Raw genomic sequence first — 52,788 nt, forward strand, 5'->3', positions numbered from 1 at the left:
GCCGAGGCGAAGGTGGGGGACGAGGTGGAGGTCGTCTGGAAGACGACACAGGCCGCCTCGAGCAACCCCGACGTCCTCGACCTGGAGAAGGACACCGTCCAGCCGACCGGCACGGTCAAGGTGGGCGGCGCGCAGACCGCGGACCTGGCGGTGGAGGGCACCCGCACCAACCCGCCGATCAAGAAGAACAGCCCCATGGTGCTCTCCGACATGAAGGGCAAGATCAAGCTGACGGCGCCCGGCGAGGTGACGCTGACCCCGGACAAGTACAACATCAACGTCAGCAAGCCGATCTCGACGGACACCAAGTGCTCGCCCAAGGAGACCGTCAAGCCCGGCGCGACCATCAAGGTCACCGACGCGGGCGGCGCGACCACGGGCGGGCTGCCCACCGGCCTCCCGACGGGCCTGCCCACCGGGCTTCCGACGGGTCTGCCGACCGGGCTCCCCACGGGCGGCACCAGCGGCGGCTCCTCCGGTACGGGCGGCAGTGACACCGGTGGCAGTGACACCGGTGGCAGCGGTGGCGGGAAGAGCGACTTCACCGGCAAGGAAGTCCAGATCCCCTACAAGTGCAAGACGCCCATCGGCGACAAGAGCGCCACCTCGCCGGTGCAGATCAACGCCAAGAAGGACGGCGGGAACTACGGCCTGACGGTCCAGTTCAAGAAGTCCGTCATGGACAGCCCGGCAGACATCCCCGCCGACTCGGTCAAGCCGTCGATGGAGGTCAAGCTGGGCGGCGCCGACAAGGGCACGGTCCATGTGGAGGGCCCCACGAACAAGGAGCCCATCAAGTCCGGTGCACCGATCAACATCCCCGACCTCACCGGCACCTACAAGCCGGGCGCCGACGGCAAGTCGACCCTGTCGCCCGGAGTGCTCACGGTGAAGGCCCTCGGTACGACGACCACGTGCACCCCGTCGAAGACGGAGGTCTCGTTGGAGATCGACACGGCGGCCCAGCCGGGCGGCGCGGCCGGCGGCTCGGGCTCCGGGTCGGCGGGCGGTTCGGACACCTCCGGCGGCCTCGCGGAGACAGGCTCCTCGAACGACGGCATCCTGCGCGCCCTCGGCCTGGTCGCGGGCACGGTGATCCTGCTGGGCGGAGCGGTGTTCACATTCCTGCCGCGCCGGCGCCGGGCGAACTGAACGAACAGCTGAGCCAATGGGCCCGGGGCGCGCACGGTCGCCCCGGGCCCATGCCGGCGTTCCCGGGCCAGTAGCTTCTTGACCCTCACACCGTGTCAGGCGGTCAGCTCGGAGACATCATGTTCACCATCGGAGACTTCGCCCGGCACGGCCGCGTCTCAGTCCGGATGCTGCGTCACTACGACGCGACCGGCCTGCTGCGCCCGGCCCACGTCGACCCTGCGAGCGGCTATCGCTACTACACCGCTGCTCAGCTCGCCCGCCTCAACCGGATCATCGCGCTCAAGGACCTCGGATTCGTCCTTCAGCAGGTGCGGGACATCGTGGACGAGAGGGTCGGTGTCGAGGAACTGCGCGGGATGCTGCGGCTGCGGCATGCGGAACTGGAGGCCGCAGTGGCTGCCGCGGGGGCACGGCTGGTCCAGGTCGAGGCGAGGCTCCGAGCGATCGAGAGTGAGGGGCACATGCCCACGAACGACGTTGTCATCAAGAGCGTCCCCGCTGTCCGGGTGGCGGAGCTGACCGCGACCGCCGCGAGTTTCGGGCCCGAGGACATCGGCCCGGTCATCGGGCCGCTCTACGACGAGCTGTTCCGGTGCCTGGGCTCGGCGGGTATTGCCCCCACGGGCCCCGGAGTCGCGTACTACGAGGACGCTCCGGAGGGTGGCGGCAGGATCAGCGTGCACGCCGCCGTCCAGGTCTCCGCCCCTCTTCAGGACGGCGTCTTCCGTGTCCTCGACCTGCCGTCCCTCGACCAGGCGGCGACCATCGTGCACCGCGGTTCGATGGACACCGTGATCCCCACCGTCCAGACCCTGGCCCGCTGGACCGATGCCAACGGCTACCGGTCGAACGGTTACCCCCGTGAGGTCAACCTGGAGTGTCCCGAGAACACTGACGACTGGGTGACGGAATTGCAGGCACCGGTGACCCGGGCCTGACCGATCGCCGTCCGCGCCGGCAAGACCCCCCACGGCTGAACCCGCCGGGGCGTACAGCGCAAACGCCGAAGGGCCGCCGCACCGATTCCGGTGCGGCGGCCCTTCACACGTGTACAGGCCGAGCGGAGTGCGTCAGTGCACGTCGCCCATGAGCTCCTTGACCTTCTTGCGGTACATGAAGACCGCGCCACCCGCGATCACCGCGAGCGCGGCCTCCAGGCCCACGACGCCCGTGCCGTTGAGGTCGACGCCGGCTGTGGAGAGCAGACCCGTCACCGCGTCGCCCGCCGTCACCGCGAGGAACCAGACACCCATCATCTGGGAGCCGTACTTCGCCGGCGCCATCTTGGTGGTCACCGAGAGGCCGACCGGGGAGAGCGTCAGCTCGCCGACCGTCTGGACGAAGTAGATCAGGACGAGCCACCAGGGGCTGACCTTGCCGTCGCCCGCGGCCGTCAGCGGCAGCAGGAAGACGAAGAAGGAGATGCCGACGAGGGCCAGGCCGAGCGAGAACTTGGTGACCGTGCTCGGCTCCTTGCCCTTGCGGGCCAGCGCCAGCCAGATCATGGCGGCGACCGGGGCCAGCGCCATGATGATCACCGGGTTCACGGACTGGAACCAGGAGACCGGGAAGTCCCAGCCGAAGACGCTCGTGTTGGCGTGGCTGTCGGCGAAGATCGACAGGGTGGAGCCACCCTGGTCGTAGATCATCCAGAAGACCGCGGCGGCGACGAAGAACCAGATGTAGCCGGAGACCTTGGACTGCTCGGTGCTCGTCAGTTCCTTGTCGCGCTTGATGCGGCCGAGGACCATGATCGGGACGATCAGGCCGACCAGCATGAGCGGGACCATCACCCAGTTCAGGGTGTAGGTGCCGGTGCCCACGACGATGCCGTAGAAGACGACCGCGACGAGCAGCCAGATCATCGACTTCTTCAGCGTGGCGGCACGCTCGGCGGCGTCCAGCGGCTTCGGGACGACCGACGACTTCTCCGACAGGTGGCGGGTGCCCAGCAGGAACTGGCCGAGGCCGATCGCCATGCCGACCGCGGCGAGCGCGAAGCCGAGGTGCCAGTTCACGTTCTGGCCGACGGTGCCGATGACCAGCGGCGCGGCGAACGCGCCGAGGTTGATGCCCATGTAGAAGACGGTGAAGCCGCCGTCACGGCGCGGGTCGTCGGCGCCGTTGTAGAGGTGGCCCACCATCGTCGAGATGTTGGACTTCAGCAGACCCGAACCGACGGCCACGAAGAGCAGACCGACGTAGAAGATGCCGTTCGACGGTACGGCCAGCAGCAGGTGGCCGATCATGATCACCGCACCGGCGATCGCGGTCGTCTTACGGGGTCCCCACACACGGTCGCCGAACCAGCCGCCGGGCATGGCGAGCAGGTACACCGTCGAGACGTAGACGGAGTAGATGGCGATCGCGGTGCCCGCGTCGAGGCCGAGCCCCTCGGGGGCCACCAGGTACAGCGGAAGCAGGGCGCGCATGCCGTAGTAGGAGAAACGCTCCCACATCTCGGTCATGAACAGAGTGGCCAGACCGCGAGGGTGGCCGAAGAAGGTCTTACCGCCGGAGGGTGCTCCGGTGGATTCCTTCGTCAGGCTGGTCGCCATGGAAGTTCCTTGCTGGTACGGGTCGCGGGTCGTGGGTGACCGCGCGGCCAGTGAGGGGGGTGGCCGGCACCGGGACCTGCCGTCCTCCTCCCCACGCCCACAGGGGATCGCCTCCGTGTGCGAAGACGCTTACGGAGACCAGGTACGGCTGTCCCGGGATCCACACCCCGTGCGCGACTTCGCGTCCGGGGCCCGGCCCACAGGTCATTCCTTCAACGCTGGCGGTGACCAGCTCACACATGAAAGAGACCTTCGCAGCGCGTACGCTCAAAGGCCTTCTTTAGTGCATCAGGCGTCCAGTCACCATACGACACGACAGTGCGGCATATGGAAGGACTTGAGAGATGGATCACAGGCCCTGGCGGAACCGTTCGCGCGGATTCGAAGGCGTTCCCCAGGATCTCATCCCACAGCCGCAGGTCCACCCGGCCAGGTCACGGCCCTGGCGGATCACCCCCCGGCCGCCGTCCGGCGCGGACTACCATCACTGCATGACCCGTGTACTGCTCGCCGAGGACGACGCGTCCATCTCGGAGCCACTGGCCCGTGCCCTGCGCAGGGAGGGTTACGAGGTCGAAGTGCGTGAGGACGGCCCGACCGCGCTCGACGCGGGACTTCAGGGCAGCATCGACCTCGTCGTACTCGACCTGGGGCTGCCCGGCATGGACGGCCTGGAGGTCGCCCGGCGGATGCGCGCCGAGGGGCACACGGTGCCCGTCCTCATCCTGACCGCCCGCGCCGACGAGGTGGACACCGTCGTCGGCCTGGACGCCGGCGCCGACGACTACGTCACCAAGCCGTTCCGCCTCGCCGAACTGCTCGCCCGCGTACGGGCCCTGCTGCGGCGCGGCGCCGCAGAGCCTCAGCAGCCGCCCGCCACGCACGGCGTCCGCATCGACGTCGAGTCGCACCGCGCGTGGATGGGCGACGAGGAACTCCAGCTCACCGCCAAGGAGTTCGACCTGCTGCGGGTCCTGGTGCGCGACGCCGGCCGGGTCGTCACGCGCGACCAGCTGATGCGCGAGGTCTGGGACACCACGTGGTGGTCGTCGACGAAGACCCTCGACATGCACATCTCCTGGCTGCGCAAGAAGCTCGGCGACGACGCCGCCAACCCGCGCTACATCGCCACGGTGCGCGGCGTCGGCTTCCGTTTCGAGAAGAGCTGACGTACTGGTACAGCTATGCGCCGCCGTCTGATCAACTCCACGCTCGCCGTCGTGCTCGTCGTGATCGCTGTCTTCGGGGTCTCGCTCGTCATCGTCGAGACCCGCACGATCACCAACAGCGCCCAGGAGCGGGTGGACTCCGAGGCGGTCCGGCTCGTCAGCATCGTCGACAGCCGGCTCCTCGGTGACGAACAGGTCACCGGCGCGATCCTGAGGAACCAGGTCGGCCCCGACCGGTACGCCAGGATCGAGCTGCCGGGGCGCGCGCCCATCGAGATCGGTGAGCGCCCCCGAGGGGACGTCATCCAGGCCACGGCCAAGGGCGAGAAGGGCGAGACGGTCACCGTCGAGGAGCCGCGCTCCTCCGTCACCCGCGAGGTCGGCCGCACGCTGCTGATCATCGCCGGGGTGGCGCTGCTCGCCGTCATCGCCGCGGTCCTGCTCGCCGTACGCCAGGCCAACCGGCTCACGTCCCCGCTCACCGACCTCGCGTCCACCGCGGAGCGCCTCGGCTCGGGCGACCCCCGCCCGCGCCACCGCCGCTACGGGGTGGCCGAGCTGGACCGGGTCGCCGACGTCCTCGACTCCAGCGCCGAGCGGATCGCCCGCATGCTGACCGCCGAGCGGCGCCTGGCGGCCGACGCCTCGCACCAGCTCCGTACGCCCCTCACGGCGCTCTCCATGCGCCTGGAGGAGATCACCGTCACCGATGACCTGGACACGGTGAAGGAGGAGGCGACGATCGCCCTCGCGCAGGTCGAGCGGCTCACGGACGTCGTGGAGCGGCTGCTGACCAACTCGCGCGACCCGCGCACGGGGTCCGCGGTCTCCTTCGACCTGGACGAGGTCATCAAGCAGCAGCTGGAGGAGTGGCGCCCCGCCTACCGCAGCGCGGGCCGCGCCATCGTCTCCTCGGGCAAGCGGCATCTGAAGGCCGTGGGCACGCCGGGCGCCGTCGCCCAGGTGCTCGCCGCGCTGATCGAGAACTCGCTCATGCACGGCGGCGGCACGGTCGCGCTGCGCACCCGGGTCACCGGCAACCAGGCCGTCGTCGAGGTCACGGACGAGGGTCCCGGGGTGCCGGGGGACCTGGGGGCGCGGATCTTCGAGCGGACCATCAGCGGCCGCAACTCGACGGGCATCGGCCTCGCGGTCGCCCGCGACCTGGCCGAGGCGGACGGGGGCCGCCTGGAGATGCTCCAGACGAACCCGCCGGTGTTCGGCCTGTTCCTGTCGCGTACGCCGCTGAAGAAGTCGGCGCCGGGTGAGGGGACGGAGACGGTTCGCTAGCCGGCCGGCCGGTGAGCGGCCCCGGTCAGCGGTGGGTGCGCTGGATGTCGGAGCGGCGGTCCTCGCGCCCGTCCCGACCATCACGCCCGTCCCGCCCGTCCCCGGCCTCCAGGAACGATTCGGCGCGGGTGACGGTCTCGCGGCCGGGCATGGTCTTGAAGACCCACGTGCGGTACGACCAGAACCGGAACAGCGTCGCGATGCCGATGCCGACGAACTTGAAGACGTTGCGCTGCAGCGAGCTGTCCCAGCCGAAGCCGTAGATCGCCAGGTACAGGACGCCGTTCTCGATCACCAGGCCGACCGCACTGAACGCCAGGAACAGCGAGAGCTCCCGCGTCCGGCCACTCTTGTCGCGGTCACGGTAGGTGAAGTAGCGGAACCCCACGTAGTTGAACGCGATGGCGATGACCGTGGCGATGACGTTCGCCCGCACCGCCTGAAGGTTCGTGGTGTGCCACAGAAAGTTGGAGACGCCGAAGTTCACCAGGGTTCCGAGCGCGCCCACGGCACCGAATTTGGCGACCTCGCGACCGAGCCGGTCGAGCCGCGCACGCCAAGTGGCAGGTCCGTTCATCGTGCTCGCCCCAGCCCCCGTAGTTCCGATATATCGACCCAGTCATGCTAACCAGGCGGCAGGTCGGGCGCCTGGGGACGCCTAATCCTGGCACCGCGTGGCGGCCGATACCCTGGGGGTGTGACGTTCCCGGTAGTCGGCATGGTCGGCGGGGGGCAGCTCGCTCGTATGACACACGAGGCGGGCATCCCGCTCGGCATCAAGTTCAAGCTCCTCAGTGACACTCCTCAGGATTCCGCGGCGCAGGTCGTCAGCGATGTCGTCATAGGCGACTATCGCGACCTGGACACGCTGCGTGACTTCGCGCGGGGCTGTGACGTGATCACCTTCGATCACGAGCACGTGCCCACGGAGCACCTGCGGGCCCTGGAGGCGGACGGTATCCCCGTGCGCCCCGGACCCGAGGCGCTGGTGCACGCCCAGGACAAGGGTGTGATGCGCGCGAAGCTCACTCAGATCGGCGCTCCCTGCCCGCGCCACCGCCTCGTGAAGGATCCTGCCGATGTGGCGGCCTTCGCGGCGGAGGCCGCCACTGACGGCGATTCCGCCAGTGACGGGTTCCCCGTGATCCTCAAGACGGTGCGCGGCGGCTATGACGGGAAGGGGGTGTGGTTCGTACGGTCCCTGGACGACGCGGCCGAGCCCTTCAAGGCCGGCGTCCCCGTCCTCGCGGAGGAGAAGGTCGACTTCGTACGGGAGCTCGCGGCCAATGTCGTCCGCTCGCCGCACGGCCAGGCCGTGGCCTACCCCGTCGTCGAGTCCCAGCAGGTCGACGGCGTGTGCGACACGGTGATCGCGCCCGCCCCCGGCCTCGACGAGAACCTCGCCCTGCGCGCCGAGCAGCTGGCGCTCGGCATCGCGAAGGAGCTCGGTGTCGTCGGGCACCTCGCGGTCGAGCTCTTCGAGACCCGCGACGGCCGCATCCTGGTCAACGAACTGGCGATGCGCCCGCACAACTCCGGCCACTGGACCCAGGACGGGGCCGTGACCTCGCAGTTCGCGAACCACGTCCGCGCCGTCCTCGACCTCCCCCTCGGCGACCCGCGCCCGCGCGCCCCCTGGACGGTCATGTGCAACGTCCTCGGCGGCGACTACCCGGACATGTACTCCGCGTACCTGCACTGCATGGCCCGCGACCCGAAGCTCAAGATCCACATGTACGGCAAGGACGTGAAGCCCGGACGCAAGGTCGGCCACGTCAACACCTACGGCGACGACCTGGACGACGTGCTGGAGCGCGCCCGTCACGCAGCCGGCTACCTCAGAGGAACGATCACCGAATGAGCACGTCCCCTGTCGTTGGCATTGTCATGGGTTCCGACTCCGACTGGCCCGTCATGGAGGCCGCCGCCCAGGTTCTCGACGAGTTCGAGATCCCCTACGAGGTGGATGTCGTCTCCGCCCACCGCATGCCGCGCGAAATGATCGCGTACGGCGAGCAGGCGGACGGCCGCGGCCTCAAGGCGATCATCGCCGGAGCCGGGGGAGCCGCCCATCTGCCGGGCATGCTCGCCTCCGTGACCCCGCTGCCCGTCATCGGCGTCCCGGTCCCGCTGAAGTACCTCGACGGCATGGACAGCCTGCTGTCCATCGTGCAGATGCCCGCGGGCGTCCCCGTCGCCACCGTCTCCGTCGGCGGCGCGCGCAATGCCGGTCTCCTCGCGGCCCGCATCCTCGCCACGCACGACGAGGAACTCCTCGGCCGCATGCGGGAGTTCCAGCAGGAGCTGAACGACCAGGCCACGGAGAAGGGCAAGCGGCTGCGGGCCAAGGTCGAGGGCACGTCCGGCTTCGGCTTCGGGAAGTGACGGCGATGACCACCTCGCTGGAGCGGGCCCGCGCGATACTCGCCGACTTCCCCGTCGTCGACGGACACAACGACCTGCCGTGGGCGCTGCGCGAGCAGGTCGCGTACGACATCGACGCGCGGGACATCGCCGTCGACCAGAGCGCGCATCTGCACACCGACCTGGCCCGGCTGCGGGCCGGCGGGGTCGGCGCGCAGTTCTGGTCCGTGTACGTGCGCTCGGACATGGCCGGTGACGTGGCGGTCAGCGCCACCCTGGAGCAGATCGACTGCGTCCAGCAGCTGATCGAGCGCTACCCGGCAGACCTGCGCCGCGCGCTGACGGCCGCCGACATGGAGGCCGCCCGCACCGAGGGCCGTATCGCGTCCCTCATGGGCGCCGAGGGCGGCCACTCCATCGACAACTCGCTGGCCACGCTGCGCGCGCTGCACACTCTGGGCGTGCGCTACATGACGCTCACGCACAACGACAACATCGCGTGGGCGGACTCGGCGACGGACGAGCCGGGCGTCGGCGGACTCTCGCCCTTCGGCCACGAGGTCGTACGGGAGATGAACCGGGCCGGCATGCTCGTCGACCTCTCGCACGTGGCGGCGACCACGATGCGGGCCGCGCTCGACACCTCGGTCGCGCCGGTGATCTTCTCCCACTCGTCCTCGCGCGCGGTGTGCGACCACCCGCGCAACATCCCGGACGACGTCCTGGAGCGGCTGCCCGCGAACGGCGGCGTCGCGATGGCCACGTTCGTGCCGAAGTTCGTCCTCCAGGCCGCCGTCGACTGGACGGCCGCCGCGGACGAGAATCTGCGTGCGCACGGCTTCCACCACCTGGACACGTCGCCGGAGGCCATGAAGCTCCACCGCGTGTTCGAGGAGGCGCGCCCGCGCCCGGTCGCCACCGTCTCCACGGTCGCCGACCACCTCGACCACATGCGTGAGGTCGCCGGCGTCGACCACATCGGCATCGGCGGCGACTACGACGGCACGGCGTTCCTGCCGGACGGCCTCGGCGACGTCTCGGGCTACCCGAACCTGATCGCGGAGCTCGTCGACCGCGGCTGGTCGGACCCCGACCTCGCCAAGCTGACCTGGCAGAACGCGGTACGGGTCCTCGGCGCGGCGGAGGACGTGGCCCGGGACGAGCAGTCCCGCCGCGGTCCGTCGAACGCGACGCTGGAGCAGCTCGACGGCTGAACGGCCAGGCTCGAGGGCCCTGGCTCGACGGCTGAACGCCCTGTCCAAAACCTCCGGAGTTCTTCCGCTCCGGAGGTTTTGGCGGCGCGGTGTCGCCCGAACGCGCCGCCCGCCAGGTGGCTGCGGGCCATGCGTGTGACGGTGAGCGTACTGCCGACACCGTCGACGCCCGGAGCTTTGCCATGGCAGACCTGCAGGACGAACTGACCGCCACCGCCGAGATAGGCGAGCTCGACGAGCTCGCCTCACCGACCGAGGAGGCTCCCGAGCCCCCCGCGGACGACACGCTCGCCCGCGCCCGTGCCCTCCTCACGACCCACCCCGTCGCCGACGGCTACTGCGGTCTGCCCGCAACGCTGCGCACCCTGCCCTGGTACGACCTCGAACTGGGCGACAGCTCGGTCGACACCGACCTGCCCCGGCTGCGTGACGGAGGTGTCGGCGCCCTCCTGTGGACGCTGCGCCTGCTGCCCGGCACGGCGCACGCCGAGCACCCGGTCACCGCGGTCCTCGAACAGCTCGACTTCGCCAAGCAGGTCGTGGCCGACCACCCCGAGGGCCTGCGCCTGGCCCGCTCCGCCTCCGAGTCGTGCGACGCCCGCGACTACGGCCGCATCGCCGTCCTCATGGGCCCTGCGCCGGCCGCCGCGATCGGGGCCTCCCTCGCCACGCTGCGCGCCCTGCACACGCTCGGCCTGCGCGTGCTCACCCTCACCGGCACCTCCTGGGCCACGGACGCGGGGCTGACCCGGTTCGGCGACGAGGTGGTGCGCGAGATGCACCGGATCGGCGTCCTCGCCGACCTCACCGGCGCCTCCGTGCGCACGGCCCGCCGGGTCCTCGCCCTCACCAAGGCCCCGGTGATCCTCACCCACTCAGGGGCCCTCGCCCTCAACAGCCACCCCGACAACGTCCCCGACGATCTGCTCGCCGACCTCGGCGCGGCCAAGGGCGTGTGCCTCGTGCCGTGCTCCGCGGAGCGCACAGGATCCGGACTCGGCGACGTCGCCGACCATCTGGACCATGTGCGGCGGGTGGCGGGCCCGGAGTCCGTCGGCCTCTCGGGCGCGTACGACACCGGAGCCGTGCACCCGGACGGCCTCGCCGACGTCTCGCGCTATCCGCACCTCATCGCGGAACTGATCGAGCGGGGCTGGCCGGACTCGGATCTGGCACGCCTCACGTGGGGCAACGTCCAACGCGTGCTGCGCGAGACGGAGTTCGCGGCACGAGCGGCCGCGCTGCGCCGCCCGCCGTCGACGGCGAGGATCGAACTCCTCGACACCTGACGGGCGGCCGGGGGAGCGGACTCAGCAGGCGCACAGGCAGAACGGGTGCCCCGCCGGGTCCGCGTAGACCCTCCAGGTGCGCGAGCGGTCCTCCGCGTCGAGGACCTTCGCGCCCAGGGCCAGCACGCCCTTCTCCGCCGTGTCGAGGTCCTCGACCGTGAGGTCCAGGTGGAACTGCTGCGGCCGGTCGGGCGCGGGCCAGGACGGTGCCGCGAAGTCGGGCGCCGCCTGGAACGCGAGCGGCCGGCCGCCCGGCACCTCCAGGTCGACCCACGTGCCGTCGTCGCTCGTCACGGTGCCGCCGAGCACCTCCGCATAGAAATCGGCGAGCGCGCGCGGGTCGGGACAGTCCAGGACGACGACACCCAGCGTGGCGAGAGCCATGACATCTCCTCGGTGTGAGGGTTACCCGTAGCGGCGTGCATGAGGTAACCGCGTTACTGCATGCTCCCGCAAACGACAGACCCTAGGCGGCGGGACGGCCCATCGCCCGGTACGTCCAGCCCGCCTTGCGCCACAGCACCGGGTCCAGCGCGTTGCGCCCGTCGAGGATCAGCTGTGTGCCGGCCAGCTCACCGAGCGCCGCCGGGTCCAGCTCGCGGAACTCGCGCCACTCCGTCAGGTGCAGGACCACATCCGCGCCCCGCACGGCCGCCTCTGCGGACTCCGCGTAGCCGAGCGTGGGGAACAGGCGCCGCGCGTTGTCCATGCCCTTCGGGTCGTAGACCGTGACCTGGCCGCCCTGGAGGTGGATCTGCCCGGCCACGTTCAGCGCCGGTGAGTCGCGTACGTCGTCGGAGTCCGGCTTGAACGTGGCGCCGAGCACCGCGACCCGCTTGCCCAGGAACGAACCCCCGCCGAGCGCTTCACGGGTCATCTCGACCATCTGGCCCCGGCGCCGCATGTTGATGGAGTCGATCTCGCGCAGGAACGTCAGGGCCTGGTCCGCGCCCAGCTCACCGGCGCGCGCCATGAACGCCCGGATGTCCTTGGGCAGGCAGCCGCCGCCGAAGCCGATCCCGGCCCGCAGGAACTTGGACCCGATCCGCTCGTCGTAGCCGATCGCCTCCGCGAGCTTCGCGACGTCACCGCCCGCGGCCTCGCAGACCTCGGCCATCGCGTTGATGAAGGAGATCTTCGTCGCCAGGAACGAGTTGGCGGCCGTCTTGACCAGCTCGGCCGTCGGGAAGTCCGTCACCACGAACGGCGAGCCCTGCCCGACCGGCGTCGCGTACACCTCGCGCAGGGTCTTCTCGGCGCGGTCGCTGCGCACACCGACCACGATCCGGTCCGGGTGCAGCGTGTCCTGGACGGCGAAGCCCTCGCGCAGGAACTCCGGGTTCCAGGCGAGCTCGACGTCGCCGCCCGCGGGCGCCAGTTCCAGGATGCGGGCCGCGAGGCGCTCGGCGCTGCCGACGGGCACGGTCGACTTGCCGACGACGAGTGCCGGCTTGCTCAGGTGCCGGGCCAGTGACTCCACCGCGGCGTCGACGTACGACATGTCGCAGGCGTACTCGCCGTGCTTCTGCGGGGTGTTCACGCACACGAAGTGGACGTCACCGAACTCGGCGACCTCGGCCCAGTCCATGGTGAAGCGCAGCCGCCCGGTCGATCCCTCGATCCCGGCGACGTGCTTGCGCAGCAGTTCCTCGAGACCGGGCTCGTACATGGGGACCTCGCCCCGCGTGAGCATCTCGATCTTCTCGGGCACGACATCGAGCCCCAGCACCTCGAAGCCGAGTTCGGCCATGGCAGCGGCGTGCGTGGCGCCGAGGTAGCCGGTGCCGATCACGGTGATCTTCAAGGCCATGAGAGAGCTCCAGAGGTGTACGGCTGCAGTGCGGCCCCGAGCATAGTCGGGCGTGACACGGGCACTCACAGGGCACGTTTCCGCTGTCGCGTAGCTCACGTATCCCTCTCGTGGGCAGACGCATAAAATTTGGGTTACTTAACGGTAATTAGCGTCCTTGGAGCGTGAGACACCTTGGCAGGATCGCCCGAATTCGACCTGTACCGTCCGGCCGAAGAGCACGACATGCTCCGCGCGTCCGTGCGGGCCCTGTGCGAGGCCAAGATCGCGCCGTTCGCCGCGGCGGTGGACGAGGAGGCGCGTTTCCCGCAGGAGGCCCTCGACGCCCTCGTCGCGAACGACCTCCAGGCGGTGCACGTACCGGAGGCCTACGGCGGCGCCGGAGCCGACGCCCTCGCGACCGTCATCGTGATCGAGGAAGTGGCCCGCGTCTGCGCGAGCTCCTCCCTCATCCCGGCCGTGAACAAGCTGGGCTCGCTGCCCGTCATCCTCTCCGGCTCCGAGGAGCTGAAGAAGAAGTACATGACGCCCCTCGCCAAGGGCGACGGCATGTTCTCGTACTGCCTCTCCGAGCCGGACGCGGGCTCGGACGCCGCGGGCATGAAGACGCGCGCGGTCCGCGACGGCGACTCCTGGGTGCTCAACGGCGTGAAGCGCTGGATCACCAACGCCGGCGAGTCCGAGTACTACACGGTGATGGCCGTCACCGACCCGACCAAGCGCTCGAAGGGCATCTCCGCCTTCGTCGTCGAGAAGTCCGACGAGGGCGTCTCCTTCGGCGCCCCGGAGAAGAAGCTCGGCATCAAGGGCTCCCCGACGCGCGAGGTCTACCTCGACAACGTTCGCATCCCCGCCGACCGCATGATCGGCGAGGAGGGCACCGGCTTCGCCACGGCGATGAAGACCCTGGACCACACCCGCGTCACCATCGCGGCCCAGGCCCTCGGCATCGCCCAGGGCGCCCTCGACTACGCCAAGGGCTATGTCAGGGAGCGCAAGCAGTTCGGCAAGCCGATCGCCGACTTCCAGGGCATCCAGTTCATGCTCGCCGACATGGCGATGAAGATCGAGGCGGCCCGCGCGCTGACGTACCAGGCCGCGGCCAAGTCGGAGCGCGGCGACGCGGACCTCACCTTCCAGGGCGCCGCGGCCAAGTGCTTCGCCTCGGACGTCGCCATGGAGGTCACCACGGACGCCGTCCAGCTCCTCGGCGGCTACGGCTACACCCGCGACTACCCGGTCGAGCGCATGATGCGCGACGCGAAGATCACGCAGATCTATGAAGGCACGAACCAGGTCCAGCGGATCGTGATGGCCAGGAACCTGCCGTAACAAGGGTTTCGCTGCGCAGGAGATCCTGGGCCGGTACTGACCTGCACAGACACCACGGCCCCCGGCATGCTGCCGGGGGCCGTTCGGGTCTGGATTCCGGTGTGGCCGGTCAGGGCAGGATCTCGACGTACCCGTCGGTTCCGTGCACGCGGATCCGCTGCCCGTCCCGGATCAGCCGGGTGGCCTGCTCCACGCCCACGACGGCCGGCAGGCCGTACTCCCGGGCGATCACCGCGCCATGGGTCATCAGGCCGCCCACCTCCGTCACCAGGCCCGCGATTCCGACGAACAGCGGCGACCAGCTGGGGTCCGTGAAGGCCGTGACCAGGATGTCGCCCGCTTCGAGATCGGCCTTCGCCATGTCGAGGATGACGCGGGCCCTTCCCTCGATGGTCCCGGCGGAGACCGGCACGCCGATCAGGGCGCCGTCCGGTACGTCGTCGCGCCGGTACGCCCCGGTGACGGCCTCACCGTCCGATGTGAGCACCCGGGGCGGGGTGAGCGCGTGGTACGACCGGAACGCGTCCTTGCGCTCCGTGATGAGCCGGTCATCCACCTGGTTCGAGCGCACGGCGTCGTGGAGTTCCTGGAACGTGAGGTAGAAGATGTCCTCCTTCTCAGGAAGCACGCCCGCCTGCACGAGGCGCTCGGCCTCCTCCAGCAGGGCCTGCTTGTAGACGAAGTAGCGGCTGATGATGCCGTACTTGGGGTACTCCCGGTACCCGATGAAGGTTCTGACCCGGTCGATCATCCGCTTGGTCTCGTCGGCCTTCCGGTCCCCGTCCGGCAGGGCCCGCAAGCGGGTCAGCACGTCCTGTTCCTTCTGCTGCGCCTTCTGCCGCCCCTGCTCGAAGCGCTGCTCCGCGGCGCCCGGCCCGAAGTTCCTGACGTTGTCGAGGATCACGGGCACGAGCGTGGTGGGGCGCTCGCGCCAGCGGGGCCTCGTGATGTCGATCTCGCCGACGCAGCGCATGCCGTACCGGTCGAGGTAGGCCTCGATGGCGTCGCGCGCTTCGGTCCCGCCCGCGACTTTCGCCAGCTCGTCCAGGAAGGCTGTGTCCCCGGCGTTCTCGACGCCCTGGAGGAACGCCACCACCTCCGACCGCGGGCGGATCACGTCCGCGACGTCGAGCAGCTCAAGGCCCATCTCCGACGTGATGTTGTCGGGGGCGGACAGGGTGAGCGTGTCAGCCGCGTTCTTCTCGCCCAGCCACTCCTGCAGCTTGTCGTTGAGCCACCACGTGGCCTCCATCCCCGCCATGATCGCCTGAATGCTCAGCGGATCACTGAGGACCCGCTTGTGCTCCTCGAAGGCCTCCAGCAGGAAGTCGAACAGCGCCGGTCCGGTCTTCGTCCGGACGTCGCGCTCCAGGGCGGCGATGGACACCTGACTGCGCTCGATCAGCTTGGTGACGACGGCCGGATCGGTCTCGATCGGGGCGGGCGCACCGCCGGCCGGCGGCCCGCCGGGGCCCGCGTCCGGGAGCGACGGGACGAAATCGTCGCGGTCGAGGACGGTCTCCAGAGCGTTCCTGATCAGCGGATCGCCCTTCCCCATGGCGTCCAGGAGGCCGGCGCGGCTCGCGGGCGAGGCCAGGCGCCGGGTGACGTCGACGAACAGCCTCCCGCCGGCCTCGTGCATCGGCACCATGGCCGTCAGCTGCCACATGGAGAACCCCAGGGGCTTCATGGGGTCGGTCATCATCTGTCCGTGACCGACGGAGACGTAGACGTGATTCTCCTGGTCGCCGGTCTCGGGGACGGGGAACAGCGTCGTGATCGGCCGGCTCTGAACGATCTGGAAGTCATCGTCGACCAGGCACCATTCGATGTCCTGCGGGCGGCCGAAGTGCGCTTCGATCCGTCGCCCGAGCTGCACGAGCCGCAAGGCCTGAGCGTCCGTCAGCGCCGGCTGCTCCTGCCGCTGCGAGTCGACCGCCACTTCCTGCGTACCGCCGGCCGGCAGGGCGTGAACCGCACGCTGTTTGGCGGCGATCGCCTTGGCGACGACTTCGCCGTTTCGCACCTTGAAGACGTCCGGGTTCACCAGGCCGGAGACCAGGGCCTCGCCGAGGCCGAAACCGGCGTCCACGGTGGCGACCTTCCGGTTGCCCGTGACGGGGTCGGCCGTGAACAGGATGCCGGCCGCATGCGGGAAGACCATCTGCTGCACGACCACGGCCATGTGGACCGTACGGTGGTCGATGCCGTTGCGCTGGCGGTAGGTCACGGCCCGCTCGGTGAACAGCGAGGCCCAGCACCGGCTGACGTGCTGGAGGATCGCCGTCGGCCCCATGACGTTCAAATACGTGTCCTGCTGGCCGGCGAAGGAGGCCGTGGGCAGGTCCTCCGCCGTCGCGCTGGACCGGACGGCGTAGGCGGTCTGCTCGCCGGGCTCGCCTCGCCGGCCGAGCGCGCGGGTGATCGCCGCCGCGAGATCGTCCGGGACGGCGATCCCCTCGATGGTCCGGCGGATCTCCGCGCTCTGCGTACGGATCGCCTCCCGGTCGTCCGGGTTCAGACGCGCCAACTGGTCGAGCCGCTCGTCGATCGACGCTTCCGCCATGATCCGCCGGAAGGCGTCCGTCGTCACGCAGAAGCCGGCCGGCACGCGGACGCCTTCGATCCGCGACAGCCCGCCCAGGTGCGCGCCCTTGCCACCGACGACCGCGACCTGCGTCTCGCCGACCTCTTGAAGATCCAACACGTACCGCTCACTCATCGCGTCACCTCCGAGGCGGCCGTGCTCCGTTGTACTGCGGTGGCCGATCGAGTCACCGGGGCCTCTCCCACTCCGTCGAACCTCTTGCCGAGCACCCCGCACCTCCGCGCCGGGCCCCCGCAACTGCAGGCCGCCGATTCTGCGCCATGACCTGGGCCTTGCGGCAAGTCCCCCACTGCGCTATATGTTGAGAGTGGCAAGGAGAGGGCTCTCCTTGCCTTTGTTTTTTGCCGTCCGACGGCAGGCGGGACGACTCTCCAGGAGCAGACCGGACACGGATGGGTGGACGAGCACGGCAACGTGATCGGCGCCGAACGACCGCACAGAAACGGGGCAGTTGGCCCGGGCCGGATCTCTGGCCCGGGCCAACTGCCCCGTTTCTTACGTCAGTTGCCCGACACCGTCACCGGTGCGTCGTCCTTGAGCTCGCCCACCAGCTGCTTGACCTTGGTCTTGTCCCAGACGAGGTTGCCGTTGACGGAGCCGGAGACCGGCATGTTCATCGACTTGCCGTCGCCGCCGGTGACGCCCTTCATGGCGAAGAACATCGAGCCGAGGTCCCACAGGCTCATGTCCTTGTCGACGACGAGCGAGTCGAGGCCCGCGCCCATCGTCGGGTAGAGCTTGAACGGGTTCAGGACCGTCGACGGGGTGGCCACCTGGTGGGCCAGCGCCGACAGGAACGCCTGCTGGTTCTTGGTGCGCTGGAGGTCGCTCGCCGCGAACGCGTGGCGCGTACGGACGAAGGCCAGGGCCTGCTGGCCGTTCAGCGTCTGCTTGCCCTTCTGGAAGTCGGCTCCGGACCACTTGTCCTTGAAGCCCTCCTTCAGGTTCATCTCGACGCCACCGACCGCGTCCACGATCTTCGCGAAGCCGCCGAAGCCGATCTCCGCGTAGTGGTCGATGTGCAGCCCGGTGTTGAACTCGACGGTCCGCACGAGCAGTTCGGGGCCGTCCTCCGCGTACGCGGCGTTGAGCTTCACCTGGCGGCCCTGGTTCGGGTAGAGCTTGCCGGAGTCCGAGCCCTTGTAGGACGGGATGGTGACGTTCGAGTCACGCGGCAGGGAGATCATCGTGCTGCCGTTGTCGCCGGTGTGCAGGATCATCATCGTGTCCGTGCGCTTGCCCTCGGCGGACCCGGTGTGCAGCTTCTTCTTCTCCTCGTCGGACATTCCGGCCCGGCTGTCCGTGCCGACGATGAGGTAGTTGGTGCCCTGGCCGGTCTCGGGCCGTTCTATGACCTTGGAGAGGTCGACGTCGCGGTGGAGCTTGGAGTCGGCCCAGAAGTACGTGCCTATGCTCACACCGAGGAACACGACGACGAGGGTGAGGACGGCCCACTTGATGCGCCGACGCCAGTTCGGCCGCGGCCGCGGGGGCGCGTAACCGTCGGCCGGGTCGTTGTCGTTCGGTACGTAGCCGCTGCCGCCGCGGCGCCCGCCGCCACCGCCGTAGACCTGGCCGGTGTTGTAGCCGCTGTCGTACTGGTCCCCGTAGCCCTCGCCGTACGAGGGCTGCGCCGGCACCGTCGGCCGGGGCGGCGCGGAGCGGCGGGAGCCGCCGCCCTGTCCGCGCTGCACGTGCGGCATCGCGCGGGCGCCCTCGGGGCGCGCGCTGGAACTGCCGCGACCGTAACCGCGGTCGCCGCCGCCCTGACTGTCGCCCCAACCCTCTGGCCAATCATTCATGGCCCCAGTGTGCCGTCCGGTGCTGTGTGCCCCACAAGGGTGGGTGGGGAATCGGACCCGGGCTGTTGCAGAGCTGACACAAAGCAACCCGTGTCCTGCCCGGCATAAGGTGGAGGCCATGACAGACCAGGCCCGCGGCACGGAATCCGAAATTCCGGGTAAGCCGACCTCAGCTTCCCGTACGACGTTGTCGCACATCATGACCCATAACGACACCAACCTGCTCGGAACGGTACATGGTGGCGTGATCATGAAACTGGTCGACGACGCGGCGGGCGCCGTGGCAGGCCGGCACTCCGGCGGACCCGCCGTCACCGCCTCCATGGACGAGATGGCCTTCCTGGAGCCGGTGCGCGTGGGCGACCTGGTCCATGTGAAGGCTCAGGTCAACTGGACGGGCCGGACCTCCATGGAGGTCGGGGTCCGGGTCCTCGCCGAGCGCTGGAACGAGTCGACGCCGGCGCAGCAGGTCGGCTCCGCCTACCTCGTGTTCGCCGCGGTCGACGGCGACGGCAAGCCGCGCTCGGTGCCGCCGGTCCTGCCGGAGAGCGAGCGCGACAAGCGGCGCTGCCAGGAGGCCCAGATCCGCCGCCAGCACCGGCTCGCGCGCCGCCGGGCGATCATGGAACTGCGGCAGCAGCGCGCGGCCGACGGCATCGAGGACTGAGCCCTTCGGAGGCGGACCGGCGTCAGCCGCACACCACCTGGTCCCCGGTGACCGCCCCGAACTCGCCCTGGCGCGAGTCCTCGGCCCGCACCGCGCGCACGGCCTCGAAGTCCGGGCCGGCCAGCACCTTCAGTACCGCACCCTGTCCCTTCACTGCCTGCAACTGCGCCCCCGGCAACGCCGTCGCCAGCGCCTTCGCCGACTGGTCCCAGCGCGGGTCGTAGAGGACCACCGTGTGCTGGGCGGTGCGCTGCGCCGCGTTCATCGGCGTACCGCTCGTGCGGAACCCCGTCCCCCGCAGCCCCGCGTCCACCTTCCTGCCGAGCCCCGGCGTCATCGTGCCGTTCTCGACCTGGACGCGGATCTGCTGCGGGGCGACGCCGACGACCGTCTCCTTCTTCTTCGTTTGGTGCACGGCGAGCGGCTTGTCCTCGCGCAGCGCCTTGAACAGCTTCGTGGACTTCGCCGGGTCCCACTTCACCGTCGAGCCGATGCCCTTGACCGGGAAGCTGGCCTGACTGATCGGCACGGTCGTGAACTCCGACGACGACGGCGAGAACCCCCGCATCGCCTGCCCGAGCCCGACCATCTGGTCCGTGCCGAACCCCTTGTCCGCGCGCACGGAACTGAGCAGCGTGTGGACCACATCGCGGAATTTCACCGGGTTCAGGAGCACTCCGGACGACGTGGCCTTCGCGATGAGCGCGGCGAGGAAGCGCTGCTGGCGCTGCATCCGGCCCAGGTCGCCCGCCCCGTCGGTGTGCCGGGCGCGCACGTACTGGAGGGCCTGGCCGCCGTCGAGCGTGTGCGTGCCGACGGCCATGTCGAGCCCGGTGTACGAGTCCTTGAGCGGTTGCGCCGTGCAGATCTCGACGCCGCCGAGCACGTCCACCGTTTTCATGAAGCTGGTGAAGTCGACCTCCATGTAGTGGTCGATCTTCACGCCGGTCATGTGCTCGACGGTGCGCACGGTCAGATGGGGCCCGCCCTCCGCGTACGCCGCGTTGATCTTCACCGGGTGCTGTTGGTGCTGCTCGCCCGTCGTCCGGTCGGTGTGCGCGGGGATCTCGGCGTACGAGTCCCGGGGCAGGCTGACGATGCTCGCGCGGTCCTTGTCGGCGGAGAGGTGCACGATCATGATCGTGTCCGTGCAGTGACAGGGCGCGCCGCCCAGCCGGTACTTCTCCCTCTCCGCCGGGGTGATCTTGTCGCGGCCGTCGGTGCCGACGAGCAGCACATTCATCCCGTGACCGCCGGAGGGTCGGTTCTTCATGTCCTTGAAGGGGTCGATGCGGTTGATGTCCGTGTCGAGCCCGGTGACGACCGCGTGCCCGATCCCGGCGGCCGCGAGCACCGTGACCGAGACCGTCGTCGCCACCCGCATGGCCCACCGCGGCTTCCTCCTCCGTACGGGGGCGGGCACGGGGGGACGATGGCGCTCCTGCCGTGGGGGACGCGGCGGGCGTGCGGGGGAGCGGGTCGGCGGAGTGGGCACGTGGGGACACCTCCGAGAAGGTGGGCGTGGGATCGCGAGCACCGTAGGCCCACACGATCTCCTCCCCGCGGCAGTGACCACGGCGGCGCGCGCCGGTGTCCCCCATTAGCGGTAACGTGACGCCTGATGAACGCGAATTCCGACAAGCAGCTTCCGCCCGTATCGGTGATCATGCCCGTCCTCAACGAGGAGCGGCACCTGCGCGGAGCCGTCGAGGCGATCCTGGCGCAGGAGTACGGCGGCGAGATGGAGGTCGTGGTCGCGCTCGGCCCGTCCTCGGACCGCACGGACGAGATCGCCGCGGAACTCGTCCGCGAGGATCCCAGGGTCCACACCGTGGCGAACCCCACGGGCCGTACGCCCGCGGCGCTGAACGCCGCGATCGAGGCGTCCCGACACCCCATCGTGGTGCGCGTCGACGGGCACGGCATGCTCTCGCCGAACTACATCGCGACGGCCGTCCGCCTCCTTGAGGAGACCGGCGCGCAGAACGTCGGCGGCATCATGCACGCCGAGGGCGAGAACGACTGGGAGAACGCGGTCGCCGCCGCCATGACCTCGAAGATCGGCGTCGGGAACGCGGCCTTCCATACGGGCGGCGAGGCCCAGCAGGCCGAGACCGTGTTCCTGGGTGTCTTCCGGCGCGAGGCGCTGGAGCAGCAGGGCGGCTACAACGTGGAGTTCATCCGCGCCCAGGACTGGGAGCTGAACTTCCGCATCCGCGAGGCCGGCGGCCTGATCTGGTTCTCGCCCGAGCTGAAGGTCTCGTACCGGCCGAGGCCCAGCGTGAAGGCGCTCGCCAAGCAGTACAAGGACTACGGCCGCTGGCGCCATGTCGTCGCCCGCTACCACGAGGGCTCGATCAACCTGCGCTACCTCGCGCCGCCGGCCGCCGTGTGCGCGATCGCCGCGGGTGTCGTCGTGGGCGCGCTCGTGACGCCGTGGGGCTTCGTGATCCCGGGCGGCTACCTGGCGGCCATCGTGGCCGGTTCGGTGCCGGCCGGCAAGGGGCTGCCGCTGAAGGCGCGCCTGCAGATCCCGGTCGCGCTCGCCACGATGCACATGTCCTGGGGCTGGGGCTTCCTGACCAGCCCGCGCTCCCTCGCGAAGAAGGTCATCGCGTCGCGCCGCCCCGCGGTACTCAGCGAGGCGTGAGCCTTACGTCTGCTTTCTCCGGGGCCGAGCCGCTCGGCCCCGGAGCTTTGGCCTGAGTCACCAGGTGAAGTTCTTGTTCACCTTCATGCAGGCCTTCGTGTCCGACCCGTTGAGCGCGAGCGCGGTGTCCGGGGTGGTGTCGTCGTCCTTCGAGGACTTCGGGTAGGTGTTCCCCTCCCGCCAGTCGTCGCCCACGATGAGTGTCACCCCTGAGACGCCGGTCGACTTCTTCACCGAACTCAGCGGAACACCAAGGGACTTGGCGACCCGCTGGGCATCGCCCTCCAGGTCGACGCTCGGGAAGCGGATGACCGTCTTCTCCTCGCTCAGCGACACCGACTGGTCGGCGGACGACTTCGTGAAGCCCTTCGTGACCAGGATCTGAGACACCGTGCTCGCCCGGCCCGACGCCGCGGGCAGCTGCGCCGTCCGCGTGCCGTTCTGCACCTGTACCGCGATCTCGCCGTCGGGCGCCGCCGGGTCGTCCGACTCCTTGGGCGGCGCCTTCTTCTTGTCCTTGCCGTCCAGGGCCACATCCTCGCGCACAAGCCGGAACAGCTTGTCCGCGTCGCCCGGCTTCGGGGCCACGCGCGCGCCCACGTACACGAACGGCATCGTCGTCATCGTGATGCGATCCGGCGCGGGCTTCTTCAGCTCGTTGCTGAGGTCGTAGAGCTTCTTGACCGTGTCGAGGCCCTCGTCGACGCGGAGCGCCTTGGTGGCCTCCTCGGCGAGGGTGCGCAGCTTGCCGGGGTTGGTGATGGTGGCGTTCTCCCGCATCTGGCGCACCATCGAGTTCATGTACATGTGCTGCGCCTTGGTTCGGGCGATGTCGCTGCCGTCCTCGAAGCCGTAGCGCGTACGCAGCCACTGCAGGGCCTGCTTGCCCTTGACCGGGTGCGTGCCCTCCGCCAGCTTCAGGCCCGAGCCGTGGCCCTGGCTGTCCTTGGAGAGGATGTTGGCGTCCACGCAGACCGGTACGCCGCCGATCGCGTCCGCCATGGAGACCACGCCCGCGAAGTCGACCATCATGAAGTGGTCGATGTGGATGCCGGTCAGCAGTTCCCAGGTGGCCACCGTGCAGCCGGGGCCGCCCCGGCCGAGCGACTCGTTCGTCATCCGCCGCCCCACCGTGGCCGGGTACGCGTTGCCCGTCTTCGGGTCGGTGCACTTCGGCAGCTGGAGCAGCGTGTCGCGCGGCATGCTCACCACCGACATGTTGGTGCGGTCCGCGGAGAGGTGGACCAGCATCTGCACGTCCGCGAGCGGTACGCCGCCGAAGGTCTCCTTGGCGCCGCCGAGCTTCTGGTTGGCCTTGGAGTCCCGCGCGTCCGAGCCGATCAGCAGGATGTTCAGCGGGGTCTGGCCCGCCGCGTTCGGCGTCGGCTTCGCCGCCTGGTGCTCGCCGATGTTGAGCTTGTCCGTCTTGATGTTGCTGTTGAGATGCTCGTACCAGAGATAGCCCGCTCCCGCGGTGCCGAGTACCAGTACGGCGAGAGTGATCGAGAACCAGCGCAGTATCCGGTGTTTGCGGCGCCGCGGGCGCGCGCCGCCGCGCCGGTGCCCGCGCGGCCTGCCGCCGTCACCCTGCCCCTGCTTCGGTACCCGCCCCTGTCCGCCGTCCGGCCCCCCGGCCGAGTGCCGACTGTCACGCACACTGCTCTGCCTCATGCCCCACCCCTCCCGCCCCCGGCCTACACGTCGGCCGCCCCGATCCTGTCTGTTAGACAGTCAAGAGGCGGCCGAGGTTGGTCACTTGGCGCACACAGTCTTGTCCGCTGTCGCCTTCTGGATGTCCGCCGGCGCCTTCGCCGGGGCGGCGATGGGTGTCCCGGCCTCCTTGAAGTCGGCTCCGAGGGTCAGGATCATCGCGGGCAGACCCTGGTCGTTCTTCTCGCTCTTGCCGGGCTTCATGGCGGATGAGGGCAGCCCCATGATGTCGGCGAGCTTGCGGGCCTGGTCGGCCTGGTCCGGCGCGTACTCGAGCGTCGTCTTCGGCAGCTTCTTCGGCGCGTTGCCCAGCTGGCTCGACTTGAGGACGCCCTCGTTGTTCTGCAGCCACGTCAGCGTCGCCTGCGCGGCGCCGACGGTCTCGCTGCCGTTGTAGATGTCGACCCGGACCTCGGAGGCGTCGGCGCGGGAGCCCTTGAGCAGCGCGTCCTGCTTCGACTTGGCGGCCTTCTTGTCCTTCGCCACCTCGGTCAGGGACACGTCGTTCTGGAGCATCGCGAACAGCGGGTCCGCCTTGGCCGGGTTGACGACGACCGTCGCGTGGACCTTCTCGGCGGGGTTGTCTATCACGGGCAGCGTGGTGAAGGTGATGTTCTTCGGCGGCACCTTCTTCAGCTCCAGGGCCACGTCCTTGAGCTCGCTGAGGCTTCCGATGCCGCTGTCCACGGTCAGCGCCTTGGTCGCAGCCTCGGCCAGGCCGGACAGCTTGGTCGGGCTGGTGAGGGTGTCACTGGAGCTCATCTTGCGCATCAGCGATCCGAGGAACTGCTGCTGCTGCTGGATGCGGTCCAGGTCGCCCTGGTTGCCGAAGCTGTGCCGGGTGCGCACGAACGCGAGGGCCTGTTCGCCCTGCACGGTGTGCTTGCCCTTGGAGAGTTTCAGATGCGAGTCGGGGTCGTTGACGTCCTTGGCGAGACAGATGTCCACACCGCCGACCGCCGTCGTCAGCGTCTTGACGGCGTTGAAGTCGGCCATCATGAAGTGGTCGGGCTGAACTCCCGTTATGGCCTTGACCGTTGCCATCGTGCAGCCCGCGTCCCGGCCGCTCTGGCCGAGGCTGGTGTTGAAGCGGATGTCGGGCGTTCCGGGGATCGTCTTCTCCACCCCGTCCTCCCTCACCTTGCAGTCCGGGATGTCGGTGATGAGGTCGCGCGGGATGCTCAACGCCGTCGCGTTCGAACGGTCCTTGGCCACGTGCAGCAGGATGTTGGTGTCCGCGTGGCCGACGCTGTTCTTGTCGCCGTAGCCCGCGTTGCCCTTGCCGGTGCGCTTGTCCGTGCCGATCAGCAGGATGTTGAACGCCTCGTCCTTGCTGAAGCCGTTCTTCGCGCCGACGACGTCCTGCTTGTCGATGTTGCCGTCGAGGTGGCGCAGATAGAGATACGCCCCGCCCGCGCCGGCGACCAGGACGAAGGCCATGACGCCGCCCGTCCACAGGAGTGCCTTCTTGCCCTTGGACTTCTTCTTGCTCTTGGACCGGCGCCTGCCGGCCGGCTCCGGCTGCGGGGCCCGCCGCCTGCGCTGGCCGGGCACTTCGCGGCTGTCCTGTTCCTCACGGGACCTGCCGTTCTGCCGGGTCTGCCCGGTCTGTCCCCGTCGCCCGGTGGGGCGTTGGGAAGACCTGCGAGGTGCGGGTACGGCCGACTGCCCAGAGGAAGGGTTCAGTCGCAGTTCGTAATCGCCGGTGTTCGGGTTGAGTACCCACTGGTCTGCGGGGTCGATGTTGTCCGCCCGCCCACGGCCTTGCGCGTCCACGGTTGTCTGCATCCTCCGTCGGGGCCACGCGGCGCCTTGTCCCCCTCAAGAAGGCGCTCGGTCAGTCGGTAAGCAGTGCGCGACCGTCGTTGGCCGGGTGCACCGGATCGCTCACACTATCCGCCCAGTTCAGCGTCAAGCGACGGCCGTGACAAATTGCACTTCCCTACAACTGGGCAATCCGTCCTATTTCTTTGGACGTGATGCGAACCCCTTGGGTATCGCTTTACCCGCAGGCGTCCTGAGCGGCTGTGTTGCCGCGGAACGTGGGGGCCGGGGTGGGCGATGAGCCGGGTGACGAACCGGACGATCCGGACGACATGGAGGGGTCGCCGGGCTTCTGGGCGCTTCGGTCGGCGCCGCCCTTGCCGTCGTCGAATCCGTCGTGCTCGTACGCCCTGTTGTCCCTGCCCGTGGCGTCCGTGCCCGAGCTGTCCGTGCCGGAGCCGTCGGAGGAACTCTGGGTTGTGCTCTCCCGCGGTGTCTTCTTGGCGACCACGACGGGGGCGTCGGTGCGCAGTCGCGTGAAGAGCTGCTCGGCGGCGGGCTGGACGAGCTGGTCGCGGTTGGCGTTGTAGACGTAGCTGCGCCGCGGCACCGTCAGGAATTGGACGCGTTCGGTCGGAATGTCCCGGATGCCGCGTACGAGGTTGTAGAGGCCGCGCAGACTGGCGAGCCCGGGGTCCGTAGTGAGGGACGAGGTCCCCGCGTCGAGCACGGGGTACAGCTTCGTCGGGTTGAGCAGCACCTGGTTGCTCTGCACTTTGTTCACCAGGGCGCCGAGGAACTGCTGCTGGCGGTCCATCCGGTCGGTGTCGCTGCCGTTGCCGAGACTCTTGCGGGCCCGCACGAAGCCGAGCGCCTGCTCGCCGTCGAGGGTCTGTTTTCCCGCGGGCAGCTTGAGGCGCGCGGCGCGGTCGTTCATGGGCTCCTTGAGGCACACCTCGACGCCGTCGACGGCGTCGACCATGTCCTTGAACCCGCTGAAGTCGACGACCATGTGGTGGGTGATGCGGATACCGGTGAGCTTCTCGACCGTACGGATCGTGCAGGCCGAACCGCCTTGCTCGAAGGCGTAGTTGAACATCGAGAACATGGGGCCGGTGCGGGTGCCGCCGTGTGCGCGGCAGCTCGGTACGTCGACCATCAGGTCGCGGGGCAGCGAGACCGCGATGGCGCTTTTGTGGTCGGCGGATATGTGCAGCAGGATCGTCGTGTCCGAGCGCTGGGTGCCCGAGTCGCGGCCGTACTTGCGGTTGTCGGCGCCGGACCGTGAGTCGGAACCGATCAGCAGGATGTTCTGCGCGCCGGCCACGAGCGAGGTGGGCCGCTCCTTCTCGTAGCGGGCGAGCTCGGCGGCCGCGTCGGTGTCCTCGGTGATGTTCCCCTGGAGCTTCTCGTAGACCGCCCAGCCGGCGCCGCCCGCGGCGAGCACCGCCACTCCGACGCCGATCGCCGTGTACCGCAGCCAGCGCTTGTGCCGCCGGGCCGTGCCCGCTCCCGTGGGGGACGAGCCCGCGCCCGGCCCGTGCATGACCGGCCCCGCCGCGTCGTCGTCGCCGGGGTGCTGTGGTTCCGGGGGCGTGCCTGCGGAATCGGTCACGTGAGTCCACCCCTCATGGCGACGACGGTGCGCAGGTGCGCCCCTTCGACCATGGCCCGGCGCGGCGCCCGGGGCCCGGCGGCCCAGGGGTGGACAGGGCCGAACGGGTGACGCCGGCGGCCCGGGTGTCTCAGCGCGCGGTTGCCGAGACCCGCTCGTTCTCGACCCGCTTGGCCAGGGAATCCTCGTCCAGGCCGTCGAGGTGGCGGCACAGGACGACGGAACCGCCGGTGGCGAGTGGCGCGTAAAGACCCGCGCTCAGACCGCGCCAGGTGTCGTACGGGAGTCCGGACAGCAGGCGCGAGCCGGGGCCCGTCAGGCCGAGGTCCGTGGCGTCGGCCCGCGCTTTCTCGACGACCTCGGCGCCGGTGAGCTCGGCCCCCGCGACGACGAGCGCGGGCTCCTCCGGGTCCACGGGTACGAACGGGGCGAAGCGGTCGCCCTGCCCCGGTACCTCGACCGCGTAGTCGACGAAGCCCTCCGGCGGCTGCGGGAAGCGACCGCCCAGGGGACGCAGCGCGAGCGCCACCCGTTCCCCGGAGCAGGCGCGCGCCTCGTCCAGGGAGTCGGGGCCGCTGACGACGATGTCGGCGGCGGCCGGGTCACCGCCGACATCGGCGACGACTCCGACGGACGCGCACGCGAGCAGCCAGACAGCGCTCTGCCAGTGCGCGGGCAGCAGCAGCGCGAGGCGGTCGCCGGGCTGCGCGGCGAGGTCGCCCTGGAGGAGATTGGCGGTCTTGGCCACCCAGTTGGCGAAGGTGGCCACGGACAGTTCGACACGTTCGCCCGTGGCGTCGTCGTAGAAAGTCACCAGTGGGCGTCCTGGATCGGCGGCGAGCGCGGATCGCAGCAGGTCGGCGGGGGTGCGGTCGGTGGCGTTCACGGGCGCAAGGGTACGCGGGGCGCGCGACGGTGTGGGGCCGACCGGGGGAACCACGCCGTCGTGTCGGCCCGATGAGCCGTCAATTCCCCTGCCCACCAATGACACTTCCCGATGGACAGATATGCACCCCTATGTCCACGATCGTTGGCATGCGTGGATTCCTCATTTCCTCGATCGGCGTCGCGTCCGCGGCAGCCCTCACCCTTCCGCTCGCCCTGTCCTCCGGAGTCGGGGCAGCCACGACCCCTTCGGCCGGCAGAGCCCTGACCGCCGAAGCCGTATCCGGCAGCACCCAGTCGCTCCCCCTGACCGTCCTGCCCCGCGACCGCGGCCTGCGCGCCCCAGGTGAACAGGGCCTGACCCAGCGCGATGTGCACCCCTTCTCGCTCGTCGGCGTCGTCTGGAAAGACCCGGCCCTGGCGCTGGAGGGCAGCGTCCAGGTGCGTACGCGCGCCATGGGCACCGCCCGCTGGTCCGGCTGGCAGGACGTCGAGACCCACAACAGCGACCATGCCCCCGACCCCGGCACGGCCGAGCACGACTCGGGCCGGCTGCGCGGAGCCACCGCCCCGCTGTGGGTCGGCGCGTCCGACGGCGTCGAGGTGCGCGTGCGCCCCCAGGCGGCCCCGGCGCACCGGACCGCCGGATCCTCCGCGAACTCCGCCGCTCAGGCCCCTCTGCCCAAGGGCCTGCGCCTCGACCTGGTCGACCCCGGAGAGGAGCCCCCGCCCGCCGGCGAGCCCGCGCCCGGCGATGAGCCCGTGCCCGGCGGCGCCCCCGCCGAAGCCGCCGGCTCCGGCGTGCTGACCGCCGAGTCCGCCGCCTCCTCCGCCGTCAACGCCGACCTGGCCCCCCTAGGCGCCGACGCCATCCCCGCCCTCACCAAGAAGGAGACCGAGAACGAGCTCATCGAGGCCGGCGGCGGTGAGGCCGACGCGAAGGTCAGCCCCTACATCGGCCCGCGCCCGCGCATCGTCACGCGCAAGGGCTGGGGCGCCGACGAGAAGCTGCGCGAGCGCGCCTTCGGCTACACCTCGAAGGTCAAGGCGACCTTCGTGCACCACAGCGCCACGGGCAACAACTACAAGTGCTCGCAAGCCCCTTCAGTCATCCGCGGTATCTACCGCTACCACGTGAAGAGCATGGGCTGGCGCGACATCGGCTACAACTTCCTCGTCGACAAGTGCGGCAACATCTACGAGGGCCGCGCCGGCGGTGTGGCGAAGCCGGTCATGGGCGCCCACACCCTCGGGTTCAACTCGAACAGCATGGGAGTCGCGGTCCTCGGCACCTTCGGCTCCTCGAAGCCGCCGGCCGCCGCGGTGGACGCCCTCGCCCGCCTGACGGCCTGGAAGCTTGGCCTCTACGGGGTGAATCCGAGCGGTAAGACATATCTCACGTCAGCCGGTGGCAATCTGTACCCCAAGGGAAAGAGCGTACGACTGAACGCGATTTCGGGGCACCGGGACGGCTTCGCGACCGAGTGCCCGGGGCGCCGCCTCTACGACAAGCTCGGCACCGCCCGGTCCACATCGGCCAGTCTCCAGGGCCGCTGACGCCCGGCCGCACCGCACAGTCTGCATACACTGGCCGGCCGAAAGGCAGTTCGACCGGCCCCAGCAGGAAGCAGAGACGACAGGTGACAGAAGCGATCCTCCTGGTCGGCGGCAAGGGCACCCGACTGCGACCGCTCACCGTGAACACACCCAAGCCGATGGTCCCGGCGGCGGGCGTCCCGTTCCTCACCCACCAGCTGGCCCGGGCGAGAGCGGCGGGCGTCGAGCACATCGTGCTCGCCACCTCGTACCTCGCCGAAGTCTTCGAGCCGTACTTCGGCGACGGCTCACGCCTCGGACTGCATCTGGAGTACGTCACCGAGGAGGAGCCCCTCGGCACCGGCGGCGCGATCCGCAACGTCGCGTCGCGGCTCCACTCGGGACCCGCCGATCCGGTCCTGATCTTCAACGGGGACATCCTCACCGGCCTCGACATCCGCGCCCTGGTGGACGAGCACGAGACCACCGGCGCGGACGTCTCCCTGCATCTGTCCCGGGTCGAGGACCCGCGGGCGTTCGGCCTGGTCCCCACGGACGCGACGGGCCGGGTCCAGGCGTTCCTGGAGAAGCCCCAGACGCCCGAGGAGATCGTCACCGACCAGATCAACGCGGGCGCCTACGTGTTCCGCCGCTCGGTCATCGACACGATCCCCACGGGCCGTCCCGTCTCGGTGGAACGCGAGACGTTCCCCGACCTGCTGGCGTCCGGCGCCCACCTGCAGGGCATGGTCGACTCCACGTACTGGCTGGACCTGGGCACCCCCCAGGCCTTCGTGCGCGGCTCCGCCGACCTCGTCCTCGGCCGCGCGCCGTCCCCGGCCGTCCCCGGCCGGCGCGGCGACAGCCTCACGCTGCCCACCGCCTCGGTCGCCCCCGGCGCGAAGCTCACGGACGGCACGGTCGTCTGCGAGAACGCGACGGTCGGCGAGGGCGCCCGCATCTCGGGCAGCGCGGTCCTCGCCGGCGCGACGGTCGAGGCGGGCGCGGTCGTCACCGACTCCCTGATCGGCCGCGGCGCCCACGTGGGCGCCCGCACGGTCCTGACGGGCGCGGTGATCGGCGACGGCGCGACGGTCGGCCCGGACAACGAACTCCAGTCGGGCGTACGGGTGTGGTGCGACGCCCGGATCCCGGCGGCGGCGGTGCGCTTCTCCTCGGACCAGTAGGGGTCCCTCGGACCAGTAGGGGTCGTCTCCTCGGACCAGTAGGGGCCGGCGAGGCCGACCCCCTACGCTGCAAGGAGCACCCCACCACTCGACGAGGACCCCTTGGCCGGCCGATACGCCCCCCGTCCCACGCGCACCACGGTGCGCGGCGGCGAGGCCGTCGTGCCCAAGGCCGTCCTGCCGCGCCCGGCGACCGCGGCGCAGACCCGCCGCTGGACGCCCAAGGGCGCGTTCGACCTGGGCCTGACCCTGGGACCGCTGCGCCGGGGGCCCGCCGACCCCGCCTTCCGCGTCACACCGGACGGCTCTGTCTGGCGGGCCACCCGCACGCCCGAGGGCCCCGGCACGCTGCGCGTGGCTCTGCGCGGCACAGTCGCCGAAGCGGAGGCATGGGGCCCGGGCGCAACCTGGCTGCTTGCCCAACTCCCGCAACTTCTCGGTGAGTCGGACGAGCCCGAGGCGTTCGAGCCGCGCCACCGGCTGGTCGCCCACGCCCACCACTACCGGCCTGGTCTGCGCCTGCTGCGTACGGGTCTGGTCATGGAATCGCTGATCCCGTCGATCCTGGAACAGAAGATCACGACGGAGGAGGCGTACCGCGCCTGGCGGATCCTGCTGCGCACGTACGGCACCCCGGCACCCGGCCCCACCGCCGGGCTCGGCCTCCACGTCATGCCGGAACCCCGTACCTGGTCGCTCATCCCGTCCTGGGAGTGGCACCGCGCGGGCGTGGACAACAAGCGGGCCTCGACCATCCTGCGCGCCGTGAAGGTGGCCCGCCGCATGGAGGAGGCCGCGGCGATGACCCCGGCCGACGCCCGCGCCCGCCTCGAACTGATCCCCGGCATCGGCCCCTGGACCTCCGCCGAGACGGTCCAGCGCAGCAACGGCGCCGCCGACGCCGTGACGACCGGCGACGTCCATCTGCCGGGCATCGTCGGCTACGCGCTCGCCGGCAACCGCGACGCGGACGACGCGGAGATGCTGCGGCTCCTCGCCCCGTACGAGGAGCAGGGCCAGCGCCACCGCGCGGCCCGCCTCATCCTCCTCAGTGGCCGCACACCCCCGCGCAGACAGCCGAAGATGCGCCGCACGAACATCGCCGACTGGTAGGTCCTCCAGGGCCTGTCTTCTTCACCTTCCCGCCTGCCCCGCGCCCCCTCCGTGCGGACGACGGGAATGTGAAGGAGGGCTCTAGCGCACGACCACGAAGTCACCGGCGTCGCGCGCCGGGCGCTCCGCAGGTGCGACGGCCGCGTGCCCCACGGCCACGGCGCCCATCGGGTCCCACTCCTGCGGAAGGCCGAGCACCTCGCGTACGACATCGCGGCAGAACATCGTCGACGACACCCACGCGGAGCCGAGCCGCTCACCGGCGAGCGCGACCAGGAAGTTCTGCACGCCCGCGCCGGCCGCGACCACGAACATCTCCCGCTCGGCGGCGTCCCGGCGCGCGTGCCCGTACGTGTGCGACCCGTCCATCACCATGCACGGCACGACCAGATACGGCGCCTGGCGCAGCACGTCACCGCGGCGCACGCGCTTGGCGACGGACTCCTCGCTCTTGCCGTCGCGCCGCAGATCCTCGATCCACGCGTCCCGCATCGCGTCGAGCAGCCGTACGCGCGACTCCTCGGACTCCAGGAGCACGAACCGCCACGGCGTCGTGTGGTGCGGGGCGGGCGCCGTCACGGCCGCGGCGACCGCGCGCCGCACGGCTCCCGGGTCGACCGGCTCGTCCGTGAAGGCCCGCACCGTACGCCGCTGGGTCACGGCCTCCCGTACGGCCTCGGACGTGCCGAGCCGGAACATGTCGTCCCGCGCTACGCGCACCAGCTCGCGCGCGCCGGTGCCCTCGCCCACCACGTGCGCGAGCCCGCGCACGACGGCGACGGGCAGCCCGGCCGCCTTGCCCTTGACCAGGTCCCCGGCGGCGGCCAGCTCGTCCGCCGTGGCGACGACCGTGGCGCTGAGGGGATTGCCGTACGCGTCCGTGCCGCCGCGCAGGTCGTCGAGGACGTGCACGCCCGCGGCGCCGATGGCGACATCGGTCAGGCCGTTGCGCCAGGGGCGGCCGAAGGTGTCCGTCACGACGACCCCGACGTCCACGCCGAGTGTGTCCCGCAGCCCGTCCCGGATCGCCGCGGCCGACGCGTCGGGGTCCTGGGGCAGCAGCAGCACCGTGCCCGCGGGCGTGTTCGACGCGTCGACGCCGGCCGCGGCCATGACCAGGCCCAGCTTGTTCTCGACGATGCGCAGGGGGCCGCGGCGCGCGACGACCCGTACGGTCTCGGCGTCTATGGCCGCCTCGCGGTCGGTGGCCTCGACGATCCGGCCCTCGGCCTTGCTGACGATCTTCGAGGTGACCAGTAGTACGTCCCCGTCGACGAGGCCGGGCTCGGCGGTGGCGATCAGCTTGGCGAGGTCGTCGCCCTCGCGGACCTCGGGGATGCCGGGGAGCGCCCAGGCACGGAAGGAGGGAGCGGAGGGAGTGTCACTCACGCGCGGACCTCCTCCGCGAGCGTGAGCGCCTCACGCGCCATCTGCGTCGTCGCGTCCAGGTCGGACATCATCAGCGGCACCGCGCGGCAGCGGATGCCCGCCGACTCGACGCGCTCCACCGTGCCGGCGTCCACCGTGTCGACGAGCCATCCGTCGAGCAGCCCCGACCCGTAGTGCTCGGCGACCGCGGCGGCCGTCGAGTCGACACCCACGGCGGCGAGGACCTTGTCGGCCATGCCGCGCACGGGCGCGTCCCCGACGATGGGCGACAGGCCGACAACGGGCACACCGGCTTCGGCGATGGCCTCGCGGATGCCCGGCACGGCGAGGATGGTCCCGACGCTGACGACGGGGTTGGACGGCGGGAAGAGGATGACGTCCGCCTCGGCGATGGCCTCCAGGACACCCGGCGCGGGCTTGGCCTGCTCGGCGCCGACGGGCACCACGGCGTGCGCGTCCACAGAGGCCCGCAGCTTCACCCAGTACTCCTGGAAGTGCACGGCCCTGCGCTCCCCGTCGAGGGTCACCGCCACATGCGTCTCGACGCGGTCGTCGGACATCGGGATGAGCCGCACGCCGGGCTTCCAGCGCTCGCACAGCGCCTCGGTGACCGCGCTGAGCGGATAGCCGGCGCCCAGCATCTGCGTACGGACGATGTGGGTCGCGAAGTCCCGGTCGCCGAGACCGAACCACTCGGGCCCCACCCCGTAGGCGGCCAGCTCCTCCTTGACCAGATACGTCTCGTCCGTACGTCCCCAGCCCTGCTCCTCGTTGATGCCACCGCCGAGCGTGTACATCACCGTGTCGAGGTCCGGACAGACCTTCAGGCCGAAGAGATGGATGTCGTCCCCGGTGTTGCCGATGACCGTGATGACCGCGTCGTCCGGCGCCGCCTGCTTGAGACCGCGAAGGAACCGGGCACCACCGATGCCGCCTGCCAGAACCACAATGCGCATGTGCCCAGCATCGCAGGCGGGTACGACACTTCGTCAGGCGGTCACGGCATCCTGCATGGCGTCGCTGACGCAGCGGGGGGCGTGCATGGGCATCTCGGTGAGCCCGGGGTAGTACACATGGAGGCTGACTGCGGGCTCCAGCGCGTCGTTGACGACCTCGTGGACGTATCCGGGAGCGAAGACGCGCTGTGCGCCGGGCGCGAGGGTGCGGGCGCCGCGCTCCGAACGCTCCGTCAGCTCACCCTGGAGGACGGTCAGTATGCCGGAGGAGCGGCCGTGGTCGTGCAGTCCGCTGCCCTGCCCGGGCACCCAGGACAGCAGCCAGACCTCGTAGCCGGGGCCGGTCTGGAGCCGGTGGTACCAGCGGCTGGTGGCGTCGTACTCGACGAGGTGTTCCCACCGGCCGCGGTCGGCGGCGATGGTGCGGGCCAGGCCGGCGAACTCGGCGACGGTGGCCGGGTGCTCGCGCGCGGGCTGGAGCAGGTGGGGTACTTCGAGGATGTCGCCGGCGATCTGCAGGTCGCTGTCACTGTTCATGGGTACGGGGGCTCCTCGGCGGAGTGCGGAGTGCGGGGTGCGGTGTGCGGTGTGCTGGGGGTGTCGCTGGACGGCGCCCGGCACGGATGAACTGCCGGGGGAGTGGAGCGCGGTGGAGCGAGGAGATTCAGCCGGAGCGCGGTGGGCTCAACAGCTGGGACAGCAACAGCAACAGCGCGCGTGGGCAGCACCGAGGGACCCGGGTCGGGTCACGGAAAGCGCCAAGTTCGCGAGCATGCCCACCAGGACACCGGTTCATTCCTCCTCTGTCAACTAGGTGTCCGGATTGTGGGATATGTTTCACCTCATCCGGTTGTCGTGCCAGGCGAAAGGTTTGTTCAGCTTCCGGCCGGGACACATGGCGCATCAACCGGGCGCACAAACGCCGTCGCGCTCCCGTGATCCGAATGTGATCCGGAACGCTCCGGCGCCGCTCCCGGAACGGGATCAACGCTCCAGGCGTCCTCCCTTGCAGAGGCCCGCGCGAGGTCTGCCGGAGCTCTCGGGGGAGCGACGACCGGGATGGGCCTCTGGCAAGTGTCAAGGTATATGCCGATTTGAACACTTTCCGCATACCCTTGGTTCCGCAGAGTGAATAAGGGACCCAATAGCAGATCTCGGCTTGACTGGCCCGGATCGGCACACTTGTAATTTCACTCGTGTCGTTCAGCCGAAAACGGTAGCGGCAGCATCACGGGGACGCACAGACGGACGAGGGGCGCACTATGACCGAGTCGTTTCAGCAACTGCTGGTCGAGGACGCGGAAGAGGAACTCGGCTGGCAGGAGCGCGCGCTGTGCGCCCAGACCGACCCCGAGTCGTTCTTCCCGGAGAAGGGCGGCTCCACCCGGGAGGCCAAGAAGGTCTGCCTCGCCTGCGAGGTCAGGTCCGAGTGCCTCGAGTACGCACTGGCCAACGACGAGCGGTTCGGCATCTGGGGCGGCCTCTCCGAGCGGGAGCGGCGCCGCCTGAAGAAGGCCGCTGTCTGAGCCGCTGTCAGAGCAGCTGTCTGAAACGACGAGAACGACAGGCCTCGGCAAGGACCGCAGCAGGATCCACTGAGCACCGCCCCAAGGACCGCAATAAGGACGCCGTCCGAAGACTCTTTTCCGCGTAGCGATCGGCCCGTCGCCCTGGGTTGTCCACAGGGGGCGGGCCGCCGTTGTTGTCAGCCGTTAGTGTGGGGCCCCGTCCGAGACGACCCAGCGCCCCCGCAGGGCACGGGCGTCCACCGCAGTCCAACGAACCGGGGCCCGTACCTCGATGTCCGTGCACAGCCATTCGGCAGGCCAATTCGACACTGCCGCAGCCGCGTTCAACCCGGGGCACGCCGCAGGTCCAGACCCGACCCGGCCACCCGAGTTCCCCAGACATGTCGTCACCGCCGTGCTCGTCTCCCACGACGGAGCGCGCTGGCTGCCCGACGTCCTGTCAGGGTTGCTCGGCCAGGAGCGCCCCGTACAGAACGCCGTAGCCGCCGACACCGGCAGCGCGGACGCCTCCGCCACGCTGATCGCCGACGCGATCGGTGACGAGCGCGTTCTCCACCTGGCGCGGCGCACCGGCTTCGGCCAGGCCGTCGACGAAGCGGCGCGTACCGCGGGAGTGCTGACTCCCGAGGAGCTGCCGTACCTCAAGCGCCCCAGCGGCTGGGACCCCGTCAGCCGCACCTGGCGCGACGACGCCTACGACATGCCGGAGCTCCCGCACGGCGAGCCCGAGCAGTGGCTGTGGCTCCTGCACGACGACTGCGCGCCCGAGCCCGACGCGCTCGCCGAACTCCTGCGCGTCGTCGAGAACGAGCGCGAGATCGGCAACGAGGTCGCCGTCGTCGGACCCAAGCTCCTCGGCTGGTACGACCGCAGGCAGCTCCTCGAGGTCGGCGTCTCCATCGCCAACTCGGGGCGCCGTTGGACCGGCCTCGACCGCCGCGAGCAGGACCAGGGGCAGCACGACCACGTGCGGCCCGTCCTGTCCGTGTCCACCGCGGGCATGCTGATCCGGCGCGATGTCTTCGAGCAGCTCGGCGGGTTCGACCGCAGGCTGCCCCTGATGCGCGACGACGTCGACCTGTGCTGGCGCGCGCAGGCCGCCGGCCACCGCGTCGTCATCGCCCCCGACGCCGTCGTCCGGCACGCCGAGGCCTCCTCGCGCGAGCGCCGCACCGTCGACTGCGTGGGCCGCACGGCGACGTCACCGCACAAGGTCGACAAGGCCGGCGCCGTCTACACCCTGCTCGTCAACGCCAGTACGGCCGTGCTGCCCTGGGTGCTCCTGCGCCTCGTCATCGGCACGCTGGCGCGCACGCTCGCGTACCTCGTCGGCAAGGTTCCCGGCCAGGCGCTCGACGAGATCACCGGACTCCTCGGCACCCTGCTGCGGCCCGAGCGGATCCTCGCGGCCCGCCGCAGGCGCGGCAGGGGAGTGGTCGACGCCAAGGAGCTGCGGCCGCTCTTCCCGCCGCCGGGCGCCACGGTCCGGCTCACCGTCGAGCAGGTCGCGGGCAGCGTCTTCGGCGCGTCCGACCCCGAGATCAACGCCGCGGGACGGCACGGCAGCGCCGTCGAGTCCGGCCCCGGCGGCGACGACGCGGACTTCCTGGAGATCGAGCAGTTCGCCCGCCTCAAGCGCATCGCCCGCAAGCCGGGACCGGTGCTCTTCGTAGTGCTGCTGTTCGTCTCGCTCATCGCCTGCCGCGCGCTGCTCGGCGGCGGGGCGCTCGCGGGCGGCGCGCTGCTGCCCGCCCCGGGTGACGCGTCCGCCCTGTGGTCGCGCTATCTCGACGGCTGGCACCCGGCCGGCACGGGCGGCACGCAGTCCGCGCCGCCGTACCTGGCGGTCGTCGCCGCGTTCTCCACGCTCCTGTTCGGCTCGACCGGACTCGCCGTCACCGTGCTCCTCGTCTGCTCGGTGCCGCTCGCCGGCTTCACCGCCTACTTCGCCTCACGCCCCCTGGTCACCTCGCGCCTGCTGCGGGCGTGGGCCTCGGTCGCCTACGCCTTCCTGCCCGCCGCCACCGGCGCGCTCGCCGGCGGCCGGATCGGCACCGCGGTCCTCGCGATCCTGCTGCCGCTCATCGCGCGCGCGGGGTTGTCCGCCAGCGGCTTGATGAACCACGCGGGGGCGCGCGGCAGCTGGCGCGCAACCTGGGCGTACGCCCTCCTGCTGACTGTCACGACGGCCTTCACGCCCATCGTGTGGCCGATCGCGCTCGTCCTCGGCATCGCGCTCCTCGCGGTCCGCCGCGGCGACATCACCGCGTACGGGCTCCGCTTCCTGGCCGCGCTCGGCACCCCGCTCCTGATGCTCGCGCCGTGGTCCCTGACGCTGCTGCCGTTCGGCTTCTTCAAGGAGGCCGGCCTCCCGTACGGCAAGGGGTCGGCGTCCGCGCTCGGACTGCTCGGCGCCTCGCCCGGCGGCTCCGGCACCCTCGGTGGACTGCTGCTCATCGGCATCGTCCTCGCCGGGCTCGCCGCGCTCCTGCGCACCGAGCGCCGCCCCGCGGTCCTCACCGCCTGGGCGATCGCCCTGGTGGCCCTGGTCTTCGCGGCCCTGTCGAACAGCTCGGCCTGGGCCGGACCCGCGACCCTCGTCTACGGCATCGCCCTCCTCGCCGCCGCCGTGCTCGGCGCCGAGGGGGCACGCTCGCGCGTGGCCGAGCAGAGCTTCGGCTGGCGGCAGCCGGTGGCGGCCCTCATCGCGTTCGCCGCGGTGGCCGGACCGCTGCTCGCCGCGGCGGGCTGGATGATCCGCGGGGCCGACGGCCCCCTGGAGCGCCGCGACCCCACCCAGGTGCCCGCGTTCGTCGCCGAGGAGAGCGACACCCAGGACCAGGCCCGCACCCTCGTCATGGACAGCGACTCGGCCGCCAGGGTGTCGTACACGCTGGTCCGCGGCGCCGGCGCGCGCCTCGGTGACGGCGAACTGACCGAGGCGGGCGGCAGCAACAAGAAGCTCGACAAGGTCGTCGCCAACCTCGTCGCCGGCTCCGGCGCCGACCAGGCCGACCAGCTCGGCGGCTTCGCCGTGCGCTACGTCCTCGTACGCGCGGGCGCGCCCCGGCAGATGACCCGCGTCCTCGACTCCACGCCCGGCCTGTCCCGGCTCAGCCAGCAGGACGGCACCGCCCTGTGGCGCGTGGACCGGCAGGTCTCGCGCGCCGCGATCGTGTCCGGGTCCGACGAGCCGCAGCCCGTCGCCGCGGGCCCCGTGGAACTGCACACGAAGATCCCCGAGGGCAAGGCCGGCCGCGTCCTGCGCATCGCCGACACGGCCGACGAGGGCTGGACGGCGACACTGGACGGCGCGCCCCTGACGAAGACGACCGTCGACGGCTGGGCGCAGGGCTTCGAACTGCCCGCCACGGGCGGCCGCCTGGATGTCACCTTCGACGCGCCGATCTCGCACGCGGCCTGGCTGTGGGCGCAGGGCGCGCTCGCTCTCGTCCTCGTGGTGCTGGCCCTGCCGGGCCGGCGCAGGGACGTGGACGACGACCTTCCCGAGGAGCCCGTCGTGCCCGCGCAGGCCGTCGAGGGCGAGGGCCGCAGGGCCCGCCGCCTGCGCGCCCAGGCGGAGGCCGAACAGGCCGCGGCCGAGGGCACGGACGGCGCGGCACCGCCGGCCCCTTCGGAGGAGGAGCTCGCCGCGGCCGGTGTGCCGCAGCAGCCGTCGTACGGCGAGTGGGACTCCCCTGCGTACGCGCCCGCCGACTACGGCCAGTACGCCGAAGGCGACCAGCAGCAGTACCAGGGCGGCCCCTACCAGGGCACGTACGACCAGACCCAGCAGGCGGACCCCTATCAGGCCGACCCGTACCAGGCCGGCCCGTACGACCCGTACGCCTACGGGGGCACGTACGACGCCCAGCAGCAGTACGGGCAGCAGGCCTACGACCCGTACGAGCAGCCGCAGCCGCCGCACGGCACCGACAGTGAGCGCCCCGACGGGAGCCAGCAGTGAACCGCACCACCCTGTCCCTGATCGCCGCGGCCGGGGCCCTCGCCGCCGTCACCGGCTTCGCGGCGGCCACCGCGCCCGGCAGCGGCGACGGCGACTCCGCGAAGGCGGCCGCCCGGCTGCCGGTGGAGCGCTCCAGCCTGCTGTGCCCCGCGCCGAGCTCGTCGGACCTCGCCGAGACCGCGTACACGTCGTACACACCCGCCTCGAAGGAGTCCGGGAGTTCCGGCAAGGCCGCCCTGTCACCCGCCACGCGCGAGCTGACGGACAGTGCCGGGAGCGGCAAGGACAAGGGCAAGGCCGACAAGCCCGTGCTGTCCCCGCAGAAGCCGGGCAAGCCCGTCGCGGGTGAGTCGTCGGGCGCCGAGTCGCCCGCGCTCGTGGGCAGCGCCGACGGGAATCTCGCGCCCGGCTGGACCGTGCAGCAGACGACGGAGGTGGCCGCCGGCACCGGCCGCGGCCTCCTAGGGGTGAACTGCTCGGCGCCCGACACCGACTTCTGGTTCCCGGGCGCCTCCACCGCCAAGGAGCGCAGCGACTACATCCACCTCACGAACCCGGACGACTCGGCCGCCGTCGTCGACGTCCAGCTGTACGGCGCGAACGGCGCCATCAAGTCCGATGTGGGCGAGGGAATCCAGGTCCAGCCGCATTCCAGCGTGCCGGTCCTGCTGTCCACCCTCACCGACAAGCCGCAGACGAACGTCACGCTCCATGTGACGGCCCGCAGCGGCCGGGTCGCCGCCGTCGTTCTCGCCGCGGACGACAAGCTCGGCGGCGACTGGCTGCCGGCGTCCGCGGACCCCGCGGACACGGTCGTGCTGCCCGGCATCCCGAAGGACGCCACGAGCGTGCGCCTGGTCGCCTTCGCCCCCGGCGACAACGACGCGGACCTGAAGGTCCAGCTGGCCTCCCCGACCGGCCGCATCAGCCCGGCCGGGCACGAGAGCCTGCACGTGAAGTCGGGGATGACGGCCGCCGTCGACCTCGGCGACGTCACGCGCGGCGAGGCCGGCTCCCTGATCCTGACCCCCACGGGCGACTCGGCCCCGGTCGTGGCCGCCCTGCGCGTCGTGCGCGGCAAGGGCGAGGATCAGGAGTCGGCGTTCATCCCGGCGACCCGGCCCGTCGGCGCCCGGGCGACCGTCGCCGACAACCGCGCGAAGGGCTCGACGCTGTCGCTGACGGCCCCGGGCGCGGCGGGCACGGTCAAGGTGACGGCGTCGGCGGGCACCGAGGGCGGGACCCCGGTCTCGAAGACGTACACGGTGAAGGGCGGTACGACGACGTCCGTGCAGCCGCCGGTCCCGGCCGGGCTCAAGGGGTCGTACGCGCTGACGGTGGAGCAGGTATCGGGCGGGGAGGTCTACGGCTCGCGGATGCTGGACGTGCCCGACAGGGACGTCCCGGGAGTCCCGATGTTCACGGTCCAGACGCTCCCGGACGACCGGGGGATGGTCTCGGTGCCGCACGCGGACCAGGACCTGTCGGTACTGCAGAAGTGACCGAGGAGTGGCCCGGTCCGCCGGGTCACTCCTCGTCGCCGTAGCGCGGATCCACCGTCTCCGGGGACAGGCCGAGGAGCTCGGCGACCTGCTCGACCACGACCTCGTGCACCAGGGCCGCGCGCTCGTCGCGGCCCTTGGTGCGGATCTCGACCGGGCGGCGGTAGACGACCACGCGCGCGGGGCGTCCCTCGCGGGCCGCGATCGTGCCGCCCAGGGGCACCGCCTCGTCGCTCCAGCCCTCGCCGGCCGGGCCGACCGCGGGCACTTCGAGGATCAGGAAATCGATGTCGGCGAGCTGCGGGAAGCGTCGCTCGAGCCGCTCCACGGAGTCCTGCACCAGATCGGCGAACCCCTCGGCCCGGCTCGCGGAGAGCGGCACCTGAGGAGGGGCGACGGGCCCGCGCATGCCCCTGCCGTGCCGGTCGCGGCGGCGGGGAGGCTTCGGCTCTGCGGCAGGGGGCGGTACGGGGTTCTCCATCACTGACGCAGCGTAGACCTCCCGCCGATGCACCTGCCCGCGCCGGCCCGTACGGAACCGGCATGTCGCTTCCTGACCGATCAAGCCAAACTTGGGCGCGATTCCGCGTCCCTCCCGGACCGGTGGCCTCGCGGCTCCTGTCAGTATTTGCCCCGAGTGGTGACCGCGTTCACCACGGACGCGGGGCGCACCACTCCCGGTCCGCGCAGGTCAGCGGCGCGCTCCCGGAGCCCGGTGTGCGCCGCTGCGCACCACGACACGGTGGGGTGACCTCCCGGGGAGTCGTCGCGGCCCGCTCAAGAGTGCGGTACCGTCCAACGCTGTGAGCCCTGTACGTCGCTGTTCGCGCACCGCTTGCGGCCGTCCCGCCGTCGCGACGCTGACGTACGTCTACGCCGACTCGACCGCGGTCCTCGGCCCCCTCGCCACCTACGCCGAACCCCACTGTTACGACCTGTGCGCCGAGCACTCCGAGCGCCTCACCGCCCCGCGCGGGTGGGAGGTCGTCCGGCTCGCCGACAGCTCCGGCCCCTCGCGCCCCAGCGGCGACGATCTGGAGGCCCTGGCCAACGCGGTGCGTGAGGCGGCCCGCCCGCGGGAGCGCGCGGCCGAGGCGGGCGGCGGCCCCCGCACGGCGGACCCGATGGAGGTCGCGCGCCGCGGCCATCTCCGGGTGCTGCGCTCACCGGACAACTGAGCCGGACGCCGCCCGGCAGCCGGGCCGGCAGCTGGATTCGGACTTCGGTTTCCCCTTTACGGAATCTCCTTCGTCCCACACATTGACCTGAGTTTGTTGCGGACACAACAATTTCGCCACCCAGTGCCCGGGAGGCGCCCGTGTTCGTCCAGCAGCTTGAGCCCGTGGCCGGATCGCTCGGTCTGTCCGCACTCGTCGCGACCCTGCCCCTAGTCACCGTGCTCGTCCTGCTCGGCGCCGTCCGCATGAAGGCCCACCTCGCGGGCCTCATCGGGCTCGCCGCGGCCGCCCTCGTCGCCTGCCTCGCCTACGGGATGCCGGTCGGCCAGACCGTGTCGAGCGCCGCACAGGGCGCGCTGTTCGGGCTGTTCCCCATCATGTGGATCGTCGTGAACGCCCTGTGGGTGTACCGGATGACCGTCCGCACCCGGCACTTCGACATCCTGCGCCGTTCCTTCGGGCGGCTGTCCGACGACCCGCGCATCCAGGCCCTCGTCATCGCGTTCTGCTTCGGCGCGCTCCTCGAGGCGCTCGCCGGGTTCGGGGCGCCCGTCGCGATCTGCTCCGTGATGCTCGTCGCGCTCGGCTTCGACCCGGTCAAGGCGGCCGTCGTCGCCCTCGTCGCCAACACCGCGCCCGTGGCCTTCGGTGCGATGGGCACGCCCGTCGTCACCCTCGCCCAGGTCACCGGGCTCCCGCTCGACTCCGTCGCCTCCGTGGTGGGCCGTCAGACCCCGCTGCTCGCCCTCGTGGTGCCGCTGGTCCTCGTCTGGCTCGTGGACGGGCGGCGCGGCCTGCGCGAGACCTGGATACCCGCCCTCGCCTGCGGAGTCGCCTTCGCCGCCGCCCAGTTCGCCGCCTCGAACTACGTCTCCGCACAGCTCGCCGACATCGGGGCCGCACTGGTCGGCGCGGGCGCCCTGGTCGCCGTGCCGCACGCGCGCAGGCCCGCCGCCGAACCCGTACGCGCCGCCGTCCTGACCGGCGTACGCAGCGAGGAACTCGACCAGGACGACCCGCGGCCCGAAATCCTGCGCGCCTACGCCCCCTACGCGCTCATCGTCGTCATCTTCTCGATCGCGCAGATACCCGCGGTCAAGGACTGGATCGCCAAGGCGACGCGCGTCTTCGACTGGCCCTTCCTGAACGTCGCCAACCCCGAGGGCAAGCCCGTCGGCGGCAACCTCTTCACCCTGCCGCTCGTCTCCACCGGCGGCACCCTGGTCCTCCTCGCCGGCGCGATCACGGCCGCCGTCATCGGCGTCCACGCGCGCGTGGCCGTACGCGAGTGGCTGGCGACCGTGTACGAGCTGCGCTTCGCGATCCTCACCGTGACCAGCGTCCTGGCCCTCGCCTACGTCATGAACCTCTCCGGGCAGGCCGCCACCATCGGGCACTTCGTCGCCGCGGCCGGCGCGGGCCTCGCGTTCCTGTCGCCCGTACTCGGCTGGTTCGGCGTCGCCGTCTCCGGCTCCGACACCTCCGCCAACGCCCTCTTCGGCGCACTCCAGGTCACCGCCGCCCAGCAGTCCGGACTGTCACCCGAACTGCTCGCCGCCGCGAACAGCTCCGGCGGCGTCCTCGGCAAGATGATCTCCCCGCAGAACCTCACCATCGCCTGCGCCGCCGTCGGGCTCGCGGGCAAGGAGGGGGATCTGCTGCGCAAGGTGCTGCCGTGGAGCGCGGGACTCCTGCTGGTGATGTGCCTGATCGTGATGGCGCAGAGCTCAGCGGTCCTCGGCTGGATGCTGCCCTGACAGCTGACTGTCAGTCCGTACGGGTAGTTTGTGCTGTCCGAAGCGGACTTCAGGAGAGTTGGGTGACCGTGGCTGCTGATCTGTCGCAGATCGTCAAGGCGTACGACGTACGCGGAGTGGTCCCGGACCAGTGGGACGAGCGCCTCGCCGAGCTGTTCGGCGCCGCCTTCGTGCGCGTGACGGACGCGGCGGCGATCGTCGTCGGACACGACATGAGGCCCTCGTCACCCGGCCTCTCCCGGGCCTTCGCGCGGGGCGCGGCCGCCCTCGGCGCCGACGTGACAGAGATCGGCCTGTGCTCCACCGACCAGCTGTACTACGCGTCGGGCGCGCTCGACCTGCCCGGCGCGATGTTCACGGCCTCGCACAACCCGGCCCAGTACAACGGCATCAAGATGTGCCGCGCCGGCGCCGCCCCCGTCGGACAGGACACGGGCCTCGCCGACATCCGCGAACTGGCGGAGAAGTGGCTGGAGACGGGCGCCCCCGAACCGGCCGTGAAGGCGGGCACACTCACCCGGCGCGACACCCTCGACGACTACGCGGCCTATCTGCGCTCCCTCGTCGACCTCACGGAGATCCGCCCCCTGAAGGTCGTCGTCGACGCGGGCAACGGCATGGGCGGGCACACCGTCCCGACCGTCTTCGCGGGCCTGCCGCTCGACCTCGTCCCGATGTACTTCGAGCTCGACGGCACGTTCCCCAACCACGAGGCCAACCCGCTCGACCCGGCGAACCTCGTGGACCTGCAAAGGCGCGTCCGCGAGGAGCGCGCCGACCTCGGCCTCGCCTTCGACGGCGACGCGGACCGCTGCTTCGTCGTCGACGAGCACGGCGACCCCGTCTCCCCGTCCGCCGTCACCGCCCTCGTCGCCTCCCGCGAACTGGCGAGAAACGGCGGCGCGGGCACGATCATCCACAACCTGATCACCTCCTGGTCCGTCCCCGAAGTCGTGAAGGAGCACGGCGGCACACCGGTACGCACACGCGTGGGCCACTCGTTCATCAAGCAGGAGATGGCCACCTCCGGAGCGATCTTCGGCGGCGAGCACTCGGCGCACTACTACTTCCGCGACTTCTGGAACGCGGACACGGGCATGCTCGCCGGGCTCCACGTCCTCGCCGCCCTCGGCAGCCAGAGCGGCGCCCTGTCCGCCCTGGTCGCCGAGTACGACCGCTACACCGGCTCCGGCGAGATCAACTCCACGGTCGCCGACCAGCGCGCCCGCCTCGCCGCGATCAAGACCGAGTACGCCGGCCGGGACGGCATCACGCACGACGAGCTCGACGGCCTGACGATCACCTCCGCGGACTGGTGGTTCAACGTCCGCCCGTCCAACACGGAGCCCCTCCTGCGACTGAACGCGGAGGCCAGGGACGAAGCCACCATGACCAAGATCCGCGACGAGGTCCTGGCGATCATCAGAGCCTGACCACGGCCACACCCGCCGGGACTCCCGTCCGAGCAGCCGTGCCCCCGTCCCCGGCGGTACGCTGACCAGGCCGCACGCACACACATTCATACCGCCGAAGGGACACCTCATGCCGCTCGAAGCCGGCCTCCTGGAGATCCTCGCCTGCCCGGCCTGCCACGCCCCCCTCAAGGAGGCGGACGCCGAGCTGCTCTGCACCGGATCGGACTGCGGCCTCGCCTACCCGATCCGCGACGGCATCCCCGTGCTCCTCGTTGACGAGGCCCGCCGCCCCGCATAGGTCCCACCCAGGCCCCACAGGGGCCGTCCCGGAGGCTGACACCATGCTCGACGAATCGCTGCTCGACGCCCCCGAGGCCCTCGCCAGGGTCGACCGCCGCGGACTCCTGCGCGGCGCCGCCGAGGCCGGCGCCCGCGTCCGCACCGCGGTCCGGCACGCCGCGGAGGCCGGGATCACCGAGCTCAAACCGGACGGCCGCCCGCGCGCCGTCCTCTTCGCGGGACCGGGACTGGCCGCCGGCTGCGTCGCCGACCTGCTCAACAGGCTCGCCGGCGCCTCCTGCCCCGTAGCCCGCCTGCGCCCCACCGGAGTCGCCCCCGCCGCGGGCGCCCTGCGCTGGGAGCTGCCCGGCTGGGCGGGCCCCGTGGACCTCCTCCTCGTCGCGACCACCGACGGCACCGAGCCGGGACTCGCCCTCCTCGTCGAGCAGGCCTACCGGCGCGGCTGCACCATCGTCGCCGTCAGCCCCGCGGGCGCCCCCCTGAGCGAAGCCGTCTCCGGGGCACACGGCCTCTTCGTACCGATGGCGACCGCCCCGTACGAGGACGACGAACCCGCCGCGGCCTCCGCGCCCGGCGCCCTGTGGGCCCTGCTCACCCCGCTGCTCTCCCTCCTGGACCGCACCGGTCTGCTCTCCGCGCCGGCCGAGACCCTGGAGAAGGTCGCCGACCGCCTCGACCAGACCGCCGAACGCTGCGGCCCGGCGATTGCGACCTACGGCAACCCCGCCAAGACACTCGCCGCCGAGCTCGCCGACGCCCTGCCCCTGATCTGGACCGAAGGGCACGCCGCGGGCCCGGCAGGCCGCCGCTTCGCCGCCGCGCTCGCCGAACTCGCCGGCCGCCCGGCCCTCGCCTCCGACCTGCCCGAGGCGCTCCCCGCGCACGGCCGCCTTCTCCTCGGCGACCTCGCGGGCGGCGCCGACCCCGACGACTTCTTCCGCGACCGGGTCGACGAGGCACAGCCGATGCGCGTCCGCGTCGTCCTCCTGCGCGACCGCCCCGGCGGCCTCACCGCCGCGCCCGCCGCCCGCGAGCTGGCCCTCGGCCACGACACCCCGATCAGCGAGCTCGAACCCGAAGAGGGCGGCGAGCTGGAAACACTCGCCGAACTGATCGCCGTCACGGATTTCGCCGCCGTTTACCTCGCGCTCGCCTCGGGCGCATGACGTGGACCAGGCCGGTCCGAACCACCGGCCGGCCCCTGACCCGCGTACGGAGAAGAACACCTGATGGACCGCCTCACCAACACCGTCCGCCCCTACGCCTGGGGCTCGACCTCCGCCATCCCGCACCTGATCGGTGCCGAGCCGACGGGCGAGCCGCAGGCCGAGATGTGGATGGGCGCCCACCCGGGAGCCCCCTCGCGGACCGGGCGAGGCCCGCTCAACGAGGTGATCGACCAGGCCCCCGAGCGTGAGCTCGGCCCGCAGGCCGTCGCGAAGTTCGGCCCCCGCCTCCCCTTCCTCCTCAAAATCCTCGCCGCGGGTGCCCCGCTCTCCCTCCAGGTCCACCCCGACCTCGCCCAGGCCAAGGAGGGTTACGAGGCCGAGGAGCGCGCCGGCGTCCCCATAGACGCCCCGCACCGCAACTACAAGGACGCCAACCACAAGCCCGAACTGATCTGCGCCCTCACGCCGTTCGAGGGCCTGTGCGGATTCCGCGCCCCCGAAGAGGCCGCACGCCTCATCGAGGGCCTCGGCGTCGACTCCCTCAAGCCCTACGCCGACCTGCTGCGCGCCCACCCCGAAGAGGCCGCGCTGCGCGAGGTCCTGACGGCCGTACTGAGCGCGGACCCCGCGGAGATGGCCGCCACGGTCGCCGAGGCCGAGGCCGCCGCCGAACGCCTCGGCGGCGACTACGTGCCCTACGCCGGACTTGCCCACCACTACCCCGGCGACCCGGGCGTGATCGCGGCCATGCTGCTCAACCACGTCCGTCTCAACCCCGGGGAGGCACTGTTCCTCGGCGCCGGAGTCCCGCACGCCTACATCGACGGCCTCGGCGTAGAGATCATGGCCAACTCGGACAACGTCCTGCGCTGCGGCCTCACCCCCAAGCACGTCGACGTTCCCGAACTCCTGCGCATCGTCCGCTTCGAGGCCACCGACCCGGGCATCCTGCGCCCCGAGGCGTCCCCCGACGGCGAAGAGGTCTACGAGACCCCCATCGACGAATTCCGCCTCTCCCGCTACACCCTGCCCGAGGGCGCCGTCGCGCACGACGTGACCGCCGAGACCCCGCAGATCCTGCTCTGCACCGCGGGCACCGTCCGCGCCGGCGAACTCGACCTCACCGCAGGGCAGTCGGCATTCGTCCCCGCCGGCGAAAAGACCGAAGTGTCCGGAGCCGGCACCCTGTTCCGGGCAACCGTGGTGGCCTGACGCGCCTCAGCTGTCCCGGGCTGCAACAATGACCCACCGCAAAGGGTGGGCAAAGCCCGGGACGGCGTACGCGGACAGATCCGTACGAGCTGTGGCCCGGGACCGCGTACGAAGGGACATCGGGAACACATGAGCGCTTCAGGCGGCACAAAAGCGATCGTGGCGGCACTCGCCGCCAACCTCGCGATCGCGGTAGCGAAATTCGTGGCGTTCCTCTTCAGCGGCTCGTCCTCGATGCTCGCCGAGAGCGTCCACTCGCTCGCCGACTCCGGCAACCAGGGCCTCCTGCTGCTCGGCGGCAAGAAGGCCCAGCGCGAGGCGACCCCGCAACACCCCTTCGGCTACGGCCGCGAGCGCTACATCTACGCCTTCCTCGTCTCCATCGTCCTCTTCTCGGTCGGCGGCATGTTCGCCGTCTACGAGGGCTACGAGAAGATCAAGCACCCGCACGCGCTCGAGAACTGGTACTGGCCGATCGGCGTCCTCGTCTTCGCGATCATCGCCGAGAGCTTCTCGTTCCGCACCGCCATCAAGGAGTCCAACGAGCTGCGCGGCAAGCTCAGCTGGTCCCAGTTCATCCGCCGCGCCAAGGCACCCGAGCTGCCCGTCGTCCTCCTCGAGGACTTCGGCGCGCTGATCGGTCTCGTCCTCGCGCTCGCCGGCACCGGCCTCGCCCTCGCCACCGACGACGGCCTCTGGGACGGCATCGGCACCCTGTGCATCGGCATCCTGCTCATCGCCATCGCGATCGTGCTGGCCGCCGAGACCAAGTCGCTGCTCCTGGGCGAGGCCGCGGGCATCGACGACGTCAAGAAGATCGAGACCGCGCTCGTCGACGGCGACACCGTCACCCGCGTCATCCACATGCGTACGCTCCACCTCGGCCCCGAGGAGCTCCTCGTCGCCGCCAAGATCGCAGTCCAGCACGACGACACGGCCACCGAGGTCGCCAACGCCATCAACGCAGCGGAGGCCCGCATCCGCGAGGCCGTCCCGATCGCCCGCGTGATCTACCTCGAACCGGACATCTACCGCGAGACGGCTGCCTCGGCCGGCACCAACCCGGCCAAGACCCCGGCCGGCCCGGCCTCGGACAGCCCGACCCCCGACAGCTCGGGACCGGACGCCAACTGACCCTCCCGCTCGCGCCGGACCCGGAGGCGGGCTGGGTCCGGCTGGGCCGATCGGTGTAGATTCGTCTCTGAGCCAGACGTCGCTGCTGATGGCGGTCGGGCGGCCCGCGCGACGGGCCGGCCGAGGGAGAGAGGGCCTCCGACGGACTGCGCTGCGAGCGCCGGGCACTCGTATGTCCATCGCCGCAGGCAAGCCATGCCCACCTCGACCCACCACCACGAGGAGCAATCTCCCTATGACGACTGTCGACAAGCGACAGGACCAGGACTTCAAGGTCGCCGATCTCTCCCTGGCCGCCTTCGGCCGCAAGGAGATCACCCTCGCCGAGCACGAGATGCCCGGCCTGATGTCCATCCGCAAGGAGTACGCCGCCACGCAGCCGCTCGCCGGCGCCCGCGTGACCGGCTCCCTGCACATGACGGTCCAGACCGCCGTCCTCATCGAGACCCTCGTCGCCCTCGGCGCCGACGTCCGCTGGGCCTCGTGCAACATCTTCTCCACCCAGGACCACGCCGCCGCGGCCATCGCCGTCGGCCCGAACGGCACCCCGGAAAACCCCCAGGGCGTCCCGGTCTTCGCCTGGAAGGGCGAGACCTTGGAGGAGTACTGGTGGTGCACGGAGCAGGCCCTGACCTGGCCGAACACCCCCACCGGCGGCCCGAACATGATTCTGGACGACGGCGGTGACGCCACCCTCCTCGTCCACAACGGCGTTCAGTACGAGAAGGACGGCAAGGTCCCCTCGGCCGACACCGCCGAGTCGGACGAGCACCGCGTCATCCTGGAGCTCCTCAACCGCACCATCACCGAGGGCTCGCAGAAGTGGACCCAGCTCGCCTCGGAGATCCGCGGTGTGACGGAGGAGACCACGACCGGTGTCCACCGTCTCTACGAGATGTACCGCGACGGCACCCTGCTGTTCCCGGCGATCAATGTGAACGACGCCGTGACGAAGTCGAAGTTCGACAACAAGTACGGCTGCCGTCACTCGCTCATCGACGGCATCAACCGTGCCACCGATGTCCTGATCGGCGGCAAGACCGCCGTCGTGTGCGGCTACGGCGACGTGGGCAAGGGGTGTGCCGAGTCGCTGCGTGGCCAGGGTGCGCGGGTGATCATCACTGAGATCGACCCGATCTGCGCGCTGCAGGCGGCGATGGACGGTTACCAGGTGGCGACGCTCGACGAGGTCGTCGACAAGGCGGACATCTTCGTCACCACGACCGGTAACAAGGACATCATCATGGCCTCGGACATGGCCAGGATGAAGCACCAGGCGATCGTGGGCAACATCGGCCACTTCGACAACGAGATCGACATGGCCGGTCTCGCGCAGATCCCGGGCATCGTCAAGGACGAGGTCAAGCCGCAGGTCCACACCTGGAAGTTCCCCGATGGCAAGGTCCTCATCGTCCTGTCCGAGGGCCGTCTGCTGAACCTGGGCAACGCGACGGGCCACCCGTCGTTCGTGATGTCCAACTCGTTCGCGGACCAGACGCTGGCGCAGATCGAGCTTTTCACCAAGCCCGACGAGTACCCGACCGACGTCTACGTGCTTCCCAAGCACCTCGACGAGAAGGTCGCCCGCCTGCACCTCGACGCCCTCGGCGTGAAGCTGACGACGCTGCGCCCCGAGCAGGCCTCGTACATCGGCGTAGAGGTCGACGGCCCGTACAAGCCGGACCACTACCGCTACTGATCCCGAGCGGACCCCGGTGCTACGCAGGCCCCTCGCACTCCGGTGCGGGGGGCCTGCCCCGTACCGGCCCGGCATCCCGCACCACCCGACGTCCGCACGACTCCGAAGGACCTCGAGAGCCCCTCATGCCCCGCGGCCGCTATTCGCTCCACGACACCCACGACCACACCCCCCTCGGCGAAGAACACTTCCACTGCGCCCCCGGTCCCTCCGGCTGGCGCTACGTCTCCCAGACCGTCACCCCCTCCGGCGACCACTCCGGCTCCGTCGACCTGGCCATCGACGAACTCGGCCGCCCCATCCGCCTCGAACTCAACGCGGCGAGCTGGCAGGTACGAGGAGCAGCCATCGACGGCGTCACCTGGGTACGCACCGACCCCACCGGCACCCACGCCACCGAGGGAAACGCCCCCGCCCACGCCTTCACCGGCACCTCGCCGGCCTTCCTCGTCGCCACCGCACGCCTGCTTCGCCTCACCCCCGCTTCCCCCGCGACCCGCGTCCGACTGGTCCGCTTCACCGACCCGGTCCTGGCCCCCCTCACCCTCGACCAGTCCTGGGCCCTGCTGAAAACAGAAACACACGCCACTGACACCGGCCCCCTGAACGTCGACGAATACCAGGTCACAGACCTGGACACCGGGGAACAGCAGGCCGTCCACCTCGCCGGCGACGTGGTGCTCGCCGCCCCCGGCATCGAACTCGAACACCTCGAATCCCCGCCGTCGACCTTCGCCTGAGAAGCGGCGGCCCCGCGTCAGGCAGGCGGCACGAATCCGGTGCCCGGCCCCTCGTCCTCGCGAGGACCCGCAGCCGTGACATCGGGAGCGGGCGGCGCAGCAGCCGCGACAGCAGGACCCACGTGCGGCCCAACAGGCGTCGCAGCACCCGGATACACCGGCCTCGGCCCGCCCACCGGAGCCACACCCCCCGCCCCGCCGCCGAACGCCCGCCGCGCATCCCGCGACTGCCGCTCATGCACCACCGCGGCCAGATACGCCGCAGGCGGCACATCCCCCGGCGCCGGAGCCCCCGTACAAGCCGCCAGATCACCGGCAAGCCGCTCAGCCATCGAATGGCCCACCTGCGGATCCAGCTGCCCCATCCGCGTCAGATACGACCGGACCGCCAGCCACAGCCCGTCCGGCACCCCCGACAGATCGAGCCCGGAGAACCGTCCCACCAGCCACGGAGGCGGCGGAGGCACGAACCGCGCCGGCCCCGCCGGCACCCGCTCCCGCACGACGAGCGTCCCCGCGAACACGTCCCCGAGCCGCCGCCCCCGCTCGGACACCAGCGACGCAATGCACGCGACCACCCCGAACGTCATGAGGATCTCCACCACCCCGACTGCCCCGCGCACCAGCGCATGTCGGAACCGGATCGGCCCCCCGTCGTCCCGCACCACACGAAGCCCGCACGCCATCTTGCCCAGCGAACGCCCATGGCTCAGCGTCTCCACCGCAATCGGCACCCCGACAAGCACCAGCAAAAACGTCGCCACCGCCACCGCGGCGGCCGCCGCCTGGTCCAGGGAGGAGGTCGAGGCCACGATCCCCATCGTCACCAGGATGTACACGGTGAACGCCACGACAAGATCGATGACCACTGCCAAAGCCCGACTGGGCAGTTTCGCGGGGCGCAGCTCAAGAGCCACCGCCTCGCCCGTCACAAGCTCACTCACGCCGGCCGTCCTTCCCTGCCCTGCCCTCGGAACCGCCAGTCTGCCAAGCTGAGGGCACATCGCGCCGCAGAGGTAGCCGCAGAAACAGCAGCCGAGGAGCAGCCGACCCGATGGACCTCGACGTCTTCGTGTCCGCCCACCGAGCCGAGTGGGACCGACTGGACGCGTTGCTGCGCCGC

The 52,788-nt window shown here is 70.9% G+C and carries 43 protein-coding genes (2 of these 43 only partly in view); 27 read left to right on the plus strand and 16 right to left on the minus strand.

Annotated elements, in window-relative coordinates; genetic code table 11:
- Positions 1-1,152 carry the 3' portion of a hypothetical protein gene (locus OG574_RS27765; RefSeq protein ID WP_326778644.1) on the plus strand. 141 nt of this gene lie to the left of the window's left edge, so 1,152 of the gene's 1,293 nt are visible here — the last part of the coding sequence; the start codon falls outside the window, past its left edge; the stop codon is at positions 1,150-1,152.
- A gap of 119 nt (positions 1,153-1,271) precedes the next feature.
- Positions 1,272-2,093, plus strand: a complete 822-nt coding sequence (locus tag OG574_RS27770) for a MerR family transcriptional regulator (protein ID WP_326775417.1) — start codon at positions 1,272-1,274, stop codon at positions 2,091-2,093.
- 132 nt (positions 2,094-2,225) lie between these two features.
- Here OG574_RS27770 and OG574_RS27775 read toward each other — a convergent pair whose 3' ends face one another.
- On the minus strand, positions 2,226-3,713 hold the full coding sequence (locus OG574_RS27775) for a peptide MFS transporter (protein WP_326775418.1): 1,488 nt from the start codon (positions 3,711-3,713) through the stop codon (positions 2,226-2,228).
- Between the two features lie 491 nt (positions 3,714-4,204).
- On the opposite strand from OG574_RS27775, the gene OG574_RS27780 reads away from it, so the two are divergent.
- Positions 4,205-4,882, plus strand: coding sequence for a response regulator transcription factor (locus OG574_RS27780; RefSeq protein ID WP_100597941.1), 678 nt, complete (start codon positions 4,205-4,207; stop codon positions 4,880-4,882).
- Positions 4,883-4,897: 15 nt separating this feature from the next.
- Positions 4,898-6,172, plus strand: coding sequence for an ATP-binding protein (locus OG574_RS27785; protein ID WP_100597942.1), 1,275 nt, complete (start codon positions 4,898-4,900; stop codon positions 6,170-6,172).
- A gap of 25 nt (positions 6,173-6,197) precedes the next feature.
- On the opposite strand, the gene OG574_RS27790 is transcribed toward OG574_RS27785, so the two are convergent.
- Positions 6,198-6,749, minus strand: coding sequence for a GtrA family protein (locus tag OG574_RS27790; RefSeq protein ID WP_326775419.1), 552 nt, complete (start codon positions 6,747-6,749; stop codon positions 6,198-6,200).
- Between the two features lie 120 nt (positions 6,750-6,869).
- On the opposite strand from OG574_RS27790, the gene OG574_RS27795 reads away from it, so the two are divergent.
- From OG574_RS27795 to OG574_RS27810, 4 genes are all read left to right on the plus strand, one after another.
- The gene (locus OG574_RS27795) at positions 6,870-8,033 is read left to right on the plus strand and encodes a 5-(carboxyamino)imidazole ribonucleotide synthase (RefSeq protein WP_326775420.1); all 1,164 of its coding nucleotides are present in this window, start codon (positions 6,870-6,872) and stop codon (positions 8,031-8,033) included.
- Complete coding sequence (purE, locus tag OG574_RS27800) at positions 8,030-8,557, plus strand: 5-(carboxyamino)imidazole ribonucleotide mutase (RefSeq protein ID WP_326775421.1); 528 nt, start codon at positions 8,030-8,032, stop codon at positions 8,555-8,557. The genes OG574_RS27795 and purE overlap by 4 nt, the downstream gene beginning before the upstream one ends.
- Positions 8,558-8,562: 5 nt before the next feature.
- Positions 8,563-9,750 carry a dipeptidase gene (locus OG574_RS27805; protein WP_326775422.1) on the plus strand — a complete coding sequence of 396 codons (1,188 nt, stop codon included), beginning with the start codon at positions 8,563-8,565 and terminating at the stop codon, positions 9,748-9,750.
- A 182-nt stretch (positions 9,751-9,932) separates the two neighbouring features.
- Positions 9,933-11,039, plus strand: coding sequence for a dipeptidase (locus OG574_RS27810; RefSeq protein WP_326775423.1), 1,107 nt, complete (start codon positions 9,933-9,935; stop codon positions 11,037-11,039).
- A gap of 21 nt (positions 11,040-11,060) precedes the next feature.
- Here the strand turns inward: OG574_RS27810 and OG574_RS27815 are convergent, their stop codons facing one another.
- Together OG574_RS27815 and OG574_RS27820 are read right to left on the minus strand one after the other, a co-directional pair.
- Positions 11,061-11,423, minus strand: coding sequence for a VOC family protein (locus OG574_RS27815; protein ID WP_326775424.1), 363 nt, complete (start codon positions 11,421-11,423; stop codon positions 11,061-11,063).
- Between the two features lie 82 nt (positions 11,424-11,505).
- Positions 11,506-12,849: a UDP-glucose dehydrogenase family protein gene (locus tag OG574_RS27820; protein WP_326775425.1), complete on the minus strand. Its 1,344-nt coding sequence runs from the start codon at positions 12,847-12,849 to the stop codon at positions 11,506-11,508.
- Between the two features lie 174 nt (positions 12,850-13,023).
- Between OG574_RS27820 and OG574_RS27825 the strand changes: the two genes are divergently transcribed.
- Entirely contained in the window at positions 13,024-14,181 is a 1,158-nt protein-coding gene (locus tag OG574_RS27825) for an acyl-CoA dehydrogenase (RefSeq protein WP_326775426.1), read from the plus strand.
- A 109-nt stretch (positions 14,182-14,290) separates the two neighbouring features.
- Here OG574_RS27825 and rph read toward each other — a convergent pair whose 3' ends face one another.
- Positions 14,291-16,903 (minus strand): rifamycin-inactivating phosphotransferase, encoded by a 2,613-nt coding sequence (rph, locus tag OG574_RS27830; protein ID WP_326775427.1) that lies wholly within the window; start codon positions 16,901-16,903, stop codon positions 14,291-14,293.
- A gap of 386 nt (positions 16,904-17,289) precedes the next feature.
- Positions 17,290-18,591 carry an LCP family protein gene (locus tag OG574_RS27835; RefSeq protein WP_326775428.1) on the minus strand — a complete coding sequence of 434 codons (1,302 nt, stop codon included), beginning with the start codon at positions 18,589-18,591 and terminating at the stop codon, positions 17,290-17,292.
- A 118-nt stretch (positions 18,592-18,709) separates the two neighbouring features.
- On the opposite strand from OG574_RS27835, the gene OG574_RS27840 reads away from it, so the two are divergent.
- Entirely contained in the window at positions 18,710-19,258 is a 549-nt protein-coding gene (locus tag OG574_RS27840) for an acyl-CoA thioesterase (protein ID WP_100597952.1), read from the plus strand.
- A 22-nt stretch (positions 19,259-19,280) separates the two neighbouring features.
- On the opposite strand, the gene OG574_RS27845 is transcribed toward OG574_RS27840, so the two are convergent.
- Positions 19,281-20,753 carry an LCP family protein gene (locus OG574_RS27845; RefSeq protein WP_326775429.1) on the minus strand — a complete coding sequence of 491 codons (1,473 nt, stop codon included), beginning with the start codon at positions 20,751-20,753 and terminating at the stop codon, positions 19,281-19,283.
- A 126-nt stretch (positions 20,754-20,879) separates the two neighbouring features.
- Here OG574_RS27845 and OG574_RS27850 point away from each other — a divergent pair, with 126 nt between their 5' ends.
- Complete coding sequence (locus OG574_RS27850; protein WP_326775430.1) at positions 20,880-21,908, plus strand: glycosyltransferase family 2 protein; 1,029 nt, start codon at positions 20,880-20,882, stop codon at positions 21,906-21,908.
- 57 nt (positions 21,909-21,965) lie between these two features.
- Here OG574_RS27850 and OG574_RS27855 read toward each other — a convergent pair whose 3' ends face one another.
- The 4 genes from OG574_RS27855 to OG574_RS27870 all read right to left on the minus strand — a co-directional run bounded on the left by OG574_RS27855 (position 21,966) and on the right by OG574_RS27870 (position 27,883).
- Positions 21,966-23,579, minus strand: coding sequence for an LCP family protein (locus OG574_RS27855; protein WP_326775431.1), 1,614 nt, complete (start codon positions 23,577-23,579; stop codon positions 21,966-21,968).
- Positions 23,580-23,660: 81 nt separating this feature from the next.
- Positions 23,661-25,394: an LCP family protein gene (locus tag OG574_RS27860; protein ID WP_326778645.1), complete on the minus strand. Its 1,734-nt coding sequence runs from the start codon at positions 25,392-25,394 to the stop codon at positions 23,661-23,663.
- 226 nt (positions 25,395-25,620) lie between these two features.
- Positions 25,621-26,928 carry an LCP family protein gene (locus OG574_RS27865; protein ID WP_326778646.1) on the minus strand — a complete coding sequence of 436 codons (1,308 nt, stop codon included), beginning with the start codon at positions 26,926-26,928 and terminating at the stop codon, positions 25,621-25,623.
- A gap of 199 nt (positions 26,929-27,127) precedes the next feature.
- On the minus strand, positions 27,128-27,883 hold the full coding sequence (locus OG574_RS27870) for a TIGR03089 family protein (protein ID WP_326775432.1): 756 nt from the start codon (positions 27,881-27,883) through the stop codon (positions 27,128-27,130).
- A gap of 149 nt (positions 27,884-28,032) precedes the next feature.
- Here OG574_RS27870 and OG574_RS27875 point away from each other — a divergent pair, with 149 nt between their 5' ends.
- The 3 genes from OG574_RS27875 to OG574_RS27885 all read left to right on the plus strand — a co-directional run bounded on the left by OG574_RS27875 (position 28,033) and on the right by OG574_RS27885 (position 31,718).
- Positions 28,033-29,439, plus strand: a complete 1,407-nt coding sequence (locus tag OG574_RS27875) for a peptidoglycan recognition protein family protein (RefSeq protein WP_326775433.1) — start codon at positions 28,033-28,035, stop codon at positions 29,437-29,439.
- A gap of 83 nt (positions 29,440-29,522) precedes the next feature.
- The gene (locus OG574_RS27880; RefSeq protein WP_100597960.1) at positions 29,523-30,605 is read left to right on the plus strand and encodes a nucleotidyltransferase family protein; all 1,083 of its coding nucleotides are present in this window, start codon (positions 29,523-29,525) and stop codon (positions 30,603-30,605) included.
- 102 nt (positions 30,606-30,707) lie between these two features.
- Complete coding sequence (locus OG574_RS27885; protein ID WP_326775434.1) at positions 30,708-31,718, plus strand: DNA-3-methyladenine glycosylase family protein; 1,011 nt, start codon at positions 30,708-30,710, stop codon at positions 31,716-31,718.
- Between the two features lie 81 nt (positions 31,719-31,799).
- On the opposite strand, the gene OG574_RS27890 is transcribed toward OG574_RS27885, so the two are convergent.
- Genes OG574_RS27890 through OG574_RS27900 form a run of 3 tightly spaced genes read right to left on the minus strand, consistent with a single transcriptional unit; the run spans position 31,800 to position 34,600 of the window.
- Positions 31,800-33,107: a coenzyme F420-0:L-glutamate ligase gene (locus OG574_RS27890; protein ID WP_326775435.1), complete on the minus strand. Its 1,308-nt coding sequence runs from the start codon at positions 33,105-33,107 to the stop codon at positions 31,800-31,802.
- The gene (gene cofD / locus OG574_RS27895) at positions 33,104-34,063 is read right to left on the minus strand and encodes a 2-phospho-L-lactate transferase (protein WP_100597963.1); all 960 of its coding nucleotides are present in this window, start codon (positions 34,061-34,063) and stop codon (positions 33,104-33,106) included. Before cofD ends, OG574_RS27890 begins: the two co-directional genes overlap by 4 nt.
- A gap of 33 nt (positions 34,064-34,096) precedes the next feature.
- On the minus strand, positions 34,097-34,600 hold the full coding sequence (locus tag OG574_RS27900) for a cysteine dioxygenase (protein ID WP_326775436.1): 504 nt from the start codon (positions 34,598-34,600) through the stop codon (positions 34,097-34,099).
- A gap of 725 nt (positions 34,601-35,325) precedes the next feature.
- Here OG574_RS27900 and OG574_RS27905 point away from each other — a divergent pair.
- The 3 genes from OG574_RS27905 to OG574_RS27915 all read left to right on the plus strand — a co-directional run bounded on the left by OG574_RS27905 (position 35,326) and on the right by OG574_RS27915 (position 41,061).
- Positions 35,326-35,589: a WhiB family transcriptional regulator gene (locus tag OG574_RS27905; protein ID WP_093617031.1), complete on the plus strand. Its 264-nt coding sequence runs from the start codon at positions 35,326-35,328 to the stop codon at positions 35,587-35,589.
- A gap of 274 nt (positions 35,590-35,863) precedes the next feature.
- Positions 35,864-39,559 carry a glycosyltransferase family 2 protein gene (locus tag OG574_RS27910; RefSeq protein WP_326775437.1) on the plus strand — a complete coding sequence of 1,232 codons (3,696 nt, stop codon included), beginning with the start codon at positions 35,864-35,866 and terminating at the stop codon, positions 39,557-39,559.
- Positions 39,556-41,061, plus strand: a complete 1,506-nt coding sequence (locus tag OG574_RS27915; RefSeq protein ID WP_326775438.1) for a DUF5719 family protein — start codon at positions 39,556-39,558, stop codon at positions 41,059-41,061. The genes OG574_RS27910 and OG574_RS27915 overlap by 4 nt, the downstream gene beginning before the upstream one ends.
- A 25-nt stretch (positions 41,062-41,086) precedes the next feature.
- Here OG574_RS27915 and OG574_RS27920 read toward each other — a convergent pair whose 3' ends face one another.
- The gene (locus OG574_RS27920) at positions 41,087-41,542 is read right to left on the minus strand and encodes a metallopeptidase family protein (protein WP_100597967.1); all 456 of its coding nucleotides are present in this window, start codon (positions 41,540-41,542) and stop codon (positions 41,087-41,089) included.
- A gap of 322 nt (positions 41,543-41,864) precedes the next feature.
- Here OG574_RS27920 and OG574_RS27925 point away from each other — a divergent pair, with 322 nt between their 5' ends.
- The 9 genes from OG574_RS27925 (at position 41,865) to OG574_RS27965 (ending at position 51,665) form a co-directional block, all read left to right on the plus strand.
- Entirely contained in the window at positions 41,865-42,239 is a 375-nt protein-coding gene (locus tag OG574_RS27925; RefSeq protein ID WP_326775439.1) for a DUF3499 domain-containing protein, read from the plus strand.
- Between the two features lie 140 nt (positions 42,240-42,379).
- Positions 42,380-43,996, plus strand: a complete 1,617-nt coding sequence (locus OG574_RS27930; protein WP_326775440.1) for an L-lactate permease — start codon at positions 42,380-42,382, stop codon at positions 43,994-43,996.
- 68 nt (positions 43,997-44,064) lie between these two features.
- On the plus strand, positions 44,065-45,429 hold the full coding sequence (locus OG574_RS27935) for a phosphomannomutase/phosphoglucomutase (protein ID WP_326778647.1): 1,365 nt from the start codon (positions 44,065-44,067) through the stop codon (positions 45,427-45,429).
- A gap of 109 nt (positions 45,430-45,538) precedes the next feature.
- Positions 45,539-45,709, plus strand: a complete 171-nt coding sequence (locus OG574_RS27940; RefSeq protein ID WP_100597970.1) for a Trm112 family protein — start codon at positions 45,539-45,541, stop codon at positions 45,707-45,709.
- A gap of 43 nt (positions 45,710-45,752) precedes the next feature.
- On the plus strand, positions 45,753-46,877 hold the full coding sequence (locus tag OG574_RS27945; protein WP_326775441.1) for an SIS domain-containing protein: 1,125 nt from the start codon (positions 45,753-45,755) through the stop codon (positions 46,875-46,877).
- 63 nt (positions 46,878-46,940) lie between these two features.
- Positions 46,941-48,092, plus strand: coding sequence for a mannose-6-phosphate isomerase, class I (gene manA, locus OG574_RS27950; protein WP_326775442.1), 1,152 nt, complete (start codon positions 46,941-46,943; stop codon positions 48,090-48,092).
- A gap of 129 nt (positions 48,093-48,221) precedes the next feature.
- Positions 48,222-49,226, plus strand: a complete 1,005-nt coding sequence (locus tag OG574_RS27955; protein WP_326775443.1) for a cation diffusion facilitator family transporter — start codon at positions 48,222-48,224, stop codon at positions 49,224-49,226.
- 235 nt (positions 49,227-49,461) lie between these two features.
- Positions 49,462-50,925, plus strand: a complete 1,464-nt coding sequence (ahcY, locus tag OG574_RS27960) for an adenosylhomocysteinase (protein ID WP_326775444.1) — start codon at positions 49,462-49,464, stop codon at positions 50,923-50,925.
- 125 nt (positions 50,926-51,050) lie between these two features.
- Positions 51,051-51,665, plus strand: a complete 615-nt coding sequence (locus tag OG574_RS27965; RefSeq protein WP_326775445.1) for a hypothetical protein — start codon at positions 51,051-51,053, stop codon at positions 51,663-51,665.
- Positions 51,666-51,682: 17 nt separating this feature from the next.
- Here the strand turns inward: OG574_RS27965 and OG574_RS27970 are convergent, their stop codons facing one another.
- On the minus strand, positions 51,683-52,609 hold the full coding sequence (locus tag OG574_RS27970) for an RDD family protein (protein ID WP_326775446.1): 927 nt from the start codon (positions 52,607-52,609) through the stop codon (positions 51,683-51,685).
- Positions 52,610-52,719: 110 nt separating this feature from the next.
- Between OG574_RS27970 and OG574_RS27975 the strand changes: the two genes are divergently transcribed.
- A protein-coding gene (locus OG574_RS27975; protein ID WP_326775447.1) for a stage II sporulation protein M crosses the window boundary here: on the plus strand, positions 52,720-52,788 show its 5' end (the start). It continues 939 nt past the right edge of the window; the window shows 69 of its 1,008 coding nt (coding positions 1-69); its start codon is at positions 52,720-52,722; its stop codon lies off the right edge, out of view.

It is taken from the genome of Streptomyces sp. NBC_01445, from assembly GCF_035918235.1.
GTDB lineage: Bacteria > Actinomycetota > Actinomycetes > Streptomycetales > Streptomycetaceae > Streptomyces.

Excerpts from the sequence above, each read along its gene's own strand:
- OG574_RS27770 (WP_326775417.1), top strand. The coding sequence starts at position 1,272 with ATGTTCACCATCGGAGACTTCGCCCGGCACGGCCGCGTCTCAGTCCGG.
- OG574_RS27775 (WP_326775418.1), bottom strand. The coding sequence starts at position 3,713 with ATGGCGACCAGCCTGACGAAGGAATCCACCGGAGCACCCTCCGGCGGT.
- OG574_RS27780 (WP_100597941.1), top strand. The coding sequence starts at position 4,205 with ATGACCCGTGTACTGCTCGCCGAGGACGACGCGTCCATCTCGGAGCCA.
- OG574_RS27785 (WP_100597942.1), top strand. The coding sequence starts at position 4,898 with ATGCGCCGCCGTCTGATCAACTCCACGCTCGCCGTCGTGCTCGTCGTG.
- OG574_RS27790 (WP_326775419.1), bottom strand. The coding sequence starts at position 6,749 with ATGAACGGACCTGCCACTTGGCGTGCGCGGCTCGACCGGCTCGGTCGC.
- purE (WP_326775421.1), top strand. The coding sequence starts at position 8,030 with ATGAGCACGTCCCCTGTCGTTGGCATTGTCATGGGTTCCGACTCCGAC.
- OG574_RS27805 (WP_326775422.1), top strand. The coding sequence starts at position 8,563 with ATGACCACCTCGCTGGAGCGGGCCCGCGCGATACTCGCCGACTTCCCC.
- OG574_RS27810 (WP_326775423.1), top strand. The coding sequence starts at position 9,933 with ATGGCAGACCTGCAGGACGAACTGACCGCCACCGCCGAGATAGGCGAG.
- OG574_RS27815 (WP_326775424.1), bottom strand. The coding sequence starts at position 11,423 with ATGGCTCTCGCCACGCTGGGTGTCGTCGTCCTGGACTGTCCCGACCCG.
- OG574_RS27820 (WP_326775425.1), bottom strand. The coding sequence starts at position 12,849 with ATGGCCTTGAAGATCACCGTGATCGGCACCGGCTACCTCGGCGCCACG.
- rph (WP_326775427.1), bottom strand. The coding sequence starts at position 16,903 with ATGAGTGAGCGGTACGTGTTGGATCTTCAAGAGGTCGGCGAGACGCAG.
- OG574_RS27835 (WP_326775428.1), bottom strand. The coding sequence starts at position 18,591 with ATGAATGATTGGCCAGAGGGTTGGGGCGACAGTCAGGGCGGCGGCGAC.
- OG574_RS27840 (WP_100597952.1), top strand. The coding sequence starts at position 18,710 with ATGACAGACCAGGCCCGCGGCACGGAATCCGAAATTCCGGGTAAGCCG.
- OG574_RS27850 (WP_326775430.1), top strand. The coding sequence starts at position 20,880 with ATGAACGCGAATTCCGACAAGCAGCTTCCGCCCGTATCGGTGATCATG.
- OG574_RS27855 (WP_326775431.1), bottom strand. The coding sequence starts at position 23,579 with ATGAGGCAGAGCAGTGTGCGTGACAGTCGGCACTCGGCCGGGGGGCCG.
- OG574_RS27865 (WP_326778646.1), bottom strand. The coding sequence starts at position 26,928 with ATGCACGGGCCGGGCGCGGGCTCGTCCCCCACGGGAGCGGGCACGGCC.
- OG574_RS27875 (WP_326775433.1), top strand. The coding sequence starts at position 28,033 with ATGCGTGGATTCCTCATTTCCTCGATCGGCGTCGCGTCCGCGGCAGCC.
- cofD (WP_100597963.1), bottom strand. The coding sequence starts at position 34,063 with ATGCGCATTGTGGTTCTGGCAGGCGGCATCGGTGGTGCCCGGTTCCTT.
- OG574_RS27900 (WP_326775436.1), bottom strand. The coding sequence starts at position 34,600 with ATGAACAGTGACAGCGACCTGCAGATCGCCGGCGACATCCTCGAAGTA.
- OG574_RS27905 (WP_093617031.1), top strand. The coding sequence starts at position 35,326 with ATGACCGAGTCGTTTCAGCAACTGCTGGTCGAGGACGCGGAAGAGGAA.
- OG574_RS27910 (WP_326775437.1), top strand. The coding sequence starts at position 35,864 with ATGTCCGTGCACAGCCATTCGGCAGGCCAATTCGACACTGCCGCAGCC.
- OG574_RS27920 (WP_100597967.1), bottom strand. The coding sequence starts at position 41,542 with ATGGAGAACCCCGTACCGCCCCCTGCCGCAGAGCCGAAGCCTCCCCGC.
- OG574_RS27940 (WP_100597970.1), top strand. The coding sequence starts at position 45,539 with ATGCCGCTCGAAGCCGGCCTCCTGGAGATCCTCGCCTGCCCGGCCTGC.
- OG574_RS27945 (WP_326775441.1), top strand. The coding sequence starts at position 45,753 with ATGCTCGACGAATCGCTGCTCGACGCCCCCGAGGCCCTCGCCAGGGTC.
- manA (WP_326775442.1), top strand. The coding sequence starts at position 46,941 with ATGGACCGCCTCACCAACACCGTCCGCCCCTACGCCTGGGGCTCGACC.
- OG574_RS27955 (WP_326775443.1), top strand. The coding sequence starts at position 48,222 with ATGAGCGCTTCAGGCGGCACAAAAGCGATCGTGGCGGCACTCGCCGCC.
- ahcY (WP_326775444.1), top strand. The coding sequence starts at position 49,462 with ATGACGACTGTCGACAAGCGACAGGACCAGGACTTCAAGGTCGCCGAT.
- OG574_RS27965 (WP_326775445.1), top strand. The coding sequence starts at position 51,051 with ATGCCCCGCGGCCGCTATTCGCTCCACGACACCCACGACCACACCCCC.